The organism is Stenotrophomonas sp. 05L413, assembly GCF_056397945.1.
The window spans coordinates 1-57,671 of sequence record NZ_JBFTOL010000003.1 but is presented as its reverse complement, the minus strand read 5'-3'; the positions used below and the strand labels follow the sequence as shown (position 1 = coordinate 57,671).

Sequence of the window (57,671 nt, the reverse complement as noted above, 5' to 3'; positions counted from 1 at the left end):
GCTCGATCCGGATTACCCCTGCCGCCGTCCGGCCGTCGCCGCGTGGTTTGCCGAGCACCTTGGGCCGAACGACCCGGCCGAGGGATGCGACACCCGTCTGCCGTTGATGCAGGCCGAAGAGGAGGCGGGCGCGGCGACGCTGCTCGAACTGGATCCGGCCCGGATCTACGCGGTGGACTACCTGCTCGCCGAAGGCAATGACCAGCTGATGAGTCGCTGGGGCCACAGCATGCTGCGCCTGGTGATCTGCGCGCCAGGCCGCCCGCGTGGGCCGGCCTGCCGGATGGATCTGTCCCATCACCGCGTGCTGTCCTACCGTGCCTTCGTCGGCGATGTACAGATCTCCAGCTGGCGCGGGCTGACCGGTGCCTATCCTTCGCGCCTGTTCGTGCTGCCGCTCAACCAGGTCATCAACGAATACACACAGGTGGAACTGCGGGGGCTGTCTTCCGTGCCGTTGGCGTTGGATGCGCCGGACATCGCCAGCCTGCTGGAGCGCGTCGCGCAGGTGCACTGGAGCTATGACGGGCGCTATCTGTTCGTCAGCAACAACTGCGCGGTGGAGACCGGCAAGCTGCTGCAGGAAGGCGTGCCACGTCTGGCTTCGCCGGGGTTGAACCGGCTCACCCCGCGCGGCCTGCTGACCCGCCTGGAGCGCCAGGGCGTGGCCGACGCCAGCGTGCTGGCCGATCGCGGGCAGGCGACGCGACAGGGCTACTACTTCGCCTCCGCCGAGGATCACTACCAGCAGTTGTTCGATGCGGCGCGCCAGCAGCTACGGCTGGGCACGACAACCGTCGGCGAGTGGTTGCGGCAGCCGGCCAGCGAGCGTGCACGCTGGGTAGAGCAGGGTGATCTACGTGCCACCGCCGCCCTGCTGTTGCTGGAACAGGCCGCCCTGCGTCGCGAAGAACTGCGCGCACGCGACGTGCTGAAGCGGCTGCTGGGCGATCCGGCCAAAGAAGATGCTGCGGCGCGCGACACGCTGCGCGCGTTGCTGGAAGACACCGGCCAGCTGATCAGCCCGGCCGCACTGGTGGCGGGGGGCGGCTACGGGCTGCCGTCGGCGCACGAGCGGGCGCAGGCCAGCGAGGCGGCGGCGCGGCTCAGTGCACAGGGTGTGCCGGCCTGGCAGGCGTTGCAGCTGCAGCTCAAACACCGCCTGCCACAGGCACAGCAACGCGAACTGGCCCTGATCGACAGCAACCTGGCACGGCTGGGTGCGCGCATGCGTGCGCTGGCGCGAGAGGACGAAGGACGGGTCGCACCGCACTGAACCGCGTGTTCAGCGATGCCCGGAAGGTCAGCGTCGCTTCACCTGTTCTCACGGCCCGGCAGGTACGATCAAGTGTTGTCGACGTTATCGCAAGGAGTCCCTCATGCGCGCATCCCCCTGGTTGTTGAGCCTGGCCATTACCGGCGCACTCGCCGCCTGCCAACCGGCCAGCCAGAGCAGCCCCGCCGCCGATGGCAGCGAAGCGCCGCCCCCGATCGATGCCTCCACTGCTGAAGAGCGCGCGTATGCGTTCCGCTGTGGGGAGCTGGAAGTGCATGCTACTTACCGCGGTCAGGATTCGGCAACGGTGGTGGTGGGCGACCGCACTTTCCCGATGTCCTCGCAGCCTGCAGCGTCCGGCGCGAAGTATGGCGATGGGCAGGGCAACGAATTGTGGACCAAGGGCACCACCGAAGGCAGCCTGATCCTGAAGGGCGAGCCGGACCGCACCTGCACCGGCACCGGCGAGCAGGGCGGACAAGCACCGCCGGCCAATGCGACCGCCCATGGGGAGACGGACGCCGATGCGGCAGGCGGATTCCGCGCGACCGGCAATGAGCCCGGCTGGCTGGCCCAGGTCGGTGCGGGTGCCACCCCGGCGCTGCACATCGAGATGGATTACGGCGAGCGCAAGCTCGAGATTTCCAGCCCCACCCAAGGCCGTGACGGCTGGTCGGGTACTGCCGCCGATGGCACCCCGGTCAAGCTGACCTTCCAGCGCACGGTGTGCCAGGACGACATGAGCGGCCAGGCCTTCGGTGCCACGGCCATGCTCACGGTCGGCGCGCGCCAGTACCACGGCTGCGGGGATTTTGCCGGCGCGCCCTCGTTGGCGGCCAAGCCCTGATCCAGCAAGCTCTGACTCAGTTGAAGGCACCGGATGCGCGCATGCGCGTCCGGTGAACCATCACATGCCGCGCGGGCAGGGGTTGGGCAGCGCCCGGCTGTCGGCATCCAGCATCAGCTCATTGCGGGTGCCCAGCAGCATCAGTTCGGTGTGCACCAGGCAGTTGTCGGCATGGCGCTGCAGGAGTTGATTGAAGCGCCGGGCACGGTCGTCGCAGCTCTCGTGGATCGCGTAGGCCAATTCGCGCGCACGGTCTTCGTCGTACGCTTCTTCGCCAGCGAAGTGCTGGCACGCGCTTTCGCGCGCCAGGAAGGCCTGCACATCGCCGGGCATCGCGCAGTACATGCGGATGTCCTCGGCCACGAACACCTCCGCCGGGACGTCGCAGCGCTCACCGTGGGCGGTCTCAGCCAACGTGGCGGGTGCGCGCGGGGTATCCAATGTCTCACTCTCCACCGCCCGCGGCGAGCACGCCGCGAGCAGCAGGAGCAGGACGATCAGTGCAGACCGTTTAGTCGGCACGGCCGGCGAATTCACCGGTGGTGGTATTGACCAGCACACGTTCACCGTTGGCGATGTACTCCGGCACCATGATTTCGATGCCGGTGCTGAGCTTGGCCGGTTTCGGGCGCTTGGTGGCAGTGCCGCCCTTGAGCTCCGGCGGCGTTTCGACCACTTCCAGCACCACGCTGGTCGGCAACTGCACGCCCACCGGGGTCTCGTCGATCACCTGCACGTAGATGCCGGTCAGGCCATCGGTGATGTAGCCGGCGTCATCGCCGAGCACATCCGCATCGACCATGTACGGGGTGTAGTCCTCGTCATCCAGGAAGACGAAGGCGTCGCCATCCATGTACGAGTACGTGGCCTGGCGGCGCAGCAGCTCGACTTCCGGCAGGTTGTCGTCGGCGTCGAAGCTGGAATCGAGCTTGTTGCCGCCCGGCACGCTGTACATGATGAAACGGAAGCGGACATTGCCGCCGCGGCCCTGCGGGGAGCTGCGTTCGATGTCGCGGATCTGGTAGACGCCGTTGTTGAATTCGACGACGTTGCCTTTCTTGATGTCGCTGGCTTTCATGGGAATGAAGGTCGGTTCGTGGAGGTGGCGGGTGCCGGAACCGGGCACCCAGCGGGTTGCGTGCTCGCTTACTTCGGCGCCAGACGCACGGCGCCGTCAAGGCGGATGGTCTCGCCGTTGAGATAGGTGTTGCCCAGGATATAGGCGACCAGGCCGGCGAAATCCTCCGGCTTGCCCAGGCGGGGCGGGAACGGGATCGAGGCGGCCAGCGATTCCTGCACGGCCGGCGGCATGCCATCGACCATCGGGGTCCAGAAGATGCCCGGGGCGATGGTCATCACGCGGATGCCGAAGCGCGACAGTTCGCGGGCCATCGGCAGGGTCATGCTGACCACGCCGCCCTTGGAGGCGGCATAGGCGGCCTGGCCGATCTGGCCCTCGTAGGCCGCCACGCTGGCGGTGTTGATGATCACGCCGCGCTCGCCATCCTCGCCCGGGGTGTTGTGCTGCATGCGGTTGGCGGCGGCCTTGGCGACGTTGAAGCTGCCGACCAGGTTGACCATCACCGTGCCCTGGAAGTTGGCCAGCGGCATTGGCGCTTCCTTGCCGAGCACGCGGCCCGCGCCCAGGATGCCGGCGCAGTTGATCGCGGTGTTCAGCCCGCCCAGGAAGTCGCAGGCGGCATCGATCTGCGCGGCCACGGCGGCTTCGTCGCTGACATTGGTGCTGTAGTAGCGCGCGTTGGCTTCGCCAAGCTCGGCCACGGCGGCCGCGCCCTTGTCGTCATTGAGATCGAACAGGGCCACCTTGGCGCCGTTGGCGACCAGGTGCTGGGCCACGGACAGGCCAAGGCCGGAGACACCGCCGGTGATGACGGCGCGGACAGAAGACAGCTGCATTGCACGATCCCGCTGGTTCAAGAACCGCCGATTCTAGCGGAAGCGGCCGCCTTCACCGTTGTGCACTGCCCACGGCGACCTTCGCACGCAGTGCCAGCCGCCGGGCGAACTCGTCCGCCGCCAGCCCTGGGGCGAACAGGAAGCCCTGGCCGACCGAGACCCCCAGCGTGGTCAGGAACTGGCGCTGGGCCTCCGATTCGATGCCCTCGGCGACCAACCCGAGGCCCAGGCTGCGCGCGATGCCGCAGACCGCCTCGCAGACCGCCACGTCCGAGCGGTTGGTCGGCACGCCCTCCACGAACAGCTGGCTCAGCTTGAGGCCATGGATCGGCAGCCGGCGCAGATAGTTCAGCGCGCTGTAGCCTTCGCCGAAGTCGTCGATGGTCAACAGCACGCCCATCTCGCGCAGCTGCGCGAAGGTGCGCAGGGTGTCCGGGGCGTCTTCGATCAACACCCGCTCGGTGAACTCCAGCTCCAGTGCGCTGCCGGGCAGGTGGAATTCGTCCAGTACGGCGCGCACGTTCCGGGCCAGATCCTCGCCGACGAACTGCCGGTAGGACACGTTGACCGCCACCCGCACGATGCCCAGCCCGTCGTCCTGCCACTGGCGCACCTGCCGGCACGCCTCGCGCAGCACCCACAGGCCGATCCGGACGATGTCGCCGGTGCTCTCGGCATGGCCGATGAAGATGTCCGGGCGCAGTTCGCCCAGCTGCGTGTTGCGCCAACGAATCAGCGCCTCGGCGGCGATCAGCTGGCCGCTGTGCAGGTTGACCTGCGGCTGGTAGACCAGGTGGAACTCATCGTCGTCCAGCGCCCGGTGCAGCCGGCTCTCGATCTGCAGCCGATCATGCTGGCGCTGGGCCAGCTCGGGCGAGAACACCTGCCAGCCGTTGCGGGTGCGCCGCTTGCAGTCGTACATGGCGATGTCCGCGTTCTGGATCAGCTGCTGCGGGCGCAGCCCATCCTGGGGCGCACGCGCGATGCCGATGCTGGTGGTCACCGGGAATTCGTCGGCACCGAAGCGGAACGGGGTGCTGAACGCACGGGTGATCGCATCGGCCAGCCGCTCGGGCTGATCGGCCTGGTCGCGGGTATCGCAGACCACCAGGAACTCATCGCCGCCGAACCGGGCCAGCAGCCCCTCGGTACCGATCGCGGTGGCGATGCGGCGGGTGGCATCGATCAGCAGCTCATCACCGGCGTTGTGGCCGAGCAGATCGTTGACGATCTTGAAGCGGTCCAGATCGATGTACAGCACGGCCACCCGGCAATGGGTGGGGTTGGCCATGCGTGTGGCCAGATCATTGAGCACCGCATCGCGGTTCATGATGCCGGTGAGCGGATCGGTGCGCGCCTGGATGCGCAGCGTCTCTTCGGCCTGCTTGCGCGCGGTGATGTCCTGCACGGTGCCGGCGATGCGGGCGGCGTCGACATCGCCGGCCTCGGCTTCGCCGATCATGCGCACCCAGAACGAATGTCCATCACTGCGCTGGCCCTGCAGCTCCAGTTCGAAGGACACCTGCCGGTCGATCACATCCAGCAGCGCCTGCTGCAGCAGCGCGCGATCATCCACGCGCAGGCACTCCAGCAGCTCGGCCATGTCGCGCATCGGCAGGTTCTGGCCGAGGATGCGGGTCGCCTCGTCAGTGAGGTACAGGCGCTGCAGGCCGCGGTCCCACTCCCAGCCGCCGATGTGCGCCAGCGACTGCGCGCGATCGAACAGGGTGTTGTTGCGCTTGAGCTCGGTGATGTCGCTGAACAGCCCGAACACGTGGTCCGGCGCGTCGCGCCCGTTGCCGTATACCGGCACGTTGGTGGTGGAGATCCAGATCATCCGGCCGCGCGGGCGGTGGTAGAGGCCGACGATGGTGCTGCGCACGATGCGCCCGGTCTGCAGCGAGACACTGGCGGGCCATTGATCGCGGGTGAGCGGGTGGCCGTGCTCGTCCACGCTGATCCAGTCCTCCGGCGCCAGCATCGCCTGCAGGCTGCCGCCATTGCCGGCGGTGCCCAGAATGCGGTGCGCGGCCGGGTTGGCCGAGACCACCCGCAACTGGCGGTCAAACAGGACCACGCCCTTGTCGATGGATTCCATCAGCAGCCGGTAACGCGATTCGGCCTGCCAGCGGCTGCTCAGATCGCGCGCCACCGCCACGATGCAGTGCTCGCCCTGGTGCTCGAAGCCGGCCGAATGCACCTCCACCGGGAAGCGGCTGCCATCGCCGCGCATGTTGGTGACTTCGATGACGTAGGTCTCGCCTCGATGCAGGGCTTCCCAGACCGGGTCCAGGTGGTCGCCGGGCAGGTCCGGGTTCAACAGTTCGATCGGCTGGCCGACGATCTCCTCACGGGGGCGGCCATAGGCACGCACGCCCGCCTTGTTGAGGTCCAGCACCACGCCGCGTTCGCTGAGGATGCTGACCGGGTCCGGGACGGCATCGAACAAGGCGGCGTAGCGACGCAGGGCCAGCTGCCGCTCGTCCATCGCTTCCTGCAGGGCCTGCTGGACCTCCTCCAACAGGCCGCGCAGGTCGCCCGGCGAGTGGGCCAGGGCGCGTTCCAGGGCAGCCAGCGCGTGGACGTGGGGGGTGAGGTGATCACCCACCGCAGCGTCCTTGCGCGGGCCGCCGCTTTTCATGTCGCCGCCAGGGCCCTGCCGGTCTTGCTGCCGGTCTCGCGGCCCAGCCGTGCGGCCAGCCAGCGCCCGGTGGCGGCCAGCGCCGGCAGATCGATGCCGGTGCGCATGCCGATGCCATGCAGCATGTAGACCACGTCTTCGCTGGCGACATTGCCGCTGGCGCCCTTGGCATACGGGCAGCCACCTGCACCGGAGACCGCCGAATCGACCACGCGCACACCTTCGTCCAGGCAGGCATCGATGTTGGCCAGGGCCTGGCCATAGGTGTCATGGAAGTGCACGGCCAGCGCGGCCATCGGCAGTTCGCTGGCGACCGCGTTGAGCATCGCGCGCGCCTTGCGTGGCGTGCCCACGCCGATGGTGTCGCCGAGCGAAATTTCGTAACAGCCCATGTCATGCAGCGCGCGCGCGACCCGGACCACCTCGCTCACCGCGACCTCGCCCTGGTAGGGGCAGCCGAGTACGGTGGAGACATAGCCACGCACCTTGACCCCGTCGGCCTTGGCCCGCTCAAGGATGGGTGCGAAGCGCGCCAGCGACTCGTCGATGCCGGCGTTGGTGTTGGTCCGGTTGAAGGTTTCCGAGGCGGCAGTGAACACCGCCACTTCCTGTACGCCCACCGCGCGTGCGCGGTCGTAACCCTGTTCGTTGGGCACCAGCACCGGGTAGTCGATGCCCGGGCGGCGCTCGATGCCGGTGTACACCTCGGCAGCGTCGGCCAGTTGCGGCACCCAGCGCGGGCTGACGAAGCTGGTCGCCTCGATGGTGCGCAGGCCGGTCAGCGAGAGCTGGCGGATCAGTTCGATCTTGTCGGCGGTGGCCACCGGCTGGGCTTCGTTCTGCAGCCCGTCGCGCGGGCCGACCTCGACGATGCGCACGAAGTCATTCATTCGCCAGCCCTCCGCGAACGGAGCGACGGACGACCAGCAGGGGGCGGGGCGGGGTAGAGATCACGGAGATTCCTGTCAGACGAAAGGCGGCCCACGGTCCCCGGCAGGCCACGAAAGGGGGATACGCGGGATGGGCGACAAAGCGGCCATCCCGCCGGCGATGGGCGGTCAGCCCGGGTGGTGGCAGACCGCTTCGATGTTGTTGCCATCCGGGTCGAGCACGAACGCCCCGTAATAATCGGGGTGGTAATGCTCGCGGATGCCCGGGGCACCGTTGTCCGTGCCGCCGGCTGCCAGTGCGGCGCGGTGGAAAGCGTCCACGTCGGCCCGGCTGCCCGCGCTGAAAGCGATGTGCACGCCGCCATGGGCGCCCGGGGCGTTGCCGATCCAGAAGTCCGGCTTGCCGCTGCGGCCGAAGCCGGCATGGTCATGGTCGCCGGTCTGCGCGGCCGAGACGTGCATCACCACCGCGATGCCCAGCGGGGCCAGGGCCTGCTGGAAGAACGACAGGCTGCGCGCGAAATCGCCGCAGCGGATGCCAACGTGGTCGAGCATGGTGCTTCTCCTCAGTCCTGGGTGACCCAGTGCGGGGCGCGCTTGTCCAGGAAGGCGCCGAGGCCCTCCTGGCCTTCGGCCGAGACCCGCAGGCGGGCGATCAGGGCCGCGTTGTCGCGGTCGGTGGCGTCGCGGTCGCGGCCCAGCGCGACCCGCCGGACCAGCTCCTTGGCAGAGGAAGAGGCCACCGGACCGGCCTTGTCGAGCAGCCCGAGCTGGCGCTGGACGGCCTCGTCGATCCGTTCAGGCTCGATCAGCTGGTGGACCAGGCCGATGCGCAGGGCGGTCTCGGCGTCGAAATGCTCGCCGGTGGCGAACCAGCGCCGCGACTGGCGTGGGCCGATCGCGTCGATGACATAGGGCGAGATCACGGCGGGCAGCAGGCCCAGGCGGCTCTCGGTCAGGCCGAAGCGGGCGCTGGTGCTGGCGATGGCGATATCGCAGCAGGCCACCAGTCCGACCCCGCCACCGAAGGCGGCGCCCTGGACACGGGCGATGGTCGGCTTGGGCAGCTCATCCAGGGTCCGCATCAGGCGGGCCAGGGCGAGCGAGTCCTGGCGGTTGTCCTCCTCGCTGGCGGCGGCCATGCCACGCATCCACTGCATGTCCGCGCCCGCCGAGAACGAGGCGCCTTCGCCGGCCAGCACCACCGCCCGGACGTGGTCGTCGCGGCCGGCGGCCTCCAGGGCGGCCGTCAGCTGGGCGATCAACGAGGCGTCGAAAGCGTTGTGCAGGGCCGGGCGGTTCAGCCACAGGGTCAGCACCGAGGCGCTGCGTTCAATCCGTAGTGCATCACTCATGGGTCGGCTTGCTCCAGTACATGTACAGATCATAGCGGGCCATCGGTCACGGGCAATGGCGCGGCGCGTCGATGGTAGAATTGATAACCATTCCTATCATCGAGAAGGCGCTCCGTGACGTTGTCCGATCTGGCGCTGTACAGCTCCGCCGTGGTGGAGTCCGTGCAGGAAACACACGCAAACGATGCGATCGCCCGCCGACTGAAGGAGCTTGGCTTCGTCAAAGGGGAAGAGGTGCGTCTGGTCGCCCGTGGTCCCGTCGGCGCCGAGCCGCTGCTGGTGCAGGTGGGGTTCACGCGTTTCGCGCTTCGCCGCAGTGAGGCCGCCCGCATCGTGGTAACCGCGTTGCAGGCCCAGGAGGCCCGCGCATGAGCGCCGCCAGCAACGCCCTGCGCATCGCCCTGGTCGGCAACCCGAACAGCGGCAAGACCGCGCTGTTCAACCAGCTCACCGGCAGCCGCCAGAAAGTGGCCAACTACACCGGCGTCACCGTTGAACGCAAGGAAGGCCGCCTGCGTGCGCCGTCCGGCCGCGAGTTCGCCGTGCTGGATCTGCCGGGCGCCTACAGCCTGCAGCCGGCCAGCCTGGACGAAGCGATCACCCGTGACCTGTGCCGGGGCTTCTACCCCGGCGAGGCCGCGCCGGACGTGCTGCTGTGTGTGATCGATGCGACCAACCTGCGCCTGCACCTGCGCTTCGCGCTGGAGCTGCGTGAGTTGGGCAAGCCGATGATCGTGGCCCTGAACATGGTCGATGCGGCCGAGCGCCGCGGCATCAAGATCGATGTGCAGGCGCTGGAACAGGCCCTGGGTGTGCCCGTGGTGGAGACCGTGGCGGTGCGTCGCAACGGCGCGGCCAAGCTGGTCGAGCGCCTGGATGCGATGGTGCCGCACCTGCAGGCCCCGGTGGCGGTGCCTGCCGCCGAGGCCGATTACCACGCCCAGGTGCGCGACATCCTGGCCGCTTCGGTGAGCATGCCGACACGTACGGCGAAGATCGATGACGCGCTGGATCGCTGGCTGCTGCACCCGGTGTTCGGTCTGCTGACCCTGGCCGTGGTGATGTTCCTGATCTTCCAGGCGGTGTATGCCTGGGCGACGCCGGTCATGGACCTGATCGAGGCCGGTACGGCGGCACTGGGCGGCTGGATCGGTGGCGCGCTGCCGGAAGGCCCGCTCAACAGCCTGCTGACCGACGGCATCATTGCCGGCGTGGGTGGCGTGATCGTGTTCCTGCCGCAGATCCTGATCCTGTTCGCCTTCATCCTGGCGTTGGAAGAATCCGGTTACCTGCCGCGCGCGGCGTTCCTGCTGGATCGCATGATGGCGGCGGCCGGTCTGTCCGGGCGCTCGTTCATCCCGTTGCTGTCCAGCTTCGCCTGCGCAGTGCCGGGCATCATGTCCACCCGCAGCATCCAGGACCCGCGCGACCGGCTCGCCACGATCCTGGTGGCCCCGCTGATGACCTGTTCGGCGCGCCTGCCGGTGTATGCGCTGCTGATCGGCGCCTTCATCCCGCAGAAGCAGATCTGGGGCGTCTTCAACCAGCAGGGCCTGGTGCTGTTCGGCCTGTACGCGGCCGGCATTCTCAGCGCGCTGCTGATGTCCTGGACAATGAAGAAGTGGCGCCGCGACAAGAGTGAGCATCCGTTGATGCTGGAACTGCCGTCCTACCGCATCCCGCACCCGCGCGATCTGGCGGTGGGGCTGTACGAGCGCGGCATGATCTTCCTCAAGCGCGTGGGCGGCATCATCCTGGCGCTGACCATCCTGCTGTGGGTACTGCTGTCGTTCCCGGGGGCGCCGGAAAACGCGACCATGCCGGCGATCGACTACAGCTTCGCCGGCCAGATCGGCCATGCCATGGCGGTGTTCTTCGCGCCGCTGGGCTTCAACTGGCAGATCTGCATCGCACTGATCCCGGGCCTGGCCGCGCGTGAAGTGGCGGTGGCCTCGCTGGCCACGGTGTACGCGCTGTCCGCCGCCGATGACGATGCCGCCAGCCAGGCGCTGACCCCGCTGATCAGCGACGGCTGGTCGCTGGCCACCGCGCTGTCGTTGCTGGTCTGGTACATCTACGCCCCGATGTGCATCTCCACGCTGGCCACGATCAAGCGTGAAACCAACTCGTGGAAGCAGATGGGCTTTGCCACGTTCTACCTGTTCGCGGCCGCCTACATCGCCTCGCTGATCACCTACCAGGTGACCGTTGCCCTGGGCGGCGGCTGATGGAGACCGGTCTGCTGCTGCAGTACGTCGTGATCGCGCTGGCCGTGCTGGTCAGCGCGTGGGTGGTGATGAAGAAGCAGTTCCCGGGCACCGTGCGCAAGGCACGCGGGGCGATCGCGCTGGGGTTGGTGAAACCGCAGCGCGCCGCCTGGTTGCAGGCGCTGGGCCGGAAGATCGCACCACCGGCGACCGGTGGCGGTGGTGCGTGCGGTGGTTGTGACAGCTGCGGGCCGACGCCGCCGAAGCGGCACTGAGGCGCTCGGCGGTAGAGCACGCCCTGCGTGATTGCTCAATCGCGCACCAGCCCCCCATCCACCACCAGGTTCTGCCCGGTCACCGCGCGTGACCATGGCGAAGCGAAGAACAGCACCGCATCGGCGAACTCGGCCGGGGTGGTGACGCTGCGCAACGGGGTGTTGGCCGCGATGTAGTCGAACACCGCCTCCGGCGTGGCCGCACTGGCATCCGTGGTGCGCAGCAGACCACCGGAGAGCATGTTGACGGTGATGCCGTCCGGGCCGAGATCGCCCGCCAGCGTGCGGGTCAGCGAGAGCAGGGCGGCCTTGGCCGCGGTGTAGTCGTGGTACGGCACCACCGGGTTCTGGAACAGGTTGGTGCCGATGTTGATCACGCGGCCGAAGCGCTGCGCGCGCATGCCGGGCAGGGCGGCCTGCACCGTGTTGAGTGCGCCGCGCACGCTGCCTTCGAACTGCTGGTTGAAGGCGTCCCAGCCGATCACGTCGGCCTTGTCGCGCGCATCGCCGTTGAACGAGAACGCCGCCAGTGCGTTGTTGACCACCGTGGTGATGTCACGGCCGAAGTGCTGGCGCGCCTGTGCGAACAGGGCATCGACCTGGGCGCGGTCGGTCACGTCGGCCTGGATCGCCACGCAGGCGCTGCCCAGCTCGGCCGCCAGCTTCTGCGCGGCTTCTGCGCTGGCGTGGTAGTTGATGACGACCTGTGCGCCCTCGCGGACGAAGGCGCGGACCAGATGCTGGCCGAGCCCGCGGGCACCGCCGGTGACGAGAACGAGCTGCTGCGAAAGCTGCATGGAGGGGCTGCCATGGGGATCCACCCGCTAGCGTAGCAAGCGGTGCGCGGATTTCCTCTTGTGCAGCGCCGCCGGCACCCGCTAGCCTGCATGCATGACTACCACTCCCCTACGTTTGCTCATCCACGGTGCGTCCGGCCGCATGGGCCAGGCACTGCTCCGCCTTGCCGCCGACAATTCCGCCCTGCAGGTGGTGGCCGCGGTGAACCGCCGCTCGCCGGCCCAGCGCGTGGTCGAGGGCGTGCCGCATTTCGCCAGCAGCGAGCTGGCTGGTGCCCCCCCGTTCGATGTCGCCATCGATTTCAGCCTGCCCGAGGGTTTCGATCCGGTGCTGGCGCTGTGCGTGGAGCGCGGTGCGGGCTTCGTGTCCGGCACCACCGGCATCAGTGAGGCGCAGCGCCAGGCACTGATCCAGGGGGCCGGCCGGATTCCACTGGTCTGGGCCTCCAACTTCAGCCTCGGTGTGGCGGTGCTGGATGAGCTGGTCGAGCGGGCTGCCGCTGCACTGGCCGGCTGGGACTGCGACATCGTCGAATCCCACCACACCCAGAAGAAGGACGCGCCCTCCGGCACGGCCCTGACCCTGGGCGCGGCGGCGGAGAAGGGCGGGGCGCATCCGCACTACGCCAGCCTGCGCGCCGGCGACATCGTGGGTGAGCATCTGGTCCAGTTCACCGGGCTGGGCGAGCGCATCGAGCTGACCCACCGTGCCACCAATCGGGACATTTTTGCCCGTGGGGCCCTGTTCGCGGCCAGCCAGCTGCCGGGTCGCGCGCCGGGCAGCTACCGGGTCCGGGATCTGCTGGATGGGGCCACGCCGCCGCCCGCCGTCTGAATTGGGGCCTCGGGGCAGGATGGGCGGGCGCCTGAACCGGCGCTGCGCCCTCCGTCGGCCTGAATAGGGCAATTGCACGCGGATACTGGCGCCGCACCCGGCTTGCCTTTACAATTCCCGCTCGCCGAATCACGACAGCCGGACCGGTCCAGAACCGCAGTCCGCGCTTTTTTGCAGCCGCTTTTTCGTGAAGCGCAGGCGTGACTTCGGCGACCCCTCGGTAGCCAAAGTGAGATTTCCGTGACCCAAGCCGCAATCCTCGTCCTCGAAGACGGCACCGTATTCGAGGGCGAATCCGTAGGCGCGCCCGGCCTGTCCGTTGGTGAGGTGGTGTTCAACACCGCCATGACCGGCTATCAGGAAGTGTTGACCGATCCTTCCTACGCCCGGCAGATGGTCACGCTGACCTACCCGCATATCGGCAACACCGGCATGACCGACCAGGACGATGAAGCGGCCAAGGTGTGGTCGGCCGGCCTGATCGTGCGCGATGTCCCGCGCCGCCCGAGCAACTGGCGCAGCCAGGTGTCGCTGCAGGATTGGCTGATCCAGCGCGGCGTGGTCGCCATCTCCGGCATCGATACCCGCAAGCTGACGCGCATCCTGCGCGAGCGCGGCGCCCAGAACGGTGCGCTGATGGCCGGCGAAGGCCTGTGCGTGGAAACGGCGCTGGAAGCGGCGCGCAAGTTCCCGGGCCTGAAGGGCATGGATCTGGCCAAGGTGGTCAGCACCGACAAGCGTTACACCTGGACCGAGGGCCAGCTGGATCTGGACAGCAATGCCTTCGTCAACGCCGCACCGCGTTTCAAGGTGGTGGCCTATGACTTCGGCGCCAAGCTCAACATCCTGCGCATGCTGGCCGAGCGCGGCTGCGAGCTGACCGTGGTGCCGGCGCAGACCCCGGCTGCCGACGTGCTGGCGATGAATCCGGACGGCGTGTTCCTGTCCAACGGCCCGGGCGATCCAGAGCCGTGCGATTACGCGATCGCCGCGATCAAGACCTTCCTGGAGAAGAAGGTGCCGACCTTCGGCATCTGCCTGGGCCACCAGCTGCTGGCGCTGGCCTCCGGCGCGAAGACGGTCAAGATGGGCCACGGCCACCACGGCGCCAACCACCCGGTCCAGGACCTGGACGGCGGCCGCGTGATGATCACGTCGCAGAACCATGGCTTCGCGGTGGATGAAGCCTCGCTGCCGGCGACCCTGCGCGTGACCCACCGCTCGTTGTTCGACGGCACCAACCAGGGCATCGCCCGCACCGACGTGCCGGCGTTCTCGTTCCAGGGCCACCCGGAAGCCTCGCCGGGCCCGCACGATGTCGGTCCGCTGTTCGACCGGTTCGTGACGATGATGGCCGAGGCCAAGGCGTGATGCGCAGCCCCGCGCTGCTGCTGTCGCTGGTGTGCCTGACCGGTGTGGCCCAGGCCGCACCGGCGTCCGATACGCAGGTGCAGGCGGTCATGCAGAAGTTGAGCATGGGCACGCTGGGCACCGACATGGCCAAGCTGATGATCGACAACGTGCCGGCGCTCAAGGCCCTGCCCGAGACCGATCGCCAGTGCGCGCATGCGCCGATCCAGAATCTGCTCGATGCGCAGTTTCGTCATTCGGTGATCACCGGCCTCGGCAACGACGGCGACCAGGTGATCGCCGAGTGGTCGCGCTTCCTGGGGACACCCGGCGGCAAGAGCCTGTCCTCGGCCTTCGCCGGTGCCAATCCCGCGACGATGGCGGAAAAGGCCAACGTGAACCTGAGCGAGAAGGACCGCGCCGAGGTGACCGCATTCCTGGCCAGCCCGGCCTACACCCGCTTCATCGCCACGTTCGACACCGAATCGGAGCTGCCCGACGACATCGGCGTGCAGCTGGCGAAAGGACTGCAGGACCAGTGCCGGATCGCGCTGAACCCCGACGATATTTCCTGATCGACAGCGTGCGATCACCCCCAATTGCCTCGCTGTCCAGACTTAGAGAAGACAATGCCCAAGCGCACTGACCTTAAAACCATCCTCATCATCGGTGCCGGCCCGATCGTCATCGGCCAGGCCTGTGAGTTCGACTACTCTGGCGCGCAGGCCTGCAAGGCACTGCGCGACGAGGGGTACCGCGTGGTGCTGGTCAACAGCAATCCGGCCACCATCATGACCGACCCGGAGATGGCCGACGCCGTCTACATCGAGCCGATCAACTGGCAGACGGTCGAGAAGATCATCGCCAAGGAAAAGCCCGATGCGCTGCTGCCGACCATGGGTGGCCAGACCGCGCTGAACTGCGCACTGGATCTGGCCGACAACGGCGTGCTGGAGAAGTACAACGTTGAACTGATCGGCGCCAAGCGCGACGCGATCCGCATGGCCGAAGACCGCGAGCTGTTCCGCGTGGCCATGGGCGAGATCGGCCTGGAGTGCCCGTCCGCTGCGGTGGCGCACACGCTGGAAGAAGCGATCGACATCCAGACCCGCGTCGGCTACCCGACCATCATCCGCCCCAGCTTCACCTTGGGCGGCAGCGGCGGCGGCATCGCCTACAACCGCGAAGAGCTGGTGGATATCGTGACCCGCGGCCTGGAACTGTCGCCGACCACCGAAGTGCTGGTGGAAGAATCGGTGCTGGGCTGGAAGGAATTCGAGATGGAGGTGGTGCGCGACACCGCCGACAACTGCATCATCGTCTGCTCGATCGAGAACCTGGACCCGATGGGCGTGCACACCGGTGACTCGATCACCGTGGCTCCGGCGCAGACCCTGACCGACAAAGAATACCAGCGCCTGCGCGATGCCTCCATCGCCGTGCTGCGCAAGATCGGCGTGGATACCGGCGGTTCGAACGTGCAGTTCGGCATCAGCCCGACCACCGGCCGCGTGGTCGTGATCGAAATGAACCCGCGCGTATCGCGTTCCTCGGCGCTGGCCTCCAAGGCCACCGGCTTCCCGATCGCCAAGGTCGCGGCCAAGCTGGCCGTGGGTTACACCCTGGACGAATTGAAGAACGAAATCACCGGTGGTCTGACCCCGGCCTCGTTCGAACCGTCGATCGATTACGTCGTCACCAAGATTCCGCGCTTCGCCTTCGAGAAGTTCCCGGCCGCCGATGCGCGCCTGACCACCCAGATGAAGTCGGTGGGCGAGGTGATGGCGATGGGCCGCACCTTCCAGGAGTCGCTGCAGAAGGCCCTGCGTGGCCTGGAAACCGGCAAGATCGGCCTGGACCCGACCGGTCTGGACCTGTCCAACGAAGACGACATCACCACCATCAAGCGCGAGCTCAAGGCCCCGGGCCCGGAGCGCCTGTTCTTCGTGGGGGATGCGTTCCGCGCCGGTTTCAGCGTGGAAGAGGTCTTCGCGCTGTCGCACATCGACCCGTGGTTCCTGGACCAGATCGAAGAGATCATCCAGGCCGAAGCCGAGGTGGCCGCCGACGGCATCGACGCACTCGATGCTGCACGTCTGCGCAAGCTCAAGCGCGCCGGTTTCTCCGATGCCCGCCTGGCCGAACTGACCGGCACCAACGAAGCGGCCGTGCGCGCGCTGCGTCGTGCCCACAAGGTCCGCCCGGTATACAAGCGCGTGGATTCCTGCGCCGCCGAGTTCGCCACCAGCACCGCGTACCTGTACTCGACCTACGAGGACGAGTGCGAAGCGGCGCCGAGCAACCGCGACAAGATCATGATCCTGGGTGGCGGTCCGAACCGTATCGGCCAGGGCATCGAGTTCGACTACTGCTGCGTGCATGCGGCACTGGCGCTGCGCGAGGATGGGTATGAAACCATCATGGTCAACTGCAACCCGGAAACCGTCTCCACCGATTACGACACCTCCGACCGCCTGTACTTCGAGCCGCTGACGCTGGAAGACGTGCTGGAGATCGTCGAGCTGGAACAGCCGAAGGGCGTGATCGTGCAGTACGGTGGCCAGACCCCGCTGAAGCTGGCGCGCGCGCTGGAAGCCAACGGCGTGCCGGTGATCGGCACCTCGCCGGACTCCATCGATCTGGCCGAAGACCGCGAGCGCTTCCAGCAGCTGGTCGACAAGCTCGGCCTGAAGCAGCCGCCGAACCGCATCGCCCGCAACGACCAGGAAGCCCTGCTGCTGGCCCGTGAGATCGGCTACCCGCTGGTGGTGCGCCCGAGCTACGTGCTGGGCGGCCGTGCGATGGAAATCGTCTACGGTGAATCCGATCTGGCCCGCTACGTCCGCGACGCGGTGAAGGTCTCCAACGATTCGCCGGTGCTGCTGGACCGCTTCCTGGACAACGCCGTTGAAGTGGACGTGGACATCATTGCCGACAAGGACGGCAACGTGCTGATCGGCGGCGTGATGGAGCACATCGAAGAAGCAGGCGTGCATTCGGGCGACTCGTCCTGCTCGCTGCCGCCGTACTCGCTGTCGGCTGAAACCCAGGCCGAGCTGCGTCGCCAGGTGGTCGAGCTGGCCAAGGCCCTGAACGTGGTCGGCCTGATGAACACCCAGTTCGCGATCCAGACCGGCGAGAACGGCGAAGACATCGTCTACCTGCTGGAAGTGAACCCGCGTGCCTCGCGCACCGTGCCGTTCGTCTCCAAGGCCACCGGCATGCCGCTGGCCAAGATCGCCGCGCGCTGCATGGCCGGCAAGACGCTGGCCGAGCAGGGCGCGACCAAGGAAATCGTGCCGGGCTACTACTCGGTCAAGGAAGCGATCTTCCCGTTCGCCAAGTTCCAGGGCGTCGATCCGATCCTCGGGCCGGAGATGCGCTCCACCGGTGAGGTGATGGGCGTGGGCCGCAGCTTCAGCGCCGCCTTCGCGCGTGCGCAGGAAGCCGGTGGCATCAAGGCGCCGCCGCTGGGCAAGGCGTTCGTTTCGGTCCGTGATCCGGACAAGAAGCGCGTGCTGCCGGTCGCCAAGGCACTGGTCGAGCGCGGCTACACCCTGGTCGCGACCCGTGGCACCGGCGCGTGGCTGCAGGAGCACGGCATGACCTGCGAAATCGTCAACAAGGTGGTCGAAGGCCGTCCGCACATCGTGGATTCGATCAAGAACGGCGAGATCGTTTACATCGTCAACACGACCGAAGGTCGTGCGGCGATCAATGACTCGTTCTCGATCCGTCGCGAAGCGCTGCAGCATCGCGTGACCTATTCGACCACCATCGCCGGCGCCATGGCGCTGGTGCAATCACTGGAATTCCGCGGTACCGGCCCCGTCTGGTCGCTGCAGGAACTGCACAAGGAGTTGAACGCATGAGAGCACCGATCACCCTGAAGGGCGCGCAGCGTCTGCGCGAAGAGCTTGACCACCTGAAGTCGGTCAAGCGCCCGAAGGTCATCGCGGCGATCGCCGAGGCACGCGAACACGGCGATCTGAAAGAGAACGCCGAGTACCACGCCGCGCGCGAAGAGCAGGGCTTCATCGAAGGCCGCATCAAGCAGCTGGAAGGTGAGCTTTCGCATGCCGAGATCATCGACATCACCAAGCTCAACGCCGGCAGCAAGGTGGTGTTCGGCGCCACGGTCGAGCTGTCGGACGTGGAGAATGATGAAGAGAAGCGCTACCAGATCGTGGGCGACCTGGAAGCGGACATCAAGCTGGGCCTGATCGCGATCTCCTCGCCGCTGGCCCGTGCCTTGATCGGCAAGCTGGAAGGCGATGCGGTCACCATCGACGCACCGGCCGGCCAGCGCGAGTACGAAATCGTCAGCGTCCAGTACCTGGACTGACGGCGATGGCCACGGCGACGTTGTTGCTGCCGGCGCGAAGCCGGTTTCCGGCGGCGCCGTTGCCCGATGACGTCGCCAAAGCGCTGGGGCGTGCGCAGCGCCACAGCGCCGAGGCGGGCGAACGCGCCCAGCTGCGTCGGCATTTCCAGACGCAGCCGGACGCGTGGTCCGCCGCCGCCCTGACCCGCCAGCTGGATGTCGGCGATGCCGATGGGGCGGTGTGGTTGCGGGCCGATCCGGCCAATGTGGTGCCGGACATGCATGGCGCACGCCTGATGGGGCACGGGGATACCCTGCGGCCGGATCTGGCCGATGTCATGCACCTGCTGCCGGCGTTGCAGCCGTTGTTTGCCGGGTTCGGCTTCGTGCTGGATGCCCCGGTGCCGTCACGCTGGTACCTGCGGCTGCCGCCGGGCACCACGCTGCCCGCATTCGCCGAGCCTGATGAAGTGCTCGGCGATGATCTGTTCGCCCATCTGCCCGAAGGCGATGCAGGCCGCCGCTGGCGCGCCTTGTTGACCGAGGCACAGGTGGTGTTGCACCAGCATGAATGGAACCAGCAGCGCGTGGCCGACGGCAAGCGCGCGATCAATTCGCTGTGGTTCTGGGGTGGCGGTGAGCTGCCTGAGCGCGTGACCACCGCGCATGCCCAGGTCCGCAGCCGCGATGCGCTGCTGCAGGCGCTGGCCAGGGCGGCGGGCCTGCAGGCCGATGGCGAGCAGACCGTGGATGCGCTGGTGGACCTGCGCCAGCTGCGCTCACTGGAGCAGCTGGCCAATGAGGCGATCCGCCCGTTGCTGGCGGCGATCGCCCGCGGGGAATTGAAACGGCTGGTGCTGGATTTCGAGGACGGGGCCCGCGTGGAGATCGACAAGAGCCAGCGCTGGCGGTTCTGGAAGAAGCCGGTGCAGTTGCACGATCTCTGAGTGCATGCCCAAGGACAGCCGGCCAGCGGTCGGCTCTGCCGGTAGCGGGGCGGTATCATGCTCGCGCATGTCATCGATCGAGCCCGTTTTGACCCCGTCTGAAGCACCCCGTATCCAGCGCCGTCCTGCCGCCGCCGTCAGCGAGTGGCCGTCCTCCATGTTGCCGTTGCTGCAGCGCTTGTACGCCGCGCGCGGGGTGACCGATGCCGCGCAGGCCCAGCCGAAGCTGGCCCAGCTGCATGCGCCGGATCTGCTGGGCAGCATGCAGGCCGCGGTAACGCTGCTGGCCGATGCGATCGCCCACAACGAACGCATCCTGATCGTCGGCGATTTCGACTGCGATGGCGCCACCGCCTGTGCGGTCGGGGTGCGCGGCCTGCGCATGCTCGGCGCGCGCGATGTGGTGCACGCGGTGCCCAACCGCATGCTGCATGGCTATGGGCTGTCGCCATCGCTGGTGGCCGAACTGGCCCCGCTCAATCCGGGCCTGCTGGTCACGGTCGACCATGGCATCGCCTGCCATGCCGGCGTCAACGCGGCCAAGGCACTGGGCTGGAAAGTACTGGTCACCGATCACCATCTGCCGGGCGAGCACCTGCCGCCGGCCGATGCCATCGTCGACCCCAACATCAGCGGCGATGCGTTCCCCAGCAAGGCACTGGCCGGCGTCGGGGTCATCTTCTACGTGTTGATGGCGCTGCGCCGCCACCTGCGCGAGCAGGGCGCGTACGCCACGGCACCTGAGCCGGACCTGCTGACCCTGCTGGATCTGGTCGCAGTGGGCACCGTTGCCGATCTGGTCGCGCTGGATGACAACAACCGCGCCCTGGTCTCGGCCGGCCTGCGCCGGCTGCGCAGCGGCAAGGGCTGCGTCGGCCTGCAGGCGCTGATCGAGGCCAGTGGTCGTGACGCCTCGCGGCTCACTGGCAGTGACATTGGTTTCGCGCTCGGCCCACGGTTGAACGCCGCTGGCCGGCTGGAAGACATGGCACTGGGCATCGAGCTGCTGCTCACTGAAGACCGCGCCCACGCGCGTGAGATCGCCACGACGCTGGAGTCGATCAACACCGAGCGCCGTGCGGTCCAACAGCTGATGACCGACGACGCGGAGCTGGCAGTGTCCCGTGCAGTGCTCAGCGCCGAGGGCGTGCGCCCGGTTGCGGCCTGCCTGTTCGATGCCGAATGGCACCCCGGTGTGGTCGGGCTGGTGGCGTCCAAGATGAAGGATCGGCTGCACCGGCCGGTGATCGCGTTCGCACCTTCAGAGCCCGGCGGCGATTCGCTGCGGGGCTCGGCGCGCTCGATTCCCGGCTTCCATATCCGTGACGCGCTGGCCTTGGTTAACGCGGCGCACCCGGGCCTGATCGACAAGTTCGGTGGCCACGCCATGGCTGCCGGCCTGAGCCTGCCGCATGCGCAGTTGGCCGCGTTCGAGCAGGCCTTCGTGGACGTGGTGGAGCGCACGCTGGATCCGCTGTCGCTGCAGCAGCTGCTGCTGACCGATGGCGAGCTGTTGCCGCAGGAACTGGATTTCGCCCACGCCGAGGCGCTGCGCCTGGCCGGGCCGTGGGGGCAGGGCTTCCCCGAGCCGCTGTTCGATGGTCACTTCCAGGTAGCGCGCTGGCAGGTCCTCAAAGAGAAACACCTGAAACTGAGCCTGCGCGTGCCGGGCCGGGCCGAGCCGGTCAGCGCCATCCACTTCAGCGGCTGGACCGGCAATGCGCCGGCCAACCACGTCCATATCGCCTATCGGCTGGTCAGTGATGACTATCGGGGAGGCGGCGCGATCCAGCTGATCATCGAGCACTGCGCGGATGCCTGACCTGCGCCGAAGCCTGTTGTTGTCGGCCAGCCTGCTGCTGTCCTCGCTATCCCTTTCCGCAGACGCCCACATGCTCCCATCGCCCACCGAACGTTTCGATCTGCAGAGCCGCATCGCGCTTCAGGGTGACGAGATCGCCCGCACCGAACTCTCCGCACGCGAGGGCTTCGAATTCCCGGACCTGGACGGCTCGCGGCAAAGCGTGGCGTGGCTGCTGCGGCAGGAACTGGCCGCCCGGGTCGAGAGTGGAGATGGCACAGCCAGCGGCCCGGTCACGGTCGACGACGCGGTTGCCGCGGTGATGGCGCGACTCAGCCGGACCCGCTGCGTGGCCACGGACTACCAGCCATCAGACGACCCGGACGATTACCGGGATGCGGACGATCAGACCGGCGCGCTGGCGTATACCTGCGCGCTGCCGGATCCCGAAGCGCTGCGTCCCGTGCATGCAGCGCTGCGCGCTGCGCAGGAGGGAACGGATCGCCAACAGGCCGCGCAGCGTCTGCTTGCGGCTTACGTCGAACACCTCTCCAGCGCACCGGACCGGCCGGTGGACGCACACCACGCCGTATTCTCGCGCCCGTACTCGGCCGACCACGCCGTCATGCAGAGCATGGCGATCATGGAAACGATCCTTCCCGCACTGTTCCCGTTCGACGGCTGGGAAGACGACGACGGCTGAGCATCGCCGCGCGTGCCAGCGTAATGGCTTACTCCTGGACCTTGATCACCAGCGTAGGCATTTCCCAGGCGCCGCCGGCGGCGACCAGGCGGCACAAGCCGGTGCTGCTGTCGGCGGTCCTGACGAACTGCGTGCCGGTCCAGCCCCAGGTGGTGGAGTACCAGCAATCGCCCAGCCCGCGGCCCTTGTGCGCCTCCTGGATGGTGCGTACGTCATCACCCACGGCTGCCGTGGTGACCAGCCGCGGCTGGTACGGCGCGCGGTCGTTGACCACCCAGTAACCATCACCGGTGTTGTACGCGGCGCGCCAGCAGCTCAGTGACACCAGCAGCTTGTCGGCGCTGAGCCGCTGCACCGTCAGCGCTTCGGGTTCCTCGCCGGGTGACAGGCTGCCGCTGGGTCCCAGCGCTTCGCAATCGTCGGCTGACGTCACCGCTGCGAGGGCGGCACGCAGCGCCGGCGATGCGGCCAGCGCGGTGTCCGCCGGGCGGGTCGCCACCGGCTTGCCCAGCCGCACGACCGGCACCGGCAGTGCCGGCGGCACCGAGGATTCGGCGAGGGTGCCTTTGCGCATCAGGGCGCCCGGCGTGCCCAGGCGGCCCTGGAACGCATCCATCTTCAACAACACGGCCGAGGCGCCCTGATCAGAGACCGTCCAGCGCGCGCCATCGTCGCCGATCAGCTCGATGCGGCTGTTGCGTGTCAGCGAGGTAAGCAGGGCAGCGAGCTGCTTCGCAGAAAAGGTGGCGGTGCCCTCGGCGGCATCAAACTGCATCGGGCCCAGCGAGGTGCCGTTGATCTGCAGGCTGAGCCGCCGGGTGGCGGTGTTGTCGTCGTATTGGCCGAGCATCAGTTCAGCCTGCACCGGCTGGTCCGGCCCGCCCGCGCGGGTGAGCAGGATCGAGACCGGGTCGCCGCCATTGTCGTCGGCCTGATAACCGGCGGCGCGGCAGGTACGGGTGTTGTCGCAGGCCAGCGTCCAGTCGTGGTGGGTGAACGTCACGCCCTCGATGGGGGCGGCGGCGTGACCGGGCAGGGTGAGCCCCATCAACAGCGGGGCGGTCAACAACAGGCGCATGCGGCATCCTTGGTCCATCAATCCGTGGAGGGCGATCTTGGCCCAGCACGGATGAGGCGTCCATGACCGGAACAGGCGATTGCCGCCGCTCAACCCCGTTCTCGTGCGCCGTGCGTTCAATGAGGTGTCATCGGATCAGGAGCGTCACATGGGACTCGCACTGCGCAGTATCGGTCTGCTCGCGCTGCTGTGCTGGCAGCTGCCCAGCGCCCACGCACAGGCGCGGCGTTTCCCGCCGCCACGCCCGCCGATCCTGCAGGTCGCCGGCGCCGAGGTGCCGGTGCGGCTGACCGAGGCCCGTATCGACAGCCGCGTCATGGCGGGGCTGGGTGAGACCACGATCGAGTTGACCTTCCACAATCCCAACGCGCGGGTGCTGGAAGGGCAGCTGGCGTTCCCGCTGGCCGCGGGCCAACAGGTGGCCGGGTTCGCACTGGATATCGACGGTGAGCTGCGCGACGCGGTGCCGGTCCCCAAGGCGCAGGGCCGCCAGGTGTTCGAGGCGATCGAGCGCCGCCAGGTTGATCCGGGGCTGCTGGAACAGACCGCCGGCAATCAGTTCCGGCTGCGGCTCTATCCCATCCCGGCGCGTGGTGAGCGTCGCGTCCGTCTGGTGCTGCGCGACAGCCTGCCGACCGTCCCGCAGGGCCTGCAGTGGTCATTGCCCGTGTTCTTCGCACGGCAGGCGGAGCAGGTGAAGGTCCGGCTGGAGGCCAACGGGACGGGCCAGCCGGTCGCCGTGGGCGTCAATCCGCTCGGGTTCACGTTGAAGACCGGCGCCTATGTGGCGCAGTGGCAAGGGCGCGGTGCGGATCTGCCCGCACAACTGCAGTGGAGCCTTCCGCTCGCCCGCAGCGCTGACGTGGTCACCGGGCTGCATGAGGGGCAGCGCTATCTGCTGGCCAGCGTGCCGGTTCGCACGTCCACCGCGCCGCGCGTTCTGCCTCGGCGCATCGGCCTGCTCTGGGACGCGTCGGGCTCGGCAGGGTCACGCGACCGCGCGGCCGAACTGGCGGTGCTGGATCGCTACTTCAACGCCCTCGGCACCGGTCAGGTCCAGCTGACCGTGCTGCGTGACCGCAGCGAAACGCCGCAGCAGTTCCCGGTGACCCAGGGCGACTGGTCAGCACTGCGCGAGTACCTGCGGGCACTGCCCAACGATGGCGCCAGTGCGCTGGGTGACTGGACGCCGAACCCCGCCATCGGCGAGTACCTGCTGGTCAGCGATGGCCTGGCCAACTACGGCAGCCAGACCTTGCCCACCCTGTCGCCCGATCAACGCCTGTATGCGCTGAGCAGCGCCGGTGCGAAGACCGACACCCCGCGCCTGCGCGCCTGGACCGGCGCCCATCACGGGCAGCTGCTGCAGGTGAGCAGTGAGGCAGAGGTGCCGGGCGTGATGTCGCTGCTGCTCCAGCAGCCGGTCGACGTGGCCGATGTTGTGGCACGTGGCGTGGAGGACGTGAACGTGGATGCCGCCAGCGCCACGCAGGGGTGGATCCGTGTCACCGGCCGCGTGCTGCGTCCCGATGCGACGGTGCTGCTGTCTCTTCGCGGTGGCGGCAGCGATCCGCAGCCGATCACCCTCAGCGTAGCGAACGCACGGGGGGTGGAAGGCGGCCTGGTCGCCCACGCATGGGCGAATGCCCGGTTGGCAGCACTGGCGGCGGACCCGGCCGGGGCGCAGGCGTCCAAGGCGTTGTCGCAGCAGTTCGGGATGGTGACGGCCGATACGTCGCTGCTGGTTCTTGAAACGTTGGACGACTACCTGCGTTACGGCATCCGGCCGCCGGCACCGCTGCGCGCCGCCTACGACCAGCGCCATGCGTTGACGGTGGCGGATGTGGCAAGCGAGCGGAAGCGCCGCCTGGATGGCATCGCCCGCCAGTTCGCCGAGCGCGAACAGTGGTGGAATACCCGCTGGCCCAAGGATGCGCCGCCGCGACCCAAGCCGGAATCCCGATCCGTCGCCGCGCCAGTCGCCATGGCGATGGCCGCGCCACCGCCGGCACCTGCGGCGCCGATGGCGCTGGACCGTGTCGAGCTGACCGCGTCGGCGGTTGCCGATCAGGAAGAGGCAACCACCGAGCGCCGCGCTAAATCTGCACCCAAGGCCAACAGCGGCCAGATCACCCTGACGCTGGCGCCGTGGGCACCGGATTCGGCCTATGCACGCCGCCTGCGCGATGCCACGCCGGCGCAGCTGTATCCGCTGTATCTGCAGGAGCGCGAACAGCACGCTGGCAGCAGCGCCTTCTATCTGGACGTGGCCGATCTGCTGCTGGCCAGCGGACAGCGTGACCTGGCCCTGCGCGTGCTCTCCAACCTGGCTGAGATGCAGCTGGAAAACCGCCACGTGCTGCGCGTGCTCGGTTATCGCCTGATGCAGGCCAAGGCGCCGGCACTGGCCGTGCCGGTGTTCCGCCAGGTGCTGGCGATGGGCGAGGAGGAGCCGCAGAGTTTCCGTGACCTCGGCCTGGCGCTCGAAGCGGCCGGGCAGTACCAGGCGGCGGTGGCATCGCTGTATGAAGTGGTGGTGCGCCCGTGGGATGGGCGGTTCGACGGTATCTCGCTGATCGCGCTGGACGAACTGACCCGGCTGATCGCGCGCGAGCGTGTGGATGCTTCCGCGGTCGACCCGCGTCTGCGCCGTGCGATGCCGTTGGACCTGCGCGTGGTGCTGAGCTGGGACAGCGATAACAGCGACATGGACCTGTGGGTCACCGATCCCAACGGCGAGCGCGCGTACTACGGCAACCGGCTGACCTACCAGGGCGGGCAGATGTCGCAGGACTTCACCGGCGGCTATGGCCCGGAGCAGTTTTCGTTGCGTGATGCCAAGCCCGGCACTTACAGGATCGAAGCGAACTACTTCGGCAGCCGCGAGCAGCTGGTCACCGGCGCCACCACGTTGATGCTGCGCCTGAGCACCAAGTGGGGCAGCCGCGACCAGCGCGACCAGCAGGTCACGCTGCGGTTGAAGGACCGGGCGGAGACGGTGCTGGTCGGGGAGTTCGAGGTGAAGTAGCCGCCTAGCCGGCCCGCGGCGATCCCGCTGCTGCTCCAACGGCGGTGGGACTCTGCCCCTGCAACCGCTGCCGGCGCAGTCCGAAAAGAGGGCGCAACCAATCGACGCGACGGATCAGCCCTTCGTGCAGCAGCAGGCAGCCCGCCACCGTCCCGGCCACGACCAGCAGCGGCTCCCACCACAGCCCAAGATGCAGCGGCTTGAGCCAGAACAGGAGCGCGATGATCAGGCTCTGGTGCAGGATGTACCAGGGATACACCGCCTCGGTGCAGTACGGCAGCCAGCGGAATGGGCGATCCAGGTACACCTTGGCCCAGCCGAGCACGGTCAGCAGCACGGCCCACAGGTACAGCGACTGGCTGGCCATCACCTGCACCGTCCAGATGCTGTCCGGCCACTGCCGCAACAGGGAATCGGCCGGCAACACCCGCCCCAGGATGCGGATGCCGAAGTACCAGCACGCCGCAAAGACCGCCACCCCCAGGGTGAGCCGGCGCAGCTCGACCACGCGTGCCCAGAACGGGGTGGCGCGGGCAAGCAGATAGCCGGCCAGGAACACCGTGCCGTACTTGGCGTGCTGGTACCAATCGCCGAACAGCAGGTTGGTGGAGGGAAACAGGGGATCGAGCCAGGCCACCCAGCCGAAGGAGAGCAGCGAGGGCAATCCGATCAGCATCGGCGCCGGCGCCCGGGCATAGCGCTCCACCGCGCGGCGCACCGCAGGGGTATCCAGTACCGGCATCAGCAGCGCCAGCACCAGTGTGTAGACCCATAGGTAGGCCAGGTACCACAGGTGGTTCCAGGTGATGCGCAGTTGCCAGCCGGCAAACGTGTCCTGCGGCCAGGCCGGCATCTGCCAGTAGCGCAGCAGGAAGGCGCCGAAGCCGGGCTCGATCTGTCCGTTGGTCAGTGCCTCGGCGTAGGGCTGGATCGGCACCACGACGAACATTCCGAACAGCAGCGGCAGCAGCAACCGCCACGTGCGCAGCACGGCAAAGCGCGCGATGCGCGCCTCGGGCCGCATCAGGGCGATGGCGATACCGGAGAGCAGGAACAGCAACGGCATCCGCCAGCGGTTCACCAGCAGCATCGGCCACTGCAGCCACTCGGCGGTGTACTCGCTCTTGAGATGGAAGCCCCAGCCATCCACGTAGGCCATGGCGGTGTGATAGAGGATGAGCAGGGCGAAGGCGAGCACGCGCAGGGCGTCGATGTCGTGGCGGCGTGGCATGGACGGGGCAGGCAGGAAAGGAGACTGCACGGTGCGCAGTCGCCGCGCGGTCCGCCATGGCGGAGGGGCCTGCCGCCGGGGGCAAGTGACGAATGGCGGTCGCCAAGGGACGGGTGGGGCGCACTACCATGGCCTGATGAGTCAGGCTGACGACCCTTTGCGAATGGACGATTCAATGGCGAACGGACGTGCCGCGCGGTGGCGGCCGCGTGCGCGGATGCTGGTGTGGTCGGTCATCCTGTTGACCACGGCGGTGGCCAATGCGCTGGTGGAAGTGATGGATGCGGGCCGCCGTGGCGAAGACCTGGGCCTGTGGCAGCCGATGATCTGGGAGCTGAGCAGCGTCACGATGATCCTGCTGACGCTGCCGGTCCTGTGGTGGGGCTGCCAGCGTTGGCCGCTGCACGCCGATACCTGGAAACGACGGCTGCCGCTGTACCTGCTGGCCAGCGTGGCGTGGTCGCTGGTGCATGTCACCGGGATGATGGGGCTGCGCCATCTCGCTTATGCCGCGCTCGGCTACCACTACCAGGACGATGCCACCTGGCCGGTACGCTTGATGTACGAGTACCTCAAGGATGTCCGTGCCTTCTTCACCTTCGTGGCGATCGAGCACTTCTTCAGCTGGTTCGGGCGGCGCCGGCAGGGCGAGGCCCACCTGCTGGTGGCGCCGGATGATGCGCCCCCGGTGGACGCCGTGGAGCGCCCGGAGCGGTTTCTGGTGCGCAAGCTGGGCCGCGACTTCCTGGTCGCCACCGGTGATATCGAGTACGCCCAGGCGGCCGGCAACTACGTCAACCTGCGGGTGCGCGGGCACGACTACCCGCTGCGCAGCACCATGGCGGCGCTGGAAGAACGATTGGATCCGGCGCTGTTCGTGCGTGCCCACCGCAGCTGGCTGGTGAATGTGCGGCACCTGGTCTCGATCGAGCCGCTGGACGGGGGCGAGGCCCTGCTGCACATGGACGATGGCGGCCGGGTGCCGTGCAGCCGCCGGCAGCTGCCCTCGTTCCGGCAGGCGCTGGCCGTGCAGGGGGCGGCGTGAGATCAATGCGTACGGGGGGGGGGGGCGGCACCCCGCAGGCTTGGCCGGGCAAGCCCCGGATACGCTATGATGGACAGTCTTTTCGCACGCATTAATCGCCGACATGATCGAGCTCAATCCTGTCCGCCAGCGCATCACCGATCTCACCGATCGCGTGCTCTCGCTCAGGGGGTATCTTTGACTACGACGCCAAGAAAGAGCGTCTGGAAGAAGTAACCCGGGAACTGGAAAACCCGGATATCTGGAACAACGCCGAGTACGCCCAGAACCTTGGCCGCGAACGCGCCAATCTGGAGAAGACCGTCGGCGGCATCGCCACGATCCTCGACGGCCTGGCCGAATCGGGTGAACTGCTGGAACTGGCCGAAAGCGAACAGGACGAAGAAACCGCCCTGGCCGTGGTCAGCGACCTGGACAAGTACCAGAAGCACGTCGAACAGCTGGAGTTCCAGCGTATGTTCTCCGGGCAGATGGATACCGCGGCGGCCTTCGTCGACATTCAGGCCGGCGCCGGCGGTACCGAAGCCCAGGACTGGGCCGAAATCCTGCTGCGCATGTACCTGCGCTGGTGCGAATCGCGCGGCTGGAAGACCGAGCTGATGGAAGTCTCCGGCGGCGACGTCGCAGGCATCAAGTCGGCCACGCTGCGCGTGGAAGGCGATTACGCCTATGGCTGGCTGAAGACCGAAACCGGCGTGCACCGGCTGGTGCGCAAGTCGCCGTTCGATTCGGACAACCGCCGCCACACCAGCTTCACCTCGGTGTTCGTGTCGCCGGAAGTCGATGACAACATCGAAATCGACATCAACCCGGCCGACCTGCGTACCGATGTGTACCGCTCCTCCGGCGCGGGTGGTCAGCACGTCAACAAGACCGAGTCGGCGGTGCGTATCACGCACATCCCGACCAACACGGTCGTGGCCTGCCAGACCGGCCGCAGCCAGCACCAGAACCGCGACAACGCGATGAAGATGCTGGCCGCCAAGCTGTACGAGCTGGAAATCCAGAAGCGCAACGCCGAGCGCGATGCCGTGGAAGCCACCAAGTCCGACATCGGCTGGGGCAGCCAGATCCGCAACTACGTGCTCGACCAGAGCCGTATCAAGGACCTGCGCACCGGCATCGAACGCTCCGATACGCAGAAGGTGCTGGATGGCGACCTCGACGAATTCGTCGAAGCGAGCCTGAAGTCCGGCCTGGCCGTGGGTGCCAAACGCACCGACGCCTGACCGTCGGGGCCGCCACGCGCGGCCCCGATCCGTTGTGCCCGGGCCACGCCCGGTTTCGCAATCCGCCCCGACCATCGGCATGATGGCGGGGACCGTCCCTCCCCCCGACATACATAGACCCACGCCATGAACGATCAGACCGCCGCGCCGCAGCCCCCCGTCGACGAGAACAGCCTCATCGCCGAGCGCCGCGCGAAACTGACCGCCCTGCGCGGGCAGGGCATCGCCTACCCGAACGATTTCCGCCGCGAGCACTTCGCCGGGACCCTGCAGGCCGAGTTCGCCGATGCCGAGCAGTGGACCGCCGAAGCGCTGGAAGCCAGTGACCGCCAGGTCAAGATGGCCGGCCGCCTGATGGCCAAGCGCGTGATGGGCAAGGCCAGCTTCGCCCAGATCCAGGACGAGTCCGGCCGCATCCAGCTGTTCCTGCAGGGCAGCACCCTGGGTGACGCCTACACCGCCTTCAAGGGCTGGGACGTGGGCGACATCATCGCCGTCGAGGGTGGGCTGACCCGCACCAAGACCGGTGAGCTGTCGGTCAAGGCCACCAGCATCCGCCTGCTGACCAAGTCGCTGCGCCCGCTGCCGGACAAGTGGCACGGCCTGGCCGACGTGGAGCAGCGCTACCGACAGCGCTACGTCGATCTGATCGTGACCCCGGAGTCGCGCGAGGTGTTCATCAAGCGCTCACGCATCATCCGCGCCATGCGCGCCTGGCTGGACAACCGCGACTTCCTGGAAGTCGAAACGCCGATGATGCATTACATCCCCGGCGGCGCCACGGCCAAGCCGTTCACCACCCACCACAACGCGCTGGACCTGGACCTGTACCTGCGCGTGGCCCCGGAGCTGTACCTCAAGCGCCTGGTCGTGGGTGGGCTGGAGCGCGTGTACGAGATCAACCGCAACTTCCGCAATGAAGGCGTCAGCACCCGCCACAACCCGGAATTCACCATGATGGAGCTGTACGAGGCCTATGCCACGTACACCGAAGTGATGGACCTGACCGAAGGCGTGATCCGTGACGTGGCCAGCAAGGTGCTGGGCACCACCACGGTGGAGTGGGACGCTGCCACGATCGATCTGGCCCCGGCCTTCCGCCGCTGGCGCATGGACGAAGCGGTGCGCCACCACAACCCGGAGATCAGTGCGGCCGACTGCACCGACCGCGATGCGCTGGTAGCCCATTGCGAGCGCCTGAAGATCCGCATCAAGCCGTCCTACGGCTGGGGCAAGCTGCTGCTGGAGATCTTCGAAGCTACCGTCGAGCACACCCTGATCCAGCCGACCTTCATCACCGACCACCCGGTGGAAGTCTCGCCGCTGGCCCGTGCCAACGATGACCAGCCGGGCTATACCGACCGCTTCGAGCTGTTCATCAACGGCAAGGAGCTGGCCAACGGCTTCTCCGAGCTGAACGATCCGGAAGACCAGGCGGCCCGTTTCCAGGCCCAGGTCACGGCGAAGGAGGGCGGTGATGACGAAGCCATGCATTACGACGCCGATTACATCCGCGCGCTGGAGTACGGCATGGCGCCGACCGGCGGCCTGGGCATCGGCATCGACCGGCTGGTGATGCTGCTGACCGGCAGCAGCTCGATCCGTGACGTGCTGCTGTTCCCGTACATGCGTCCCGAAAACTGAGACCTGGGTCCGGGCGTGCTTGGGGCGCGTCCGGATGGGGGTTCCGCTCCCGTGGCCGCGCGAGTATGGTTTCTGCGTGGCCTTAGCAAGGTGCTATGGCGTGATGGCCACGGACCATGACGGGTCGCAGCAGGTGCTTACATTGGCATCACACTGTGACGACGATCATGAACTGGGGTGTTCATGACGGGAGGCGGACCCATGCAAGGTGCCAGTGTGCTGAGCGGCGGAGTATCCTCTCCGCAGCATGTTCCAGTGTGGTCAAGGAAGAAGGCAGAAGCAGCCTTGAATATTGTCATCGTTGACGACCAGACGTCCGCGCGTACCATGCTGCGCCATGTCATCGAAGACATCGCGCCGGAACTGTCCGTGCACGACTTCGGCGATCCGCTGACGGCGCTCGCCTGGTGCGAGTCGCATGCCGTGGATCTGCTGCTGCTCGATTACCGCATGCCGGAAATGGATGGGCTCGAGTTTGCCCGCCGGTTCCGCCGCCTGCCCAAGCACCGCGACATCCCTGTGATCCTGATCACCGTGGTTGGCGATGAGCCGATCCGCCAGGCCGCGCTGGAAGCAGGGGTGATCGATTTCCTGGTCAAGCCGATCCGCCCGCGCGAACTGCGCGCGCGCTGCTACAACCTGTTGCAGCTGCGCCAGCAGTCGGAGAACGTCAAGCAGCGCGCGCTGTCGCTGGAGCAGCGGCTGCTGGCCAGCATGCACGAGGTGGAAGAGCGCGAGCGCGAGACGCTGTCGCGGCTGGCACGGGCGATCGAGTTCCGTGATGCCGGCACCAGCGCCTACCTGGAGCGCATGGCGCATGTCGCCGGCCTGATCGCCGAGCAGCTCGGGCTGCCGGAGGAAGAGGTCAAGCTGATCGAGATGGCCGCGCCCCTGCACGACATGGGCAAGATCGCCATTCCCGATGCCGTGCTGCTCAAGCAGGGCAAGCTGAGCGACGAGGAGCAGGCGATCATGCGCCGGCACCCGCGGATCGGCTATGAACTGCTGAGTGGCAGCCAGAACCGTTTCATCCAGGTCGGCGCGCTGATCGCGCTGCGCCACCATGAGCGCTACGACGGCAGCGGCTACCCGGATGGGCTGGTCGGCGATGCCATTCCGCTGGAAGCGCGGATCGTGGCGGTGGCCGATGTGTTCGACGCCCTGATCTCACCCCGTCCGTACAAGGAAGCATGGACCATGGAAACCACGCTGGCCTATCTGTACGCCCAGCGTGGCCGGTTGTTCGACCCGCGCTGCGTTGATGCCCTGCTGCGCGGTCGCCTCCAGCTTGATGAGATCTGCGCACAGCACTCCACTGCGTCATCCCGCCCGGGGATGTGATATGCGTCGTCTGTACCCGCGCCTGAAGCAACGTCTGGCGCAGCGCCCGGATACCGAGCACGGCCAGGCGATCGTGCGCATCGTGCTGATCACCCTGATCCTGCTGTACGTGCTGATGCCGGGGCCGCGGCACGATCTGCCGCCGGCGCAGTACCACGGCGTGCTGGCGATCGTGCTGACCGGCCTGACCCTCTCGCTTGGGCTGTTCGGCTGGCTGCTGTGGCGGCCGGGGCGTTCGGATCCACGCCGGGTGGCCGGCATGCTGGCCGACTACGGGCTGATCGCCGCCGGCATGGTGCAGATGGGTGAGCCGCTGGCCTGGGTCTACATCGTGGTGATGTGGGTGACGGTCGGCAACGGCATGCGCTATGGCAACAACTATCTCTATGTGGCCGTGGCGATGGCCATGGTCAGCTTCGGCAGCACCGCGCTGCTTACGCCTTACTGGGAACGCAATGCCCGGCTGGCGTTCGGCCTGTGGCTGGGCCTGGCCGCGGTGCCGCTGTATTTCTCCACGCTGCTGCGCCAGTTGACCCGGGCGATGGCCGAGGCGCGCCGTGCGAGCGAGGCCAAGAGCCGCTTCCTGGCCAACATGAGTCATGAATTCCGCACGCCGCTCAACGGGCTGTCGGGCATGACCGAGTTGCTGGCCACCACCAAGCTCGATGAAGAGCAGCGCGAGTGCGTCAATACCATCCAGGCCTCCTCGCGCAGTCTGCTGGCGCTGGTGGAAGAGGTGCTGGACATCTCCGCGATCGAAGCGGGCAAGCTGCGCGTGACCGCCGAAGACTTCGCCCTGGCCGATGTGATCCAGGCGATCGGGCTGATCCTGCTGCCGCAGGCCAAGGCCAAGCGATTGGACTACCGGGTCAAGGTCGCCGATACCGTGCCGCCTTTGTTGCGCGGCGATCTCGGTCACCTGCGCCAGATCCTGCTCAACATCGCCGGCAACGCGGTCAAGTTCACCGACCATGGCCGGGTCGAAATCCGCGTCGGCGTGCTCAATGCCGAATCCAATGGCGGGGTGCGGCTGCGCTTCGACATCCTCGATACCGGCATCGGCGTTGCGCCGGAAATGCGCCCGCGTCTGTTCGAAGCCTTCGAGCAGGCCGATGTCAGCATGGCCCGCCGGCACGAAGGCACCGGCCTGGGGACGACCATCGCCAAGGGCCTGGTCGAGGCGATGGGCGGCGACATCGGCTACGAAGAAAACCCGCCGCAGGGCAGTCATTTCTGGTTCGAGCTGCCGTTCGCGCCGCCGCGCGTGCCGTTGGGCGCGGTCACCCCGGCCCTGGTCGGCGACGGGCTGCCGGACCGCAACGGCAATGTCATCGCCTTCGCCGATCCGTTCCTGCGCCACCGCGCGCGCGTGCGCAGCATGCACATCCTGGTCGCCGATGATCATGAGGCCAACCGGATGGTGTTGCAGCGCCTGCTGCAGAAAGCGGGCCACAAGGTGCTGTGCGTCAACGGTGGCGAAGCGGTGCTGGATGCGATGGCCGAGAGCGATTTCGATGCCGCCATCGTCGATCTGCACATGCCCGGCATGAGTGGCCTGGACATGCTCAAGGAGCTGCGCGTGATGCAGGCCGGGGGCGGTCCGCGCACGCCGGTGCTGGTGCTCAGCGCCGATGTCACCCCCGAGGCGATCCAGCGCTGCACCCAGGCCGGTGCGCACACGTTCCTGGCCAAGCCAGTGGTGGCCGTGCGGCTGCTGGACGTGCTGGCCGACATCGCCTCCAACGGGCAACTCAAGGCCAGCGCGCCGATCGTGCGCACCGCCACCGTATTGGATGGCGTGCTGGATCCCGGCGTGCTCGACGAGTTGGCTTCGCTCGGCATGGGCGATGGCTTCGAGCGCGAGTTCATCCGCCAGTGCCTGACCGATGCCGAGCAGTGCGTCGGTGTGGCGCTGGCCGACGGCGAGCGCGGCGATTGGGTGCATTTCCGTGAGCAGGCCCACGCGATCAAGGGCGTGGCCAGCAATCTGGGCCTGGTCCGCGTGGCCAACCGCGCGGGCGACCTGATGCGCATGGCCGATTGGCAGCTCAAGAGTGAGTGGCGTCAGCGCGTGACCCTGCTGCAGGCCGGGATCAAGGAGGGCCGTCAGGCACTGGATGCGCGTGCCCAGCGCAAGGCACAGGGGCACGCCGACGACGGCGGCGACATGCGCTGAGCGGGCAACACTAAAAAAGCCCGGCGGCAGCCGGGCTTGAACAACACAGGGGAGGGGAGGACTCAGGCGACGTCGAGGGTGGCGCGGCGGGTCTGGGCCTTGATCAGGCGGTCCATGGTGCGCAGCGACTTGTCGCCCAGCGCCAGCGCCGAATCGACCCACACTTTGGTGATCTCCAGCAGTTCGTCGTAGCGCACGGCCTGGGCCAGGTTGCGCGCGGCATTCATCGCCAGGTACGAGTGCGGAATGCGCTGATGCTGGCGGATCAGATCCTCGACCGCCTTGACCCCCTGGCCCTTCGGCACCAGCACGTCGACCACGCCCATGGCGTGCATCTCTTCGGAGGAATACACGCGGCCGTCCAGGATGATCTTCTCGGCCAGCTGCGGGGCCACGCGCTTGCACAGGAACGAGTACGCGCCCATGCCCGGGAACAGGCCGAACAGCACTTCCGGCAGGCCCATGCCGCAGCCTTCCTCTGCCACGATGGTGTGGCAGGCCAGCGCCATCTCCAGGCCGCCGCCGAGCGCGTCGCCCTGGATCAGCGCGATCGAGCGCACGTCGCCACCGAAGCCGGTGTGCAGGTGATGCACGCCTTCCACGCAGCGCTGTGCGTAGGTCAGCAGGCGGTCGCGGTTGCCCTCGCGGATCAGGCGGGTGAACAGATCCAGATCGCCGCCCAGGTTGTAGGCATTCGCATCGGAGGCGAGCACGAAATGGCGCAGCTTGCCGCTGTTGCGCTCGGCCGGGGTGCGCGTGATGGCGCTCATGAAATTCCACATTTCATCGAGCATGTCCTTCCGGCAGCACGGGCGGATGCCGCTGGCGGCATCGGCGTGCATGTACAGCCAATGGGCATCGTCGTTGCCCGTGGTGTCGGTGCGGATGGTGGCGTAGCGGTGGTTGACGGGCAGCTTTTCAATGGTGCTCATGGCGATTTCCTCGGAGGCTGGCCCGCTGGGAGGACGGTGGGCGGCGGGCCTGACGGGTCCACACGCCGCGATCCTACACCCCCGGCATCTCACGCAATGCAAAAGGCCCCCGCCGTTGCCGGCAGGGGCCCTGTGAAGATGCAGCCGTTGGGGAGCCGTTACGGCGCGGGCGTATCGCGCAGTTCGCGGCGCAGGATCTTGCCGACGTTGGTCTTCGGCAGCTCCTTGCGGAACTCCACGATGCGCGGATGCTTGTAACCGGTCAGGTTGGCACGCGCATGCTCCTTGACCATTTCCGCGGTGAGGTTGGGGTCCTTCTTGACGATGACCACCTTGACCACTTCGCCGGATTTCTCGTCGGGCACGCCGACCGCGGCGACTTCGAGCACGCCGGGCATCATCGCGATGACGTCTTCAACCTCGTTGGGATACACGTTGAAGCCGGACACCAGGATCATGTCCTTCTTGCGATCCACGATGTAGAAGAAGCCCTGCTCATCCATGCGCGCCATGTCGCCGGTGTGCAGCCAGCCCTCGGCATCGACCGCCTGCGCGGTGTCCTCCGGGCGCTGCCAGTAGCCCTTCATCACCTGCGGGCCCTTGATGCACAGCTCGCCGACTTCGCCGGCGGCCAGCGTCTTGCCGGCGTCATCCTTCACGCAGGCATCGGTGGACGGGATCGGCAGGCCGATCGCGCCGTTGTACTCGGCCAGGCTGAGCGGATTGATGCAGGCGGCCGGCGAGGTCTCGGTCAGGCCGTAGGCCTCGACCAGGGTCACGCCGGTGACCTTCTTCCAGCGCTCGGCGACGGCGCGCTGCACCGCCATGCCGCCCCCCAGGGTGACCTTCAGCGAGGAGAAATCGACCTCGTCGAAGCCGGGCGTGTTGAGCAGGCCGTTGAACAGCGTGTTGACGCCGGTGATCGCGGTGAAGCGGGTCGCCTTGAGCTCCTTGACGAAGCCCTTCATGTCGCGCGGGTTGGTGATCAGGTAGTTGCAGCCACCGAACTTCATGAAGACCAGGCCGTTCGCCGTCAACGCGAAGATGTGGTACAGCGGCAGGGCGGTGATGATCACCTCCTTGCCCATCTCGATCCCCGAGGCGGAGATCCAGGCCGAAGCCTGCTGCATGTTGGCGACCAGGTTGCGGTTGGTCAGCATCGCACCCTTGGCCACGCCGGTGGTGCCGCCGGTGTACTGCAGGAAGGCGACGTCGTCGTGATCGATCTCGACCTTGGGCAGGGTGTGGCGGCTGCCCAGCTTGAGCGCCTGGTTGAAGCGGATCGCACCGCGCAGGCTGTAGTTGGGCACCATCTTCTTGATGTACTTCAGCACGAAGTTCACCACGATGCCCTTGGCGCCGAGCATGTCGCCCAGGCCGGTGGTCACCACCTGCTTGATCGGGGTATCAGCGATGACCTGCTGCACGGTGTCGCAGAAGTTGTCGACCACCACCAGCACGGCCGCGCCGGAATCCACCAGCTGGTGCTTGAGCTCGCGGGCGGTGTACAGCGGGTTGACGTTGACCACGGTCAGGCCGGCACGCAGCACGCCGAAGGTCGCGATCGGGTACTGCAGGCAGTTGGGCATCATCAGGGCAACGCGGTCGCCCTTCTTGAGCTGCAGCTCACCGAGCAGGTAGGCGGCGAACTGCTCGACCAGTGCGTCCGTTTCCCCGTAGGTCAGAACCTTGCCGAAACTGGAGTAGGCGGGGCGGTCGCGGAACTTGGCCACCGAGGTGTCGAAGACGGCCGACACCGAATGGAACTCGTTGACGTCGATCTCGGCGGGTACGCCTTTGGGATAACTCTGCAGCCAGGGTCGTTCCAGACTCATATTCCCCCTCCAGGAAACGTGGATGATGTAACGCGATGACGGAGAGTATCCGTCGTTTCATGCCTCGGCAGCATACCGTCCCGAATGGGAAACGCGAAGGGCCGGTGAAGAAAGGCGGCGGAGAGGGTTCCCGGGCGCGCTGTTTGCGACATGCCAGGTCGATGCCCACGACCAACGGTCGTGGGCTACCGTGGGGATCACGACCGTTGGCGGTGTGACCCGGTGCCGCCGAGAGCGCGGCGGCTGGCTTACTTCTTGCCCGCCAGCTGGCGCAGCACGTACTGCAGCAGGCCGCCGTGCTTGAAGTACTCCACTTCCTTCGGGGTCAGCAGCATCACATGGGCCTGGAAGGTCTTCCTGGTGCCATCGGCGCGGGTCGCGGTGAGGGTGGCCGACTTGCTGGCGCCATCCTCCAGGCCGGTGATGTCCACCACTTCCGAACCGTCCAGGCCCAGGCTCTGTGCGTTGTCGCCGTTCTTGAACTGCAGCGGCAGCACGCCCATGCCGACCAGGTTGGAGCGGTGGATGCGCTCGAAGCTCTCGGCGATCACCGCCTTGACGCCCAGCAGGTTGGTGCCCTTGGCTGCCCAGTCGCGGGAGGAACCGGTGCCGTATTCCTTGCCGGCGAACACCACCAGCGGGACGCCCTCGGCCTTGTACTTGACGGCCGCATCATAGATCGCCAGCTTCTGCGGTTCGCCGCCGTCCTTCGGGAAGTACAGCGTGTTGCCGCCTTCTTCGCCGCCGAACATCAGGTTTTTGATCCGGATGTTGGCGAAGGTGCCGCGCACCATGACGTCATCGTTGCCGCGACGGCTGCCATAGCTGTTGAAGTCGGCCGGCTGCACGCCACGCTCCTGCAGGAAGCGGCCCGCCGGGGAATCCTTTTTGATGTTGCCGGCCGGGGAGATGTGATCGGTGGTGATCGAGTCGCCGAACAGGCCCATCACACGCGCGCCGTGCACGTCGTCGATGTGGCCGACGTCCATGGTCATGCCGTCGAAGTAGGGCGGGTTCTTGATGTAGGTCGAGGTGCCATCCCACTCATACAGATCGCCATCGGGCGACTTGATGGTGTTCCAGCGGGTGTCGCCCTTGAATACGTCGGCATAGTTCTTCTTGAACATCTCCGGCCCGATGGTCGCGGCGATCACGTCGCCGATTTCCTTGTTGCTGGGCCAGATATCGCGCAGGTACACCGGCTGCCCATCACTGCCCGTGCCCAGCGGCTCGGTGGTCAGGTCGATATCGGTGGTGCCGGCGATGGCGTAGGCGACGACCAGCGGCGGGCTGGCCAGGTAGTTCATTTTGACTTCCGGGTGCACGCGGCCTTCGAAGTTGCGGTTGCCCGACAACACCGATGCCACCACCAGGTCACCAGCAGCGGTGCCCGCGCTGACTTCGGTCGGCAGCGGGCCGGAGTTGCCGATGCAGGTGGTGCAACCATAGCCGACCACATAGAAACCGATCTTCTCCAGCTCGGCGAGCACACCGGCTTTTTCCAGGTAATCGGTGACCACGCGCGAGCCCGGGCCGAGCGAGGTCTTGACCCACGGCTTGCGGTCCAGGCCCTTGGCCGCAGCGTTGCGGGCGAGCAGGCCGGCACCGATCATCACCGCCGGGTTGGAGGTATTGGTGCACGAGGTGATCGCGGCGATCACCACCGCGCCATCTTTCAGGCGGAATCTGTGACCATCCAGCTCGACATCGCTGTAGCCCTTGGCCAGCTGTTCGTTGCCGACCGCCGCACCGCCGCCTTCGTTGACGAACTTGGAGACGTCGTCATTGCGCTTGTCGCGGTTGGTGGTCAGGCCGACCAGGTTCTCGCGGTAGTTCTGCTTGACGTCTTCCAGCAGCACGCGGTCCTGCGGGCGCTTCGGGCCGGCCAGCGACGGCTTGACCTGACCCATGTCCAGTTCCAGCGTGGCGCTGTAGCTGGCGTGCGCGGTGTTGGCGTCGTGCCACAGGCCCTGGGCCTTGGCATAGGCTTCGACGAGATCGATCTGCGCTTCGCTGCGGCCGGACAGGCGCAGGTAGGTCAGTGATTCCTCATCGATCGGGAAGATGCCGCAGGTCGCGCCGTACTCCGGCGCCATGTTGCCGATCGTGGCACGGTCAGCCAGCGGCAGATGCTGCAGGCCCTCACCGAAGAACTCCACGAACTTGCCGACCACGCCGTGCTTGCGCAGCATCTGGGTGACGGTCAGCACCAGATCGGTGGCGGTGGCGCCTTCGGGCATGCGGCCGGTCAGCTTGAAGCCGACCACCTGCGGGATCAGCATCGACGACGGCTGGCCGAGCATGGCGGCCTCGGCTTCGATACCGCCTACACCCCAGCCGAGCACGCCGATGCCATTGATCATCGTGGTGTGGCTGTCGGTCCCGAACACGGTGTCCGGGTACGCCACCGCCTTGCCATTCTTGTCCGCTGTCATGACGACGCGGGCCAGGTTTTCCAGATTCACCTGGTGGACGATGCCGGTGTTGGGCGGCACCACCTTGAAGTTGTCGAAGGCCTTCTGGCCCCAGCGCAGGAAGCCATAGCGTTCCTGATTACGCTGGAATTCGATCTTGCCGTTGAGGTCCAGCGCGTCGGGCGTACCGAACACATCGACCTGCACCGAGTGATCGATCACCAGCTCGGAGGGAATCTGCGGATTGATCTGCTCCGGCCGACCGCCGAGCTTGACCACCGCATCGCGCATCGCGGCCAGATCGACCACGCAGGGCACACCGGTGAAATCCTGCAGCACCACGCGGGCCGGCATGAAGGCGATCTCGATGTCGGGCTCGGCCTTGGGGTCCCACTGGGCCACGGCCTGGATGTGGTCCTTGCCGACGGTGACGCCACCATCCTCATGCCGGAGCAGATTCTCCAGCAGGATCTTCATCGAGTAGGGCAGGTGGGAGATGTCGAACGTCTGTCCGAGCTTGGGCAGGCTGAAGTAGTCGTAGGTGGTGCCGCCGACGTCCAGCTGGCTGCGGGTGGAGAACGAATCGCTCATTGCAGATGACTCCTTTGCTGATGGCTTGCAGCGGCTGCGCCGGAACGCGCGCCTGCTTGCGGCTGCCGTCGGGCTCGCTGCGCCCGCCGATCCCTCGCAGTATGCGACAGCGGCGGGGGCGTGCCAGCCCTTGGGCTCAGGACGCAAGGTTACACGGGCATGTGTAGTGCCGATGTCACGGCTGGCCGCGCCACTGGCTCATCAGCATCTGCAGGAAGCGCTCGGCGCTGGGCGAGAGCAGGGCGCCGCGGCGGCGCACGATGCCGATGGTGCGCGAGACCACCGGGTTGCCGATCGGTCGGGTGACCAAGGTCGGGTGCTCGCCATCCGGGGTCGCCATCTTCGGCAACACCGACACGCCGATGCCGGCCTCGACCATGCCCAGCGAGGTGGACAGGTGGGTCACTTCGTAATGCCAGCTGAGCTTGAGGTTCTCGCGCGCCAGCGCACCATCGAGCAGCGTTCGGTTGCCGCTGGTGCGGTGCACCGTGATCAGCTGATGGCGGGCGAGGTCGGCCCATTCAACCTTCTTCTTTTTCGCCAGCGGGTGGTCGCGGCGGCAGGCGAGCACGAACGGGTCTTCTGCCAGGACGTCGAAATCCAGATTGGGATCGTTGGCACCCATGAAGTTGATGCCGAACTCGACCTCGCCACGTTCGACCGCCTGCAGGCCTTCAGTGGCCGGGATGTCCAGGATGCGGAAGCGCACGTTCGGGAAGGCCTCGTGGAAGCGGGCCATCACACTGGGCAGGAAGTAGAACGCGGCCGTGGGCAGGCAGGCGATGGTGACCTGGGCACCGCGGGTGTCGTCCTGGCCCCGCACCGAGAACAGCGAGCCGTCGAATTCTTCCAGCATGCGCCGCACCAGCGGCAGCAGGTTCTCGCCGACGGCCGTGGTGGAGACGCTGCGCGTGGTGCGCTCCAGCAGCGGCGCCCCGACGGCCTGTTCGAGCTTCTGGATGCGGCGGCTGAGCGCAGGCTGGGACACGTGCAGCGCTTCGGCCGCGCGATGGAAACTGCGCGTCTCGGCGATCAGCAGAAAGGCGCGGAGATCCAGGATTTCGCAATTGATGCTCATGGGGTATCAATCATCCAAAAAAGAGCAATTCACAGATTAATTATGCTCATGCCAGTATCGGATCACAGAAGTTCATTGATCTGATAGGCGCATCAATCTAGCACACGTATGTCCAACGATCTCACCAGCATTCCCTGCGTTCTGATGCGCGGCGGCACCTCCAAGGGGCCGTTCTTCCTCGCCTCGGACCTGCCTGCCGATACCGCCCGCCGCGATCGCCTGCTGCTGGAGGTCATGGGTTCGGGTCATCCGCTTCAGATCGATGGCATCGGTGGCGGCAACGCCCTGACCAGCAAGGTGGCGATCATTGATCGCGCCAGCCGGCCGGACGCCGATGTCGACTATCTGTTCGCCCAGGTCAAGGTCGAGCAGCGTGTGGTGGATACCTCGCCCAACTGCGGCAACATGCTGGCGGCCGTAGGTCCGTATGCGATCGAGAAGGGCCTGGTGGCTGCGCGCCATCCGCGCACCGAGGTGCGCATCCACAACGTCAATACCGGCAAGATCATCCTGGCCACGGTGGAAACGCCGGGCGGCCAGGTGGTGTACCGCGGTGACACGCGCATCGCCGGTGCGCCCGGTAGTGCAGCACCGGTCCGGTTGTCGTTCCTGGATGCGGCGGGCGCACGCACCGGTCGCCTGCTGCCGACCGGCAATGCGCAGGAACAGATCCACGGGGTGACGGTAAGCCTGATCGATTGCGCGATGCCGATGGTGCTGATGCGGGCGTGCGATCTGGGCCTGCGTGGCGGCGAGAGCCCGGCCGAACTGAATACGAATGGCGCACTGCTGGCGCGGATCGAAGCGATCCGCATCGAGGCCGGTGCACGCATGGGCATTGCCGATGCCGGGGACAAAGTGATTCCCAAGCCGGTGCTGTTGTCGGCCCCTGAACACGGCGGCGACCTGCAGGTGCGCTACTTCATGCCCCACCACTGCCATACGGCACTGGCGATCACCGGCGGCGTCGGCATTGCCACGGCGGCCGCCACCGAAGGCACCTTGGCCAACACTTTCGTCGGGTGTGTGGACCTGCCTGTGGGGATTACCCTCGAACATCCGAGCGGTGCCCTGGAGGTGGGCTTGAGCCGCAGCTCGGAGCACGCGCCGGTCGTGGCCAGCGTGGTGCGCACCGCCCGTCGCCTGTTCGAGGGTCGCGTGTTCGCCACCTCGTCTCTGGCGACCGACGCCGCCCAATGGACGTCCGCGGCATGACCTGACTTCGTCGGGAGGGGGCGCCGTGCTGGTGTGCCCTCCGGACCCCTGAAAGCAACAACGCACCACAATCCTGGGAGGGATGATGTACAAGCAGATGTTCAAGGCCGCGCTGGTCGCGGCAACGCTGGCGCTCGCCGCGTGCGGTAAAGGTGACGCCGAAGGCGCCGCCGGTGCGGACAACGCGCCGGTCCGCATCAGCGTCGGCTCCTACAACCTCAACAACCTGCCGTTTTTCATCGCCGATGCGAACGGCTATTTCGACCAGGTCGGGTTGAAGGTGCAGACGGAGAATTTCGCCCAGGGCGGCTCGAAGGTTCTACAGGCCCTGGTGGCCAATTCCACCGATGTGGCGGTGGGCTTCTACGATCACACCATCCAGATGCAGGCCAAGCACAAAGAGGTGGTCGGCTTCGTCCTGCTGTCACGCAACTCGGGCCTGGTGATGGCCGGGCGCGAGGACGGCAGCTTCGACCCGGCGCGGCCGGAGACGATCAAGGGCCAGAAGGTGGGCATCACCGCACCGGGCTCTTCATCGGATTTCTTCGTGCGCCATTTTCTTGCCCAGCACGACATCCCGGTGGACAGCATTGCGCTGATCGGGGTCGGCTCGGGTGCCGCCGCGGTGGCCGCACTGGAGCAGGGCAAGATCGATCTGCTGGTGAACTATGACCCGGCAGCGACGCTGATCACCGAGCGCAAGGTCGGGCGCATCATCATCGATGCACGCAGTGATGAGGGCGCGCGTCAGGTGTACGGCGGGCTGTATCCGACCTCGGTGATGTATGCCAACCAGAGCTTCCTGGACAAGCGTCCGGAAGCGGCGACCAAGATCGCCCGTGCCCAGCAGATGGCACTGCGCTTCATCGCCGACAACACCGCCGAAGACATCGTCGCCGCGTTGCCGGATGCCTACATCTCCGGTGACCGCAAGACCTATGCGCGCGCCGTGGAAAACGCCCGCGCCATCTTCACCACCGACGGCCGCTTCGTTCCTGCCGATCTGGAAACTCCGCTGGCGGTGCTGCGCGAGTTCAACAAGGACGTTGCCGGGACCGAGATCGATCTGTCCAAGACCTATACGAACGCCTTCGTCGAACGTGCCAGCGCCTCGGCGCCGGCCCAACCGTAACCCACAAGGGAGACTCCCCATGGCACTCAATGCCACCGTGCGTCAGTTCAATGGCGCGCCGCAGCTGGAGCCTGCGCAGACCATGGTCAGCATCAACCGCATGACCATGTCCTTCGGCGACTTCACCGCCGTCCGCGATGTCGACATCCAGGTCGGCAATGGCGAGTTCCTCGCCATCGTGGGGCCAACCGGCTGCGGCAAGAGCACCATCCTCAACTCCGTCGCCGGGCTGCTCAAGCCGTCGGCCGGCGCGATCGCCATCGATGGCAAGCCGGTCGCCGGCGTACAGGAGGCGGTTGGTTACCTGTTCCAGCAGGACGCGCTGTTGCCGTGGAAGACGGCGTACCAGAACGTTGAGCTCGGCCTGCGTTTCCGTGGCGTTGCCGACGCCGAACGCAAGCAGAAGGTCAACGCCTGGCTGGCCAAAGTCGGCCTGACCGGTTTCGAGCACCGCTACCCGCACCAGCTCTCCGGCGGCCAGCGCAAGCGCGTGCAGATGGCGCAGGCCCTGATCGTGGAGCCCAAGGTGATCCTGATGGATGAGCCGTTCTCGGCCCTGGACATCCATACCCGGCACCTGATGCAGAACGAGCTGCTGCGGCTGTGGCAGGAAGATCGCCGCTCAGTGATCCTGATCACCCATGACCTGGAAGAGGCGATCGCGCTGGGTGACCGCGTGGTGGTGTTGTCCTCCGGCCCGGCTGCACGGGTCGTGCGCAGTTTCGATGTCGATCTTGAGCGGCCGCGCAACGTTGCCGAAATCAAGCTGGATGAACGTTTCACCGACCTGTACCGCGATATCTGGGCCTGCCTGCGCGGCGAAGTGGAGAAGAGCTATGCACGCCAAGACTGACCGTTTCATCCAGATCGCGCTGGTCGTCACCGTCTTCGGTGGCTGGCAGGCCGGCACCACGCTGGGCATCATCGACCCGTTCTTCTTCCCGGCACCGCTGGATATCGGCCGGCAGATGTATGCCTGGCTGGCTGATACGTCGTTCTACCAGCACGTCTACATCACCCTGACCGAAACCGCGCTGGGCTATCTGATCGGCACCGCGCTGGGCGTGGCCGGCGGTGTGTGGCTCGGCCTGAGCCGTCGTTCGGCGCGCATCCTGGATCCGTTCATCAAGGGCTTCAACGCGATCCCGCGCGTGGTGCTCGCGCCGATCTTCGTGTTGTGGCTGGGCCTGGGGTTGTGGTCCAAGGTGGCTCTGGCCGTGACGCTGGTGTTCTTCACCACCTTCTTCAACGCCATGCAGGGCGTGCGTGAAGTGAACCCGGTCGTGCTGGCCAACGCCCGCATTCTCGGTGCAGGCCGCAGCGATCTGCTGCGCCATGTGTACTTCCCGGCCGCCGCGAGCTGGATTCTGTCCTCGTTGCGTACCTCGGTAGGCTTTGCCGTCGTCGGCGCCATCATCGGTGAGTATCTGGGCGCCTCGGCGGGCCTGGGCTACCTGATCGCACAGGCCGAAGGCAACTTCAACGCGGTCGGCGTGTTCGCCGGCATCATCATCCTGGCCGCGTTCGTGCTGGTCATCGATGCGTTGCTCGACGTGGTCGAGAACCGTCTCATCACCTGGCGCCCGAACGCCCAGCAGTCAGCCACCAGCTGACCGATCGCCCGGCGGCGCCGGCTTTCTCGCCGGCGCCGCTGCTGCTGCGACCTCCCACGTTTTTTCCGCACCCCTGCAACAGGCCAGCACCGGCTGCGTGCCGGTTGGCCGGAGAGACCTCATGCATACGTCCCATGTGCTGCCCCGCGCAGCGCTGTCGGTGGCGCTCGGCCTGCTGTTGGCCAGCGGCCATGCCGGCGCCCAGACTTCCACCGCCCCTGCGCCACTGAGCCAGGCCGAACTCAGCCAACTGGTCCAGCGGCAGGCGCTGCAGATCCAGCAGCTTGAAGCCCGGTTGCGTGCAGTGGAGGGCAATGCTGCGCCGGCCGCTGCACCGGCATTGGAGCAGCGCGTCGCCGCCGTCGAAACGGCCCAGTCCAAGGCGCCGAAGGTATCCTGGTCCAAGGGCGCACCGGAATTCAGCAGTGCCGATGGCGAATCCACATTCCGCCCGCGCGGACGCTTGTTCGTGGATCAATCCAGCACCTCCGGATCCGGATACGGTGCGCGCAACCTGTCGGGCACCGAAATCCGTTCGGTGCGCCTGGGCGCGGAGGGCCGTCATGGCGTTCTGGGCTACGTGGTGGAAGGTGATTTCGCCGACAACGCGGTGGCGTGGAAGTCCGTGTACGCCAGCGTGGATCACACGCTGTTCGGGCAGGCGGCTGACCTGACCATCGGCAATCGCCTCAATGACCGCGGTCTGGATGGCTCCAGCAGTACGTCCAACACGCCGTTCCAGGACCGCAACGTGGTCGGCACACTGATGCTGCCGCAACGCGGCCTGTTCGGTGTCGGTCTGACCGAGCGGGTGTACGGCAACGGATGGCACGCCAGCGTTTCGGCGGCCGGCAACGATCTCAACAACAGCGGCAGCGACAATGACAGTCTGACCTGGGCCACGCGCGTGCACTGGAATCCAGTGTTGGGCAGGAACGCGACCGTGCATCTGGCCGGCTGGGCGTTCCACGAGGAGATATCCGCGGGCGCCTCCGGTGTGCTGCGCTCATCTGCGATCAGTGGTCACTTCAACGACGAGATCAAGATTGCGCCGGGCACGCTGCTCGGCGCCGAACGCAGCAATGCCTGGGGACTGGAAGCCGCAGGCTTCTTCGGGCCGTTCTGGACCAGTGGCGAATGGGGTACCCGCACGCTGCGGGGCGTGGATGCGCGGGGCCGCTATGATCTGGATCATGCGGCGTGGGCGGTCGGGGCAGGGTGGTTCGTTTCCGGCGCGCGGCCGTCGTACTCGGCCAAGGCCGGCACCTGGGGCAAGGTCAAGGTCGCCGAGCCAGTCACCGCAGGCGGGCATGGCGCCTTCGAGCTGAAGGCGCGCTATGAGGATGTCGATTACGCAGAACTCCCCACCGGCGGTACCGGCCGGGCCTGGACGGTCGGCGGCAACTGGTACCTGAACGACTACAGCCGGGTGATGCTGGATGTGGTCCGTTGGCGGACCGACAACCGCGGTGGCGCTTACACCGGTCCTGACGAGGGCACGACCTTCAACACCCGTCTGCAGCTGGTGTTCTGAACGCAGGGCAGGGGGCGCTTGAGCCCCGATCGCCCTGGATGCTGGCGGTATGCCCTCGCAGGTATGTATAATTCGTACATACCGAAGAGGGCCTACCCATGGAAGCCACTGTTGCTGAACGCGGACAGATCACGCTGCCCAAGGCCGTGCGTGATGCCCTGGGGCTGACCAAGGGCACCCAGTTGACCGTGGAGCTGGAAGGCGGCCGGATCATCCTGCGCAAGAGCGTGGACGATGCGATCTCGCGCGCCCGCGGCAAATTCGCACTCGATGGCTTCGAATCGTCCGAGGCCGCGGTGAAGGCTGTCCGTGACGAAGAGTGAGCCCGCCATGATCGCCGTCGATTCGCCGGTGCTGATCGAACTGCTCAGCAACGGCCCGCAGGCCGATGCCGTGGAGGCCTGCCTGCGGCAGAGCCTGGTCGGCGGGCGCGTGGTGGTCTGCGGCGCGACCCTGGCCGAGCTGTGTGCCTCGCTGCGCGGCGGCGCCGAAGTGCTTGAGGCCCTGGAGGAGATGGGGGTCCATTTCAACGCGCTGGAGGCGAAATCCGCCCTGCGCGCCGGCGAGATGCAGCGCCGCCACCGGCAGCGTGGCCAAGGCCGGCGCAGCCTGGACGACTTCATGGTGGGGGCCCATGCACTGCTGCAGTGCGATGGCCTGATCACCTGGAACGACACGTTTTACCGCGACTACTTCAAGGGCCTGAAGCTGATCGTGCCGCACGCCTGAGCCCATACTTTTAAACCGCATTCTTTCAAAGAATCACCCGGGAGTTGTCATGTTGGAAGCCTACCGCCACCACGTAGCCGAGCGCGCCGCGCTTGGCATCCCGCCGCTGCCGCTGAGCGCCCAGCAGACGGCCGACGTCATCGAGCTGCTGAAGAACCCGCCCGCCGGCGAAGCCGAGTTCCTGCTGGAACTGCTGACCCACCGCGTGCCGGCCGGCGTCGATGACGCGGCCAAGGTCAAGGCCTCGTACCTGGCCGCGATTGCCCTGGGCAGCGAAGTCAATCCGCTGATCACGCGCGAGCGCGCCACCGAACTGCTGGGCACCATGCTCGGCGGTTACAACGTCGCCCCGCTGGTCCAGCTGCTGGACGACAGCGCCGTGGGTGCCATCGCCGCCGATGCGCTCAAGAACACCCTGCTGGTGTTCGATGCGTTCCACGACGTGCAGGAAAAGGCCAAGGCCGGCAACGCGAACGCCCAGGGCGTGCTGCAGAGCTGGGCCGATGCCGAATGGTTCACCAGCCGTCCGCAGGTGCCGGAAAGCCTGACCATCACCGTGCTCAAGGTGACCGGCGAAACCAACACCGACGACCTGTCGCCGGCCCCGGACGCCACCACCCGCCCGGACATCCCGCTGCACGCCTTGGCGATGCTGAAGAACAAGCGTGATGGCATCGAGCCGGAAGAAGACGGCAAGCGCGGCCCGGTCAAATTCATCGAATCGCTGAAGGACAAGGGCCACCTGGTCGCCTACGTGGGCGACGTGGTCGGTACCGGTTCCAGCCGCAAGTCGGCCACCAACTCGGTGCTGTGGTTCACCGGCGAAGATATTCCGTTCATTCCGAACAAGCGCTTCGGCGGCGTGTGCCTGGGCTCGAAGATCGCGCCGATCTTCTACAACACGATGGAAGACGCCGGCGCGCTGCCGATCGAACTCGACGTGTCGCAGATGAACATGGGCGATGTGATCGAGCTGCGCCCGTACGACGGCAAGGCCCTGAAGGACGGCGCGGTCATTGCCGAGTTCAAGGTGAAGTCCGACGTGCTGTTCGACGAAGTGCGCGCCGGTGGCCGCATTCCGCTGATCATCGGCCGCGGCCTGACCGCCAAGGCGCGTGAAGCGCTGGGCCTGGCCCCGACCGATCTGTTCCGCCTGCCGATGGACCCGCCGGATACCGGCAAGGGCTTCTCGCTGGCGCAGAAGATGGTCGGCCGCGCCTGTGGCCTGCCGGAAGGCCAGGGCATGCGCCCGGGCACCTACTGCGAACCGAAGATGACCTCGGTGGGCTCGCAGGACACCACCGGCCCGATGACCCGTGACGAGCTGAAGGACCTGGCCTGCCTGGGCTTCTCGGCCGACCTGGTGATGCAGTCGTTCTGCCACACCGCCGCGTACCCGAAGCCGGTGGACGTCAAGACCCACCACACGCTGCCCGAGTTCATCTCCACCCGTGGCGGCATCTCGCTGCGCCCGGGCGACGGCGTGATCCACAGCTGGCTCAACCGCATGCTGCTGCCCGACACCGTCGGCACCGGTGGCGACTCGCACACCCGTTTCCCGGTGGGCATTTCGTTCCCGGCCGGCTCGGGCCTGGTGGCCTTCGCGGCCGCCACCGGCGTGATGCCGCTGGACATGCCCGAATCGGTGCTGGTCCGCTTCAAGGGCAAGATGCAGCCGGGCGTGACCCTGCGTGACCTGGTCAACGCGATCCCGCTGTACGCGATCAAGTCCGGTCTGCTCACCGTGGCCAAGGCCGGCAAGAAGAACATCTTCTCCGGCCGCATCCTGGAAATCGAAGGTCTGCCGGAGCTGAAGGTCGAGCAGGCGTTCGAACTGTCCGATGCCTCGGCCGAACGTTCGGCCGCCGGTTGCTCGGTGCACCTGAACAAGGAGCCGATCATCGAGTACCTCACCAGCAACATCACGCTGCTGAAGTGGATGATCGCCGAGGGTTACCAGGACGCCCGTTCGCTGGCGCGCCGCATCGAGAAGATGGAAGCCTGGCTGGCCAACCCGGAGCTGCTGGCCCCGGATGCCGACGCCGAGTATGCCGCCGTCATCGAGATCGACCTGGCCGACATCCACGAGCCGATCGTGGCCTGCCCGAACGATCCGGATGACGTCAAGACCCTGTCCGACGTGGCCGGTGCGGCGATCGACGAAGTGTTCATCGGTTCGTGCATGACCAACATCGGTCACTTCCGCGCGGCCGCCAAGCTGCTGGAAGGCAAGCGCGACATCCCGACCAAGCTGTGGGTGGCCCCGCCGACCAAGATGGATGCTTCGGAGCTGACCAAGGAAGGCCATTACGGCACCTTCGGCACCGCCGGTGCACGCATGGAAATGCCGGGCTGCTCGCTGTGCATGGGCAACCAGGCGCAGGTGCGCGAAGGCGCGACGGTGTTCTCGACCTCGACCCGCAACTTCCCCAACCGTCTGGGCCGCAACTCCAACGTGTACCTGGGTTCGGCCGAACTGGCCGCGATCTGCTCGCGTCTGGGTCGCATCCCGACCAAGGAAGAGTACATGGCCGACATCGGCGTGCTGGATGCCAGCAGCAAGGACATCTACCGCTACATGAACTTCGACCAGATCGAGGACTACCAGGAAGTGGCCGGTACGGTTGCTGCCTGATCCGGGCGCCGGGCGGTGCCCGGCTCCGATGGCCATCGATCGTTGATCGGTGGATGAAAGACGAAAACACCCGGCGCGAGCCGGGTGTTTTTGTAAGAACACGAACTGACCGCGCGACATCAACGTGAGCCAATCTTCTTCGAGCAGAAGACCGCGGGTGATCAATGCCGAAGCGCATTCAATGCTCAGCCATGGCGTCACTCCACTCAACGCTGACCCAAAGGTTGCGCGGCGACGCCATATTTACAGCGGGGGCTTCTGGCTGCGGGCAATCGCATCGTAGTCGGCATCCGGTCGGGTGCAGACTAGCGGCGCTTGCCGGGCCGCTACCGGCAACCGGCTGCCATCGGCGTCCACCCGATGGATGCTCAGCTTGCACGCCCTGCCTGCGGTGTTCATCACCACCTCGTAGTCTTCTCCGGACTTCGGCACGAACTGCGAAGCAAGGTGTCCTGAGCAGAAGTAGCCGCTCAGTCGCATTGCAGCATCAAAGATCAGTGGCTGCCCAGCCTCCACCGCGTACTCGCGATACTTGGGATGCTTCACGCTGCGCAGCGTCTCGGTTTCGGGGATGCCAAGGCTGAGGTTCTGCGCGTCCGGGTCCCCAGCGGGTTCTGTGCGCGAGACGCTCCAGCGCGGGTCGTTGAAGGTCGCGCCGTGATCACTCATGCAACGGGCGTTGGTAAGCATGGTCACGCGCTGGGTGGCTTGGCTGAGCACGCGCACACGTGCAGTTCCGACGCTGCTGCCATCGGCCGCTGGCAACTGTGCAGCAACCGGCGGCTGGGGAAAGTACAGCGGTATCTTGGCGACGAACTGCTGCACACAGGCAGCGGCCAACTCGCGTGACGCGGCGCGCAGACGAGCATAGTCATCGGCCTGCCACTGTTCCATGGTGGCACTGCGGCCCTGATCGTGACACCGCAGCAGTTCATGTGCCGTGCCATCTGGCTGCAACAGGCGCAGCATGCTGAAATGGCGGAGCTCGTAGGGTCGTTCGCCCCGCTTCGTCTCCTGATAGATCAGCGCCCATTCGTTGGCTTCAACCCGCAGGGTCGCCCGGCCGTAAGGAACAGCGTTGGGGAAGACGCTGAAATAGCCATCAAGCCATGACGCCAGCATCGCAGGCATATGTTCTATTGCCGGGCTTGCCACGGCATCAACGTTGGTCCCGCTCAGGTAGTTCTTGTCGAAACGTGTCGTCGAAGAGGCACCGAAGACCTGGCGGACAAACTGACCGCTCTTTGCCGTTGCGCTGATGCGCTCGCCATCGGATGGGTTGACGACGCGCAGCACTACGTCCGGGCGATGTTCGCGATGGACTACGGTTCCTGCCCCGGGGCTGATCTGTACATGCGAGCTCCATTCAGCCGATGGCGCCGTCGAAGGAGCTGCATCGCGGTTGTCGCTGGCGACGACCGGGAGCGGCAGCAGGAAGGTTGAACAGATCAGGTTGCGAAAGTGGTGTAGGCGTAATGCCATGGTGAAGCTCCTTGGGAATCAGACTACGACTGGTTATCCATCCAGGTCGGTGATGTGAGGGATGACGGGGCAGAGCGCGCGTGGAGCTTCAACGCGACGCTGTTCCACGTCAACCCCGCGCCAACGCCATCAACCGCTCCGCAATCCGCTCCAGCGGCACCATTTCTTCCGCGGCGCCGATCCTCACCGCGCTGCCCGGCATGCCCCAGACCACGCTGGTGGCTTCATCCTGCACGAGGGTGGGGGCGCCGGCGTTGCGAAGATCCAGCAAGCCGCGGGCACCGTCGTCGCCCATGCCGGTCAGGATCGCGCCGATCGCGTTGGCGCCGGCGCTTTCGGCCACCGAGCGGAACAGGACATCGACCGCCGGCTTGTGCCGGTTGATCGGCGGGCCGTCGTCGATCCGGCAGCGCCAGCGGGCGCCGTCGCGGATCACGCGCAGGTGCTTGCCACCGGGCGGCAGGTAGGCGTGGCCGGGCAGGACCGCTTCGCCGTCGCTGGCTTCGCGCACGGACATTGCAGAATGGCGGTCCAGGCGCTCGGCGAACGGGGTGCTGAACTGCGCCGGCAGGTGCTGGGTCATCACCACGGCCGGGGCATCGGCAGGCAGGCCTTCCAGCACCACGCGCAGGGCCTCGGTGCCCCCGGCGGAGGCGCCGATCGCGATCAGGCGGTCGGTGGTGCGGAACTGGATGGAGCGCGGTGTCGCCACCGGCGCCACGGCACCCAGGGTGATCCGCGGCGGATTGGGCCGGGACAGCGGGCGCACGCGCGAGCGTGCGGCCATCTTGACCTTGGCGATGATCTCGTCGGCGTAGCCCTGCAGGCCACGTGCGACATCCAGCTTGGGCTTGGACACGAAGTCCACCGCGCCCAGGGCCAATGCCTGCAGCGTGGTGTCAGCGCCACGCTCGGTCAGCGAGGAGATCATCACCACCGGCAGCGGATGCAGGCGCATCAGGTTTTCCAGGAAGGCCAGGCCATCCATCCGTGGCATTTCCACGTCCAGGGTGATCACGTCCGGCGCCAGGCGCTTGATCTTCTCGCGCGCCAGCAGGGGGTCGGCAGCGGTGCCGACGACCTCGATGCCGGGATCGCTGGCGAGGATCTCGCTCAGCATCTGGCGGACGACCGCCGAGTCGTCGACGATCAGCACTTTGCAGGGCACACCGTGGGTCATTCAAACAGCTCCACGCCACCGGTGACCGGGGCCTTGGACAGGCGGGCGCGCACGGCCGATTCGGTCGCGGCCACTTCGGCTTCATGCGCGTGCGGCAGGCGCTGCACGACCACGCGGCCGGTATCGGCGAAGAACCACACCTTGCGTGGATGGATGCCGCACAGGTCCTCGGCGATGATCGGAATGTGCTCGGCCTGCAGGTACTGGCGCACGAACTCGGCGTTGCGGGTGCCGACCGGGTTGCTGGTGAAGCCCTTGAGCACGTTGGCCCCGCCAAATACCTTGGCCTCCAGCCGCTTGCGGTGTGCGCCGCGCTTGAGCAGATCGTTGATCAGCAGTTCCATCGCGTAGCTGCCGTAACGCGCTGGCGCGCCATCACCGACGTTGCCCTCGGGCAGCAGGAAGTGGTTCATGCCGCCGATCTTGAGCACTGGATCGCGCAGGCAGGCGGCCACGCAGGAGCCCAGCGTGGTGGTCAGTGCGGTGTTGTCATCCACGGCCAGGTACTGGGTTGGCAGCAGCTTGGCGGCGGTCACTTGGAAGCGGCTGTCGAAATAGCGCATCACCTCGTCGTTACGGATCGGCAGACTCATACCGGTGCTCCCGGCGCGCGTTTGTACAGCGTGCGGCCGCAGGGCTGGATCAGGTCGGCGGCGTGCAGGTAGTTCTCCGAGTGGCCGGTATAGAGCAGGCCGTCATCGCCCATGTGCTGGATGAGACGTGAGAGGATCCCGCGCTGGGTCGGTTTATCGAAATAGATCATCACGTTGCGGCAGAACAGGGCATCGAACGGGCCGCCGACGTCGTAACGGTTGGCGAGCAGGTTGAGCGGGCGGTAGTCGATGAGGTCACGCAGGGCCGGATTGACCCGGCAATGGCCTTCGTTGGGCCCGGTACCGCGCTGGAAGTAGCGCTTTCGGAGGGCCGGATCCAGCCCGGCGACGCGGTCGATCGCGTACACGCCGCGGCTGGCGGTGGCCAGCACCTGGGTGTCCACGTCGGTCGCCAGGATGCGTACCGGCGGTTTGAGCGTGCCAAAGGTCTCGCAGGCCGTGATGGCCATCGAGTAGGGCTCTTCGCCGGTCGAAGCCGCGCATGACCATAGCTGCAGCGTGCCATGGCCGGCGCGAAGGCGCAGTTCCTCGGTGAGCTTCTCGAAGTGGTGTGGTTCGCGGAAGAACGCGGTGAGGTTGGTGGTCAGCGCGTTGGTGAACGCCTGCCATTCGTCACCGCCGTGGGCTTCGAGCTGGTCCAGGTAGTCGCTGAAGCTGCGCATGCCGAGCGCACGCAGCCGCCGCGACAGCCGTCCATAGACCATGTCGCGCTTGGCCGGCGCCAGCGAGATGCCGACGCGCTGGTAGATCAGCTCGCAGACGCGGCGGAAGTCACGGTCGGCGAACTCGAATTCGCGAGCGTTCGGTGAAGCGGCGTTGGCGGGGGGCGTGGACACGGGCGGACTCGCAGGGGAAGGGGGTGCGGTGATCGCGGGATCGCCGCGGGAACTCAGAATGCTTGCCAGTTGCCGTCATCGGCCGGCGTGCTGCGCCGGGTGCGCACCGGGGCGGCGGCACGCGGGGCAGGCGGTGCCGGCGGTACCGGGCGGCTGGGGCGGCGCATCGGGGCCAGCTCGGCAACCGCACGGGCGGTCACGGCACTGACCGCCTGGGCGACCTGGTTGTCCAGCCGGAAGATCGCCACCGCATCGGCCAGCTGGGTGGCCTGTTCTTCCATCGCGCGGGCGGCGGCAGTGGCTTCTTCCACCAGGGCGGCGTTCTGCTGGGTGGTCTCGTCCATCTGCACCACGGTCTGGTTGACCTGGTCGATGCCGGCGGACTGTTCCTGCGAGGCAGCGGAAATCTCGGCCATGATGTCGGTCACGCGCTGCACCGAGGCCACGATCTCGCCCATGGTGGCACCGGCCTGGTTGACCAGCTGGGAGCCCTCGGCGACCTTGCCGACGGAGTCGTCGATCAGGCCCTTGATCTCCTTGGCCGCGCCGGCCGAGCGCTGGGCAAGCGTGCGAACCTCTGAGGCGACCACCGCAAAGCCGCGGCCCTGCTCGCCGGCACGCGCGGCTTCCACCGCGGCGTTCAGCGCCAGGATATTGGTCTGGAAGGCGATGCCGTCGATGACCGAGATGATCTCGGCGATCTTCCTGGAGGAGGTCTGGATCGCGGCCATGGTGGTCACCACTTCGCCGACGACGTTCCCGCCCTGGGAGGCCACCGTGTGTGCGCCGATTGCCAGCTGGTTGGCCTGGCGGGCATGTTCGGCGTTCTGGCGCACCGTGGAGGTGAGTTCCTCCATCGAGGCGGCGGTCTCTTCCAGGTTGGCGGCCTGCTGCTCGGTGCGGCGCGACAGATCGCTGTTGCCGGTGGCGATTTCACCGGCGGCCAGGTTGATGCTGCCGGCGGCCTCCTGGATCTGGCCGACGATCTGGGTCAGCTGCGCAACGGTGGCGTTGGCATCGTCACGCATGGTGGCGAAGACGCCCTGGAAATCGCCGTGCATGCGCGCGGTCAGATCGCCTTCGGCAATGGCCGACAACAACTGCGAGAGCTTGCCCAGGTTCTCATCGCTGACCTGCATCATCGCGTTGAGGTGACCGATCATCCTGCGGAAATCGTGATCGAAGCGGGCGGTATCGCCCCGCTGGCTGAAATCGCCGGTGGCGGCGGCCGCAGCCAGGCGCTGGATCTCGCCATTGATGCTGCCCAGGTTCTGCTTGACCGCATCGACGGTGCTGGTGATGGCGGCCTTCTCCCCCGGGTAGCGCGCGATATCCGCGCTGAGGTCGCCCTGTGCGTAATGCTGCACCACCGCCAGTACTTCGTCCATGGTCTGCACGTGCGCGCCGACCAGGGTGTTGGTCTCGTGCACCATCAGGCCGTACTCGCCGGGGAAGGCGGTTTCGTCCATGCGGTAGCCGGTGTTGCCGGCGTCATGACGGCTGGCCATCTCGCGCTGGCCGCTGATCACCGCGTGCAGCTGTTCCTGCATGCGCGCCATGCTTTCCAGCAGGCGGCCGGGTTCGTCATGGGCCTGCTCGCCGATGCGGCTGTCCAGCTTGCCGCGGGCGATGCTCTCGGCCACATGGGTGGCCTGGCGCAGGGGCAGGGTGATGCGGTTGCCGATCAGCCAGCTCAGCGCCAGCACGATCAGCACCACGCCGCCGCCGGTCGCCGCCATGATGGCGGTGAACACCAATGCCTGCTGCTGCACATCGTCCATGTAGACGCCGCTGCTGATCACCCAGTTCCATGGTGCGTACATGCCGGCATAGGCGACCTTCTCCACCACCTTCTCGGTGCCCGGCTTGGCCCACTGGTAGGAGACGAAGCCGCCGCCGAGGCGGGCCATGCCGATCTGGTCGTAGTACACGCGCACCCCGTCATCGGTGCGGTAGTCCTTCATGTCCTGCCCGATCAGCTCCTTGCGGAACGGATGCATGAGCATGCGGTAGTTCGTGTCGTACACGTTGAAGTAGTAGGTGTCGCCGTCGGCACGCATGCTTTCCAACGCCGTCAGCGCGGCCTGCTTGGCCGCGGCTTCGGTCAGTTCACCGCTGTCCGCCAGCCGGTGGTAGTGCTCCAGGATGCCGTAAGTGAGCTCGACCTGGGTCTTCAGGCTGTCCTTGCGGGTGTCGGTCAGATCCAGGTACTGCATGCGCGCAGCGACCACCGACAGGGCGATGACACCCAGGGCGATCAGCACGGTCAGCAGGTTGAGCTTGCGCCTGACGGACAGGTTGGAGAAATACGGGTTCCAGCGGCGGAATAGATTCATGGGCAGGGCATCTGAGCGGGCAAAAGCACGTGGCGATGCCAGGAGCACGCGGTGGCGATCACCATCCTGGCTGGCCGCGACGACGTGTCGGGCAATGCTGTTATCGGCCGGATCCGGCGAGTATTGAGTGCGTTGCCTATCGGCCATTCAGCCGGCCAACAAAAAACCCCGGTGCCGAAGCACCGGGGCCTGTCATTCACAACACGCCGCAGGGCGGCTTAGAACTCCTGCCAGTCGCCGTCGGCCAGTTCGGTGGCCACCGGGCGCGAGGCCGGGCGACGCACTGCAGCCTGCGCCAGCGGCGCGCGGACGGCGCGCGGCGGGGCTGCCACGACCGGAGCGGGTGCGAGCTCATGCTCGTCCAGCTTGAAGATCGACACCGCATCGGTCAGATGGCCGGCCTGTTCTTCCATCGCACGGGCAGCGGCGGTGGCTTCTTCCACCAGCGCGGCGTTCTGCTGGGTGGTCTCATCCATCTGCACCACGGTCTGGTTGACCTGCTCGATGCCGGCGGACTGCTCCTGCGAGGCCGCGGAGATCTCGGCCATGATGTCGGTCACGCGCTGCACCGACACCGA

Annotated in this window: 46 protein-coding genes and 2 pseudogenes (1 of these 48 running past the window's edge); 27 read left to right on the top strand and 21 right to left on the bottom strand. The window is 66.9% G+C overall.

The features are described from left to right. Positions 1 to 1,276, top strand: the 3' portion of a protein-coding gene (locus AC1DIQ_RS06890) for a DUF7844 domain-containing protein (protein ID WP_478049723.1). The gene continues 539 nt to the left of window position 1, outside the view; 1,276 of the gene's 1,815 nt are visible here — the last part of the coding sequence; its start codon lies beyond the left edge, outside the window; its stop codon occupies positions 1,274 to 1,276. A 103-nt stretch (positions 1,277 to 1,379) separates the two neighbouring features. Beyond that, entirely contained in the window at positions 1,380 to 2,123 is a 744-nt protein-coding gene (locus tag AC1DIQ_RS06885) for an MliC family protein (RefSeq protein ID WP_152150705.1), read from the top strand. A gap of 60 nt (positions 2,124 to 2,183) precedes the next feature. Here the strand turns inward: AC1DIQ_RS06885 and AC1DIQ_RS06880 are convergent, their stop codons facing one another. The 7 genes from AC1DIQ_RS06880 to AC1DIQ_RS06850 form a co-directional block, all read right to left on the bottom strand. Beyond that, positions 2,184 to 2,564 (bottom strand): hypothetical protein, encoded by a 381-nt coding sequence (locus tag AC1DIQ_RS06880; protein ID WP_226956558.1) that lies wholly within the window; start codon positions 2,562 to 2,564, stop codon positions 2,184 to 2,186. A gap of 70 nt (positions 2,565 to 2,634) precedes the next feature. Continuing rightward, entirely contained in the window at positions 2,635 to 3,201 is a 567-nt protein-coding gene (gene yeiP / locus AC1DIQ_RS06875) for an elongation factor P-like protein YeiP (protein WP_121036675.1), read from the bottom strand. Positions 3,202 to 3,269: 68 nt separating this feature from the next. After that, on the bottom strand, positions 3,270 to 4,040 hold the full coding sequence (locus tag AC1DIQ_RS06870; protein WP_259260985.1) for an SDR family NAD(P)-dependent oxidoreductase: 771 nt from the start codon (positions 4,038 to 4,040) through the stop codon (positions 3,270 to 3,272). Between the two features lie 52 nt (positions 4,041 to 4,092). Further along, positions 4,093 to 6,681, bottom strand: coding sequence for a sensor domain-containing protein (locus tag AC1DIQ_RS06865; RefSeq protein WP_152150711.1), 2,589 nt, complete (start codon positions 6,679 to 6,681; stop codon positions 4,093 to 4,095). Then, positions 6,678 to 7,571 (bottom strand): hydroxymethylglutaryl-CoA lyase, encoded by an 894-nt coding sequence (locus AC1DIQ_RS06860; protein ID WP_152150713.1) that lies wholly within the window; start codon positions 7,569 to 7,571, stop codon positions 6,678 to 6,680. The genes AC1DIQ_RS06865 and AC1DIQ_RS06860 overlap by 4 nt, the downstream gene beginning before the upstream one ends. Before the next feature lie 168 nt (positions 7,572 to 7,739). After that, positions 7,740 to 8,126 carry a VOC family protein gene (locus AC1DIQ_RS06855; RefSeq protein ID WP_152150715.1) on the bottom strand — a complete coding sequence of 129 codons (387 nt, stop codon included), beginning with the start codon at positions 8,124 to 8,126 and terminating at the stop codon, positions 7,740 to 7,742. Positions 8,127 to 8,137: 11 nt separating this feature from the next. After that, positions 8,138 to 8,926 carry an enoyl-CoA hydratase-related protein gene (locus AC1DIQ_RS06850; RefSeq protein ID WP_121036680.1) on the bottom strand — a complete coding sequence of 263 codons (789 nt, stop codon included), beginning with the start codon at positions 8,924 to 8,926 and terminating at the stop codon, positions 8,138 to 8,140. A gap of 114 nt (positions 8,927 to 9,040) precedes the next feature. Between AC1DIQ_RS06850 and AC1DIQ_RS06845 the strand changes: the two genes are divergently transcribed. From AC1DIQ_RS06845 to AC1DIQ_RS06835, 3 genes are read left to right on the top strand one after another with little or no spacing between them, the layout of a single operon-like run. Continuing rightward, the gene (locus AC1DIQ_RS06845) at positions 9,041 to 9,298 is read left to right on the top strand and encodes a FeoA family protein (RefSeq protein ID WP_282261350.1); all 258 of its coding nucleotides are present in this window, start codon (positions 9,041 to 9,043) and stop codon (positions 9,296 to 9,298) included. Then, positions 9,295 to 11,154, top strand: coding sequence for a ferrous iron transporter B (gene feoB, locus AC1DIQ_RS06840; protein ID WP_461770442.1), 1,860 nt, complete (start codon positions 9,295 to 9,297; stop codon positions 11,152 to 11,154). The genes AC1DIQ_RS06845 and feoB overlap by 4 nt, the downstream gene beginning before the upstream one ends. Next, complete coding sequence (locus tag AC1DIQ_RS06835) at positions 11,154 to 11,408, top strand: DUF6587 family protein (RefSeq protein ID WP_121036683.1); 255 nt, start codon at positions 11,154 to 11,156, stop codon at positions 11,406 to 11,408. Before feoB ends, AC1DIQ_RS06835 begins: the two co-directional genes overlap by 1 nt. Before the next feature lie 35 nt (positions 11,409 to 11,443). On the opposite strand, the gene AC1DIQ_RS06830 is transcribed toward AC1DIQ_RS06835, so the two are convergent. Continuing rightward, on the bottom strand, positions 11,444 to 12,205 hold the full coding sequence (locus tag AC1DIQ_RS06830) for a 3-oxoacyl-ACP reductase (protein WP_121036684.1): 762 nt from the start codon (positions 12,203 to 12,205) through the stop codon (positions 11,444 to 11,446). 94 nt (positions 12,206 to 12,299) lie between these two features. On the opposite strand from AC1DIQ_RS06830, the gene dapB reads away from it, so the two are divergent. The 8 genes from dapB to AC1DIQ_RS06790 all read left to right on the top strand — a co-directional run bounded on the left by dapB (position 12,300) and on the right by AC1DIQ_RS06790 (position 22,165). Then, entirely contained in the window at positions 12,300 to 13,040 is a 741-nt protein-coding gene (gene dapB / locus AC1DIQ_RS06825) for a 4-hydroxy-tetrahydrodipicolinate reductase (protein WP_478049722.1), read from the top strand. A gap of 240 nt (positions 13,041 to 13,280) precedes the next feature. Next, positions 13,281 to 14,411 carry a glutamine-hydrolyzing carbamoyl-phosphate synthase small subunit gene (gene carA, locus AC1DIQ_RS06820; protein WP_478049721.1) on the top strand — a complete coding sequence of 377 codons (1,131 nt, stop codon included), beginning with the start codon at positions 13,281 to 13,283 and terminating at the stop codon, positions 14,409 to 14,411. Then, the gene (locus tag AC1DIQ_RS06815; protein ID WP_183073616.1) at positions 14,408 to 14,965 is read left to right on the top strand and encodes a hypothetical protein; all 558 of its coding nucleotides are present in this window, start codon (positions 14,408 to 14,410) and stop codon (positions 14,963 to 14,965) included. Before carA ends, AC1DIQ_RS06815 begins: the two co-directional genes overlap by 4 nt. Positions 14,966 to 15,019: 54 nt before the next feature. Then, complete coding sequence (gene carB / locus AC1DIQ_RS06810; RefSeq protein WP_152150723.1) at positions 15,020 to 18,262, top strand: carbamoyl-phosphate synthase large subunit; 3,243 nt, start codon at positions 15,020 to 15,022, stop codon at positions 18,260 to 18,262. 8 nt (positions 18,263 to 18,270) lie between these two features. Then, the gene (gene greA, locus AC1DIQ_RS06805; protein ID WP_183073734.1) at positions 18,271 to 18,735 is read left to right on the top strand and encodes a transcription elongation factor GreA; all 465 of its coding nucleotides are present in this window, start codon (positions 18,271 to 18,273) and stop codon (positions 18,733 to 18,735) included. A gap of 5 nt (positions 18,736 to 18,740) precedes the next feature. Then, a complete protein-coding gene (locus tag AC1DIQ_RS06800; RefSeq protein ID WP_478049720.1) occupies positions 18,741 to 19,661 on the top strand; it encodes a phosphoglycerate mutase in 921 nt (306 codons plus the stop codon). 157 nt (positions 19,662 to 19,818) lie between these two features. Further along, positions 19,819 to 21,483 carry a single-stranded-DNA-specific exonuclease RecJ gene (gene recJ, locus AC1DIQ_RS06795; RefSeq protein ID WP_478049905.1) on the top strand — a complete coding sequence of 555 codons (1,665 nt, stop codon included), beginning with the start codon at positions 19,819 to 19,821 and terminating at the stop codon, positions 21,481 to 21,483. Continuing rightward, on the top strand, positions 21,476 to 22,165 hold the full coding sequence (locus AC1DIQ_RS06790) for a hypothetical protein (RefSeq protein WP_478049719.1): 690 nt from the start codon (positions 21,476 to 21,478) through the stop codon (positions 22,163 to 22,165). The genes recJ and AC1DIQ_RS06790 overlap by 8 nt, the downstream gene beginning before the upstream one ends. A 28-nt stretch (positions 22,166 to 22,193) precedes the next feature. Here the strand turns inward: AC1DIQ_RS06790 and AC1DIQ_RS06785 are convergent, their stop codons facing one another. Next, on the bottom strand, positions 22,194 to 23,243 hold the full coding sequence (locus AC1DIQ_RS06785; protein WP_478049718.1) for a DUF1176 domain-containing protein: 1,050 nt from the start codon (positions 23,241 to 23,243) through the stop codon (positions 22,194 to 22,196). Between the two features lie 148 nt (positions 23,244 to 23,391). Between AC1DIQ_RS06785 and AC1DIQ_RS06780 the strand changes: the two genes are divergently transcribed. Continuing rightward, positions 23,392 to 26,271: a VIT domain-containing protein gene (locus AC1DIQ_RS06780; RefSeq protein ID WP_478049717.1), complete on the top strand. Its 2,880-nt coding sequence runs from the start codon at positions 23,392 to 23,394 to the stop codon at positions 26,269 to 26,271. Positions 26,272 to 26,275: 4 nt separating this feature from the next. On the opposite strand, the gene AC1DIQ_RS06775 is transcribed toward AC1DIQ_RS06780, so the two are convergent. After that, entirely contained in the window at positions 26,276 to 27,502 is a 1,227-nt protein-coding gene (locus AC1DIQ_RS06775) for an acyltransferase family protein (RefSeq protein ID WP_121036694.1), read from the bottom strand. A gap of 175 nt (positions 27,503 to 27,677) precedes the next feature. Between AC1DIQ_RS06775 and AC1DIQ_RS06770 the strand changes: the two genes are divergently transcribed. The 5 genes from AC1DIQ_RS06770 to AC1DIQ_RS06750 all read left to right on the top strand — a co-directional run bounded on the left by AC1DIQ_RS06770 (position 27,678) and on the right by AC1DIQ_RS06750 (position 34,937). Next, complete coding sequence (locus tag AC1DIQ_RS06770; protein ID WP_121036695.1) at positions 27,678 to 28,547, top strand: LytTR family DNA-binding domain-containing protein; 870 nt, start codon at positions 27,678 to 27,680, stop codon at positions 28,545 to 28,547. A 103-nt stretch (positions 28,548 to 28,650) separates the two neighbouring features. Further along, a protein-coding gene (gene prfB, locus AC1DIQ_RS06765; protein ID WP_121036696.1) for a peptide chain release factor 2 occupies positions 28,651 to 29,776 on the top strand; the annotation gives its coding sequence in 2 pieces (ribosomal slippage) (positions 28,651 to 28,725 and positions 28,727 to 29,776; 1,125 coding nt in all). Between the two features lie 126 nt (positions 29,777 to 29,902). Then, positions 29,903 to 31,420 (top strand): lysine--tRNA ligase, encoded by a 1,518-nt coding sequence (lysS, locus tag AC1DIQ_RS06760; RefSeq protein WP_282263110.1) that lies wholly within the window; start codon positions 29,903 to 29,905, stop codon positions 31,418 to 31,420. Positions 31,421 to 31,621: 201 nt separating this feature from the next. Then, positions 31,622 to 32,761: a cyclic di-GMP phosphodiesterase response regulator RpfG gene (gene rpfG / locus AC1DIQ_RS06755; RefSeq protein ID WP_478049716.1), complete on the top strand. Its 1,140-nt coding sequence runs from the start codon at positions 31,622 to 31,624 to the stop codon at positions 32,759 to 32,761. Between the two features lies 1 nt (position 32,762). After that, positions 32,763 to 34,937, top strand: a complete 2,175-nt coding sequence (locus AC1DIQ_RS06750; RefSeq protein ID WP_282263104.1) for an ATP-binding protein — start codon at positions 32,763 to 32,765, stop codon at positions 34,935 to 34,937. 62 nt (positions 34,938 to 34,999) lie between these two features. Here the strand turns inward: AC1DIQ_RS06750 and AC1DIQ_RS06745 are convergent, their stop codons facing one another. From AC1DIQ_RS06745 to AC1DIQ_RS06730, 4 genes are all read right to left on the bottom strand, one after another. Beyond that, positions 35,000 to 35,869 carry a crotonase/enoyl-CoA hydratase family protein gene (locus tag AC1DIQ_RS06745; protein WP_121036700.1) on the bottom strand — a complete coding sequence of 290 codons (870 nt, stop codon included), beginning with the start codon at positions 35,867 to 35,869 and terminating at the stop codon, positions 35,000 to 35,002. 158 nt (positions 35,870 to 36,027) lie between these two features. After that, positions 36,028 to 37,704, bottom strand: coding sequence for a long-chain fatty acid--CoA ligase (locus AC1DIQ_RS06740; protein ID WP_152150741.1), 1,677 nt, complete (start codon positions 37,702 to 37,704; stop codon positions 36,028 to 36,030). A 248-nt stretch (positions 37,705 to 37,952) separates the two neighbouring features. Beyond that, entirely contained in the window at positions 37,953 to 40,709 is a 2,757-nt protein-coding gene (gene acnA / locus AC1DIQ_RS06735; protein ID WP_478049715.1) for an aconitate hydratase AcnA, read from the bottom strand. A gap of 175 nt (positions 40,710 to 40,884) precedes the next feature. After that, positions 40,885 to 41,787, bottom strand: a complete 903-nt coding sequence (locus tag AC1DIQ_RS06730; protein WP_121036703.1) for a LysR family transcriptional regulator — start codon at positions 41,785 to 41,787, stop codon at positions 40,885 to 40,887. Positions 41,788 to 41,895: 108 nt separating this feature from the next. On the opposite strand from AC1DIQ_RS06730, the gene AC1DIQ_RS06725 reads away from it, so the two are divergent. From AC1DIQ_RS06725 to acnB, 8 genes are all read left to right on the top strand, one after another. Next, positions 41,896 to 43,002 carry a 4-oxalomesaconate tautomerase gene (locus AC1DIQ_RS06725; RefSeq protein ID WP_152150745.1) on the top strand — a complete coding sequence of 369 codons (1,107 nt, stop codon included), beginning with the start codon at positions 41,896 to 41,898 and terminating at the stop codon, positions 43,000 to 43,002. Positions 43,003 to 43,087: 85 nt separating this feature from the next. After that, positions 43,088 to 44,134 (top strand): ABC transporter substrate-binding protein, encoded by a 1,047-nt coding sequence (locus AC1DIQ_RS06720; protein ID WP_121041034.1) that lies wholly within the window; start codon positions 43,088 to 43,090, stop codon positions 44,132 to 44,134. Positions 44,135 to 44,153: 19 nt separating this feature from the next. Next, a complete protein-coding gene (locus AC1DIQ_RS06715) occupies positions 44,154 to 44,987 on the top strand; it encodes an ABC transporter ATP-binding protein (protein WP_478049714.1) in 834 nt (277 codons plus the stop codon). After that, positions 44,971 to 45,747, top strand: coding sequence for an ABC transporter permease (locus AC1DIQ_RS06710; RefSeq protein WP_121036706.1), 777 nt, complete (start codon positions 44,971 to 44,973; stop codon positions 45,745 to 45,747). The genes AC1DIQ_RS06715 and AC1DIQ_RS06710 overlap by 17 nt, the downstream gene beginning before the upstream one ends. 121 nt (positions 45,748 to 45,868) lie before the next feature. Then, a complete protein-coding gene (locus AC1DIQ_RS06705; protein WP_478049713.1) occupies positions 45,869 to 47,281 on the top strand; it encodes an OprO/OprP family phosphate-selective porin in 1,413 nt (470 codons plus the stop codon). A 98-nt stretch (positions 47,282 to 47,379) separates the two neighbouring features. Further along, a complete protein-coding gene (locus tag AC1DIQ_RS06700) occupies positions 47,380 to 47,604 on the top strand; it encodes an AbrB/MazE/SpoVT family DNA-binding domain-containing protein (protein WP_121036708.1) in 225 nt (74 codons plus the stop codon). Between the two features lie 7 nt (positions 47,605 to 47,611). Further along, entirely contained in the window at positions 47,612 to 48,010 is a 399-nt protein-coding gene (locus AC1DIQ_RS06695) for a type II toxin-antitoxin system VapC family toxin (protein WP_121036709.1), read from the top strand. 49 nt (positions 48,011 to 48,059) lie between these two features. Further along, positions 48,060 to 50,645 (top strand): bifunctional aconitate hydratase 2/2-methylisocitrate dehydratase, encoded by a 2,586-nt coding sequence (gene acnB / locus AC1DIQ_RS06690; RefSeq protein ID WP_152150751.1) that lies wholly within the window; start codon positions 48,060 to 48,062, stop codon positions 50,643 to 50,645. Positions 50,646 to 50,741: 96 nt separating this feature from the next. Here the strand turns inward: acnB and AC1DIQ_RS06685 are convergent. The 7 genes and pseudogenes from AC1DIQ_RS06685 to AC1DIQ_RS06655 form a co-directional block, all read right to left on the bottom strand. Next, a pseudogene (locus AC1DIQ_RS06685) lies at positions 50,742 to 50,840 on the bottom strand (LysR substrate-binding domain-containing protein); the annotation flags it as partial. 48 nt (positions 50,841 to 50,888) lie between these two features. Next, a complete protein-coding gene (locus AC1DIQ_RS06680; RefSeq protein ID WP_152150754.1) occupies positions 50,889 to 52,127 on the bottom strand; it encodes a hypothetical protein in 1,239 nt (412 codons plus the stop codon). 109 nt (positions 52,128 to 52,236) lie between these two features. After that, positions 52,237 to 53,307, bottom strand: a complete 1,071-nt coding sequence (locus AC1DIQ_RS06675; protein WP_282262987.1) for a protein-glutamate methylesterase/protein-glutamine glutaminase — start codon at positions 53,305 to 53,307, stop codon at positions 52,237 to 52,239. After that, positions 53,304 to 53,900, bottom strand: a complete 597-nt coding sequence (gene cheD, locus AC1DIQ_RS06670) for a chemoreceptor glutamine deamidase CheD (protein WP_121036713.1) — start codon at positions 53,898 to 53,900, stop codon at positions 53,304 to 53,306. The genes AC1DIQ_RS06675 and cheD overlap by 4 nt, the downstream gene beginning before the upstream one ends. Beyond that, complete coding sequence (locus tag AC1DIQ_RS06665) at positions 53,897 to 54,757, bottom strand: CheR family methyltransferase (protein ID WP_121036714.1); 861 nt, start codon at positions 54,755 to 54,757, stop codon at positions 53,897 to 53,899. Before AC1DIQ_RS06665 ends, cheD begins: the two co-directional genes overlap by 4 nt. A 53-nt stretch (positions 54,758 to 54,810) precedes the next feature. Next, positions 54,811 to 57,093 (bottom strand): methyl-accepting chemotaxis protein, encoded by a 2,283-nt coding sequence (locus tag AC1DIQ_RS06660; protein ID WP_478049712.1) that lies wholly within the window; start codon positions 57,091 to 57,093, stop codon positions 54,811 to 54,813. A gap of 218 nt (positions 57,094 to 57,311) precedes the next feature. After that, positions 57,312 to 57,671: pseudogene (locus tag AC1DIQ_RS06655) on the bottom strand (methyl-accepting chemotaxis protein); the annotation flags it as partial.

What these genes read in the sequence shown, in the direction of transcription:
- AC1DIQ_RS06850 (WP_121036680.1), bottom strand. Translation starts at nt 8,926, where the DNA reads ATGAGTGATGCACTACGGATTGAACGCAGCGCCTCGGTGCTGACCCTG.
- AC1DIQ_RS06720 (WP_121041034.1), top strand. Translation starts at nt 43,088, where the DNA reads ATGTACAAGCAGATGTTCAAGGCCGCGCTGGTCGCGGCAACGCTGGCG.
- AC1DIQ_RS06835 (WP_121036683.1), top strand. Translation starts at nt 11,154, where the DNA reads ATGGAGACCGGTCTGCTGCTGCAGTACGTCGTGATCGCGCTGGCCGTG.
- AC1DIQ_RS06680 (WP_152150754.1), bottom strand. Translation starts at nt 52,127, where the DNA reads ATGGCATTACGCCTACACCACTTTCGCAACCTGATCTGTTCAACCTTC.
- AC1DIQ_RS06710 (WP_121036706.1), top strand. Translation starts at nt 44,971, where the DNA reads ATGCACGCCAAGACTGACCGTTTCATCCAGATCGCGCTGGTCGTCACC.
- AC1DIQ_RS06725 (WP_152150745.1), top strand. Translation starts at nt 41,896, where the DNA reads ATGTCCAACGATCTCACCAGCATTCCCTGCGTTCTGATGCGCGGCGGC.
- feoB (WP_461770442.1), top strand. Translation starts at nt 9,295, where the DNA reads ATGAGCGCCGCCAGCAACGCCCTGCGCATCGCCCTGGTCGGCAACCCG.
- AC1DIQ_RS06700 (WP_121036708.1), top strand. Translation starts at nt 47,380, where the DNA reads ATGGAAGCCACTGTTGCTGAACGCGGACAGATCACGCTGCCCAAGGCC.
- AC1DIQ_RS06715 (WP_478049714.1), top strand. Translation starts at nt 44,154, where the DNA reads ATGGCACTCAATGCCACCGTGCGTCAGTTCAATGGCGCGCCGCAGCTG.
- AC1DIQ_RS06745 (WP_121036700.1), bottom strand. Translation starts at nt 35,869, where the DNA reads ATGAGCACCATTGAAAAGCTGCCCGTCAACCACCGCTACGCCACCATC.
- AC1DIQ_RS06800 (WP_478049720.1), top strand. Translation starts at nt 18,741, where the DNA reads ATGGCCACGGCGACGTTGTTGCTGCCGGCGCGAAGCCGGTTTCCGGCG.
- AC1DIQ_RS06705 (WP_478049713.1), top strand. Translation starts at nt 45,869, where the DNA reads ATGCATACGTCCCATGTGCTGCCCCGCGCAGCGCTGTCGGTGGCGCTC.
- AC1DIQ_RS06830 (WP_121036684.1), bottom strand. Translation starts at nt 12,205, where the DNA reads ATGCAGCTTTCGCAGCAGCTCGTTCTCGTCACCGGCGGTGCCCGCGGG.
- rpfG (WP_478049716.1), top strand. Translation starts at nt 31,622, where the DNA reads ATGCAAGGTGCCAGTGTGCTGAGCGGCGGAGTATCCTCTCCGCAGCAT.
- carB (WP_152150723.1), top strand. Translation starts at nt 15,020, where the DNA reads ATGCCCAAGCGCACTGACCTTAAAACCATCCTCATCATCGGTGCCGGC.
- AC1DIQ_RS06660 (WP_478049712.1), bottom strand. Translation starts at nt 57,093, where the DNA reads ATGAATCTATTCCGCCGCTGGAACCCGTATTTCTCCAACCTGTCCGTC.
- AC1DIQ_RS06780 (WP_478049717.1), top strand. Translation starts at nt 23,392, where the DNA reads ATGGGACTCGCACTGCGCAGTATCGGTCTGCTCGCGCTGCTGTGCTGG.
- lysS (WP_282263110.1), top strand. Translation starts at nt 29,903, where the DNA reads ATGAACGATCAGACCGCCGCGCCGCAGCCCCCCGTCGACGAGAACAGC.
- AC1DIQ_RS06870 (WP_259260985.1), bottom strand. Translation starts at nt 4,040, where the DNA reads ATGCAGCTGTCTTCTGTCCGCGCCGTCATCACCGGCGGTGTCTCCGGC.
- acnA (WP_478049715.1), bottom strand. Translation starts at nt 40,709, where the DNA reads ATGAGCGATTCGTTCTCCACCCGCAGCCAGCTGGACGTCGGCGGCACC.
- AC1DIQ_RS06775 (WP_121036694.1), bottom strand. Translation starts at nt 27,502, where the DNA reads ATGCCACGCCGCCACGACATCGACGCCCTGCGCGTGCTCGCCTTCGCC.
- dapB (WP_478049722.1), top strand. Translation starts at nt 12,300, where the DNA reads ATGACTACCACTCCCCTACGTTTGCTCATCCACGGTGCGTCCGGCCGC.
- AC1DIQ_RS06790 (WP_478049719.1), top strand. Translation starts at nt 21,476, where the DNA reads ATGCCTGACCTGCGCCGAAGCCTGTTGTTGTCGGCCAGCCTGCTGCTG.
- AC1DIQ_RS06675 (WP_282262987.1), bottom strand. Translation starts at nt 53,307, where the DNA reads ATGACCCACGGTGTGCCCTGCAAAGTGCTGATCGTCGACGACTCGGCG.
- AC1DIQ_RS06770 (WP_121036695.1), top strand. Translation starts at nt 27,678, where the DNA reads ATGGCGAACGGACGTGCCGCGCGGTGGCGGCCGCGTGCGCGGATGCTG.
- AC1DIQ_RS06730 (WP_121036703.1), bottom strand. Translation starts at nt 41,787, where the DNA reads ATGAGCATCAATTGCGAAATCCTGGATCTCCGCGCCTTTCTGCTGATC.
- AC1DIQ_RS06750 (WP_282263104.1), top strand. Translation starts at nt 32,763, where the DNA reads ATGCGTCGTCTGTACCCGCGCCTGAAGCAACGTCTGGCGCAGCGCCCG.
- cheD (WP_121036713.1), bottom strand. Translation starts at nt 53,900, where the DNA reads ATGAGTCTGCCGATCCGTAACGACGAGGTGATGCGCTATTTCGACAGC.
- yeiP (WP_121036675.1), bottom strand. Translation starts at nt 3,201, where the DNA reads ATGAAAGCCAGCGACATCAAGAAAGGCAACGTCGTCGAATTCAACAAC.
- AC1DIQ_RS06695 (WP_121036709.1), top strand. Translation starts at nt 47,612, where the DNA reads ATGATCGCCGTCGATTCGCCGGTGCTGATCGAACTGCTCAGCAACGGC.
- AC1DIQ_RS06885 (WP_152150705.1), top strand. Translation starts at nt 1,380, where the DNA reads ATGCGCGCATCCCCCTGGTTGTTGAGCCTGGCCATTACCGGCGCACTC.
- AC1DIQ_RS06785 (WP_478049718.1), bottom strand. Translation starts at nt 23,243, where the DNA reads ATGCGCCTGTTGTTGACCGCCCCGCTGTTGATGGGGCTCACCCTGCCC.
- AC1DIQ_RS06860 (WP_152150713.1), bottom strand. Translation starts at nt 7,571, where the DNA reads ATGAATGACTTCGTGCGCATCGTCGAGGTCGGCCCGCGCGACGGGCTG.
- acnB (WP_152150751.1), top strand. Translation starts at nt 48,060, where the DNA reads ATGTTGGAAGCCTACCGCCACCACGTAGCCGAGCGCGCCGCGCTTGGC.
- AC1DIQ_RS06740 (WP_152150741.1), bottom strand. Translation starts at nt 37,704, where the DNA reads ATGAGTCTGGAACGACCCTGGCTGCAGAGTTATCCCAAAGGCGTACCC.
- recJ (WP_478049905.1), top strand. Translation starts at nt 19,819, where the DNA reads ATGTTGCCGTTGCTGCAGCGCTTGTACGCCGCGCGCGGGGTGACCGAT.
- AC1DIQ_RS06855 (WP_152150715.1), bottom strand. Translation starts at nt 8,126, where the DNA reads ATGCTCGACCACGTTGGCATCCGCTGCGGCGATTTCGCGCGCAGCCTG.
- AC1DIQ_RS06865 (WP_152150711.1), bottom strand. Translation starts at nt 6,681, where the DNA reads ATGAAAAGCGGCGGCCCGCGCAAGGACGCTGCGGTGGGTGATCACCTC.